General features: G+C 68.3%; 51 protein-coding genes and 1 pseudogene (2 of these 52 cut by a window edge). 30 read left to right on the forward strand and 22 right to left on the reverse strand.

The features are described from left to right. Positions 1-553, forward strand: the 3' portion of a protein-coding gene (gene coq7 / locus IB278_RS07320) for a 2-polyprenyl-3-methyl-6-methoxy-1,4-benzoquinone monooxygenase (protein ID WP_145740906.1). The gene continues 77 nt to the left of window position 1, outside the view; the window shows 553 of its 630 coding nt (coding positions 78-630); its start codon lies beyond the left edge, outside the window; the stop codon is at positions 551-553. A 12-nt stretch (positions 554-565) separates the two neighbouring features. Here coq7 and IB278_RS07325 read toward each other — a convergent pair whose 3' ends face one another. Then, entirely contained in the window at positions 566-1,015 is a 450-nt protein-coding gene (locus IB278_RS07325; protein WP_012746235.1) for an OsmC family protein, read from the reverse strand. 262 nt (positions 1,016-1,277) lie between these two features. On the opposite strand from IB278_RS07325, the gene IB278_RS07330 reads away from it, so the two are divergent. Continuing rightward, entirely contained in the window at positions 1,278-2,474 is a 1,197-nt protein-coding gene (locus IB278_RS07330) for a porin (RefSeq protein ID WP_192323193.1), read from the forward strand. 91 nt (positions 2,475-2,565) lie between these two features. Here IB278_RS07330 and IB278_RS07335 read toward each other — a convergent pair whose 3' ends face one another. Then, positions 2,566-3,696 (reverse strand): hypothetical protein, encoded by a 1,131-nt coding sequence (locus IB278_RS07335; protein WP_192323070.1) that lies wholly within the window; start codon positions 3,694-3,696, stop codon positions 2,566-2,568. A gap of 49 nt (positions 3,697-3,745) precedes the next feature. Between IB278_RS07335 and ilvA the strand changes: the two genes are divergently transcribed. Next, positions 3,746-5,359: a threonine ammonia-lyase, biosynthetic gene (gene ilvA / locus IB278_RS07340; RefSeq protein ID WP_192323194.1), complete on the forward strand. Its 1,614-nt coding sequence runs from the start codon at positions 3,746-3,748 to the stop codon at positions 5,357-5,359. A 15-nt stretch (positions 5,360-5,374) separates the two neighbouring features. Here ilvA and IB278_RS07345 read toward each other — a convergent pair whose 3' ends face one another. Further along, the gene (locus IB278_RS07345; protein WP_192323071.1) at positions 5,375-5,998 is read right to left on the reverse strand and encodes a type II secretion system protein N; all 624 of its coding nucleotides are present in this window, start codon (positions 5,996-5,998) and stop codon (positions 5,375-5,377) included. Positions 5,999-6,047: 49 nt separating this feature from the next. Here IB278_RS07345 and gspG point away from each other — a divergent pair, with 49 nt between their 5' ends. The 14 genes from gspG to IB278_RS07415 all read left to right on the forward strand — a co-directional run bounded on the left by gspG (position 6,048) and on the right by IB278_RS07415 (position 20,201). Further along, positions 6,048-6,488, forward strand: coding sequence for a type II secretion system major pseudopilin GspG (gene gspG / locus IB278_RS07350; protein ID WP_047783707.1), 441 nt, complete (start codon positions 6,048-6,050; stop codon positions 6,486-6,488). Further along, the gene (locus tag IB278_RS07355) at positions 6,463-6,927 is read left to right on the forward strand and encodes a GspH/FimT family pseudopilin (RefSeq protein ID WP_145740898.1); all 465 of its coding nucleotides are present in this window, start codon (positions 6,463-6,465) and stop codon (positions 6,925-6,927) included. The genes gspG and IB278_RS07355 overlap by 26 nt, the downstream gene beginning before the upstream one ends. Next, positions 6,924-7,298: a type II secretion system minor pseudopilin GspI gene (gene gspI / locus IB278_RS07360; RefSeq protein ID WP_145740896.1), complete on the forward strand. Its 375-nt coding sequence runs from the start codon at positions 6,924-6,926 to the stop codon at positions 7,296-7,298. Before IB278_RS07355 ends, gspI begins: the two co-directional genes overlap by 4 nt. Beyond that, entirely contained in the window at positions 7,298-7,981 is a 684-nt protein-coding gene (locus IB278_RS07365) for a type II secretion system protein J (RefSeq protein ID WP_192323072.1), read from the forward strand. Before gspI ends, IB278_RS07365 begins: the two co-directional genes overlap by 1 nt. Then, entirely contained in the window at positions 7,978-8,979 is a 1,002-nt protein-coding gene (gspK, locus tag IB278_RS07370; RefSeq protein WP_145740891.1) for a type II secretion system minor pseudopilin GspK, read from the forward strand. Before IB278_RS07365 ends, gspK begins: the two co-directional genes overlap by 4 nt. 136 nt (positions 8,980-9,115) lie before the next feature. Beyond that, positions 9,116-10,327 (forward strand): type II secretion system protein GspL, encoded by a 1,212-nt coding sequence (gene gspL / locus IB278_RS07375; protein ID WP_192323073.1) that lies wholly within the window; start codon positions 9,116-9,118, stop codon positions 10,325-10,327. After that, a complete protein-coding gene (gene gspM, locus IB278_RS07380; RefSeq protein ID WP_192323074.1) occupies positions 10,324-10,857 on the forward strand; it encodes a type II secretion system protein GspM in 534 nt (177 codons plus the stop codon). Before gspL ends, gspM begins: the two co-directional genes overlap by 4 nt. Positions 10,858-10,867: 10 nt before the next feature. Then, entirely contained in the window at positions 10,868-11,668 is an 801-nt protein-coding gene (gene gspN, locus IB278_RS07385; RefSeq protein ID WP_192323075.1) for a type II secretion system protein N, read from the forward strand. 2 nt (positions 11,669-11,670) lie between these two features. Continuing rightward, positions 11,671-13,992, forward strand: coding sequence for a type II secretion system secretin GspD (gene gspD, locus IB278_RS07390; RefSeq protein WP_145740884.1), 2,322 nt, complete (start codon positions 11,671-11,673; stop codon positions 13,990-13,992). Positions 13,993-13,997: 5 nt separating this feature from the next. After that, on the forward strand, positions 13,998-15,389 hold the full coding sequence (locus tag IB278_RS07395) for a GspE/PulE family protein (RefSeq protein ID WP_145740882.1): 1,392 nt from the start codon (positions 13,998-14,000) through the stop codon (positions 15,387-15,389). Between the two features lie 16 nt (positions 15,390-15,405). Then, positions 15,406-16,641: a type II secretion system inner membrane protein GspF gene (gene gspF / locus IB278_RS07400; protein ID WP_145740881.1), complete on the forward strand. Its 1,236-nt coding sequence runs from the start codon at positions 15,406-15,408 to the stop codon at positions 16,639-16,641. Between the two features lie 24 nt (positions 16,642-16,665). Beyond that, positions 16,666-17,565, forward strand: coding sequence for a 5'-nucleotidase (locus tag IB278_RS07405; protein WP_047783717.1), 900 nt, complete (start codon positions 16,666-16,668; stop codon positions 17,563-17,565). A gap of 198 nt (positions 17,566-17,763) precedes the next feature. Further along, a complete protein-coding gene (locus tag IB278_RS07410) occupies positions 17,764-17,970 on the forward strand; it encodes a hypothetical protein (RefSeq protein WP_145740880.1) in 207 nt (68 codons plus the stop codon). 26 nt (positions 17,971-17,996) lie between these two features. After that, entirely contained in the window at positions 17,997-20,201 is a 2,205-nt protein-coding gene (locus IB278_RS07415; protein ID WP_192323076.1) for a phosphocholine-specific phospholipase C, read from the forward strand. Between the two features lie 9 nt (positions 20,202-20,210). Here IB278_RS07415 and IB278_RS07420 read toward each other — a convergent pair whose 3' ends face one another. Further along, on the reverse strand, positions 20,211-21,464 hold the full coding sequence (locus IB278_RS07420; protein WP_192323077.1) for an MFS transporter: 1,254 nt from the start codon (positions 21,462-21,464) through the stop codon (positions 20,211-20,213). A gap of 105 nt (positions 21,465-21,569) precedes the next feature. Beyond that, on the reverse strand, positions 21,570-21,704 hold the full coding sequence (locus IB278_RS34060; RefSeq protein WP_259347628.1) for a hypothetical protein: 135 nt from the start codon (positions 21,702-21,704) through the stop codon (positions 21,570-21,572). A 159-nt stretch (positions 21,705-21,863) separates the two neighbouring features. Here IB278_RS34060 and IB278_RS07425 point away from each other — a divergent pair, with 159 nt between their 5' ends. Next, positions 21,864-22,424: a phosphonate degradation HD-domain oxygenase gene (locus IB278_RS07425; protein ID WP_192323078.1), complete on the forward strand. Its 561-nt coding sequence runs from the start codon at positions 21,864-21,866 to the stop codon at positions 22,422-22,424. Between the two features lie 105 nt (positions 22,425-22,529). Further along, positions 22,530-24,311 (forward strand): ABC transporter ATP-binding protein/permease, encoded by a 1,782-nt coding sequence (locus IB278_RS07430; RefSeq protein ID WP_192323079.1) that lies wholly within the window; start codon positions 22,530-22,532, stop codon positions 24,309-24,311. On the opposite strand, the gene queC is transcribed toward IB278_RS07430, so the two are convergent. Then, positions 24,308-25,021 carry a 7-cyano-7-deazaguanine synthase QueC gene (gene queC / locus IB278_RS07435; protein ID WP_192323080.1) on the reverse strand — a complete coding sequence of 238 codons (714 nt, stop codon included), beginning with the start codon at positions 25,019-25,021 and terminating at the stop codon, positions 24,308-24,310. The two genes, IB278_RS07430 and queC, sit on opposite strands and share 4 nt — an antisense overlap. A 150-nt stretch (positions 25,022-25,171) precedes the next feature. Between queC and IB278_RS07440 the strand changes: the two genes are divergently transcribed. Continuing rightward, positions 25,172-26,278, forward strand: coding sequence for an acyltransferase family protein (locus tag IB278_RS07440; RefSeq protein WP_192323081.1), 1,107 nt, complete (start codon positions 25,172-25,174; stop codon positions 26,276-26,278). A 10-nt stretch (positions 26,279-26,288) separates the two neighbouring features. Here IB278_RS07440 and IB278_RS07445 read toward each other — a convergent pair whose 3' ends face one another. After that, complete coding sequence (locus tag IB278_RS07445; RefSeq protein ID WP_192323082.1) at positions 26,289-26,765, reverse strand: DUF1854 domain-containing protein; 477 nt, start codon at positions 26,763-26,765, stop codon at positions 26,289-26,291. After that, positions 26,765-29,047, reverse strand: a complete 2,283-nt coding sequence (locus IB278_RS07450) for an ABC transporter ATP-binding protein (protein ID WP_192323083.1) — start codon at positions 29,045-29,047, stop codon at positions 26,765-26,767. Before IB278_RS07450 ends, IB278_RS07445 begins: the two co-directional genes overlap by 1 nt. A gap of 139 nt (positions 29,048-29,186) precedes the next feature. Between IB278_RS07450 and cphA (IB278_RS07455) the strand changes: the two genes are divergently transcribed. The 5 genes from cphA (IB278_RS07455) (at position 29,187) to IB278_RS07475 (ending at position 35,617) form a co-directional block, all read left to right on the forward strand. Next, positions 29,187-31,433: a cyanophycin synthetase gene (cphA, locus tag IB278_RS07455; protein WP_225612786.1), complete on the forward strand. Its 2,247-nt coding sequence runs from the start codon at positions 29,187-29,189 to the stop codon at positions 31,431-31,433. A 15-nt stretch (positions 31,434-31,448) separates the two neighbouring features. Then, positions 31,449-34,016, forward strand: a complete 2,568-nt coding sequence (gene cphA, locus IB278_RS07460; protein ID WP_192323085.1) for a cyanophycin synthetase — start codon at positions 31,449-31,451, stop codon at positions 34,014-34,016. A gap of 170 nt (positions 34,017-34,186) precedes the next feature. Further along, positions 34,187-34,594, forward strand: a complete 408-nt coding sequence (locus tag IB278_RS07465; protein WP_145740864.1) for a hypothetical protein — start codon at positions 34,187-34,189, stop codon at positions 34,592-34,594. Between the two features lie 80 nt (positions 34,595-34,674). Beyond that, a complete protein-coding gene (locus IB278_RS07470) occupies positions 34,675-35,196 on the forward strand; it encodes a hypothetical protein (protein WP_192323086.1) in 522 nt (173 codons plus the stop codon). Between the two features lie 166 nt (positions 35,197-35,362). Then, complete coding sequence (locus IB278_RS07475; RefSeq protein WP_145740860.1) at positions 35,363-35,617, forward strand: hypothetical protein; 255 nt, start codon at positions 35,363-35,365, stop codon at positions 35,615-35,617. Between the two features lie 28 nt (positions 35,618-35,645). Here IB278_RS07475 and IB278_RS07480 read toward each other — a convergent pair whose 3' ends face one another. Continuing rightward, a complete protein-coding gene (locus tag IB278_RS07480) occupies positions 35,646-36,425 on the reverse strand; it encodes an SDR family NAD(P)-dependent oxidoreductase (RefSeq protein ID WP_192323087.1) in 780 nt (259 codons plus the stop codon). 119 nt (positions 36,426-36,544) lie between these two features. Between IB278_RS07480 and IB278_RS07485 the strand changes: the two are divergent. Then, positions 36,545-37,414 (forward strand): annotated as a pseudogene (locus IB278_RS07485) (LysR family transcriptional regulator); the annotation flags it as partial. A 46-nt stretch (positions 37,415-37,460) separates the two neighbouring features. On the opposite strand, the gene IB278_RS07490 reads toward IB278_RS07485, so the two are convergent. The 10 genes from IB278_RS07490 to IB278_RS07535 all read right to left on the reverse strand — a co-directional run bounded on the left by IB278_RS07490 (position 37,461) and on the right by IB278_RS07535 (position 50,235). Beyond that, positions 37,461-38,378 carry a dihydrodipicolinate synthase family protein gene (locus IB278_RS07490; RefSeq protein ID WP_192323088.1) on the reverse strand — a complete coding sequence of 306 codons (918 nt, stop codon included), beginning with the start codon at positions 38,376-38,378 and terminating at the stop codon, positions 37,461-37,463. 6 nt (positions 38,379-38,384) lie between these two features. Beyond that, entirely contained in the window at positions 38,385-40,136 is a 1,752-nt protein-coding gene (locus IB278_RS07495; protein WP_192323089.1) for an IlvD/Edd family dehydratase, read from the reverse strand. Between the two features lie 38 nt (positions 40,137-40,174). Next, positions 40,175-41,203: a galactofuranose ABC transporter, permease protein YjfF gene (yjfF, locus tag IB278_RS07500; protein ID WP_192323090.1), complete on the reverse strand. Its 1,029-nt coding sequence runs from the start codon at positions 41,201-41,203 to the stop codon at positions 40,175-40,177. Then, complete coding sequence (locus IB278_RS07505; protein WP_192323091.1) at positions 41,200-42,234, reverse strand: ABC transporter permease; 1,035 nt, start codon at positions 42,232-42,234, stop codon at positions 41,200-41,202. Before IB278_RS07505 ends, yjfF begins: the two co-directional genes overlap by 4 nt. 145 nt (positions 42,235-42,379) lie before the next feature. Continuing rightward, on the reverse strand, positions 42,380-43,900 hold the full coding sequence (locus IB278_RS07510) for a sugar ABC transporter ATP-binding protein (protein ID WP_192323092.1): 1,521 nt from the start codon (positions 43,898-43,900) through the stop codon (positions 42,380-42,382). A gap of 4 nt (positions 43,901-43,904) precedes the next feature. Further along, positions 43,905-45,119, reverse strand: coding sequence for a multiple monosaccharide ABC transporter permease (mmsB, locus tag IB278_RS07515; RefSeq protein WP_225612787.1), 1,215 nt, complete (start codon positions 45,117-45,119; stop codon positions 43,905-43,907). Beyond that, on the reverse strand, positions 45,106-46,671 hold the full coding sequence (gene mmsA / locus IB278_RS07520) for a multiple monosaccharide ABC transporter ATP-binding protein (RefSeq protein ID WP_192323093.1): 1,566 nt from the start codon (positions 46,669-46,671) through the stop codon (positions 45,106-45,108). Before mmsA ends, mmsB begins: the two co-directional genes overlap by 14 nt. An 8-nt stretch (positions 46,672-46,679) precedes the next feature. After that, positions 46,680-47,750: a multiple monosaccharide ABC transporter substrate-binding protein gene (chvE, locus tag IB278_RS07525; protein ID WP_145740841.1), complete on the reverse strand. Its 1,071-nt coding sequence runs from the start codon at positions 47,748-47,750 to the stop codon at positions 46,680-46,682. An 11-nt stretch (positions 47,751-47,761) separates the two neighbouring features. After that, positions 47,762-48,727, reverse strand: a complete 966-nt coding sequence (locus tag IB278_RS07530; protein ID WP_192323094.1) for an ABC transporter substrate-binding protein — start codon at positions 48,725-48,727, stop codon at positions 47,762-47,764. A gap of 56 nt (positions 48,728-48,783) precedes the next feature. After that, the gene (locus IB278_RS07535; RefSeq protein ID WP_145740837.1) at positions 48,784-50,235 is read right to left on the reverse strand and encodes an aldehyde dehydrogenase family protein; all 1,452 of its coding nucleotides are present in this window, start codon (positions 50,233-50,235) and stop codon (positions 48,784-48,786) included. Positions 50,236-50,393: 158 nt separating this feature from the next. Between IB278_RS07535 and IB278_RS07540 the strand changes: the two genes are divergently transcribed. Continuing rightward, positions 50,394-51,353, forward strand: a complete 960-nt coding sequence (locus tag IB278_RS07540; protein WP_192323095.1) for a LysR family transcriptional regulator — start codon at positions 50,394-50,396, stop codon at positions 51,351-51,353. On the opposite strand, the gene IB278_RS07545 is transcribed toward IB278_RS07540, so the two are convergent. Next, entirely contained in the window at positions 51,354-52,130 is a 777-nt protein-coding gene (locus IB278_RS07545; protein WP_192323096.1) for an SDR family NAD(P)-dependent oxidoreductase, read from the reverse strand. It abuts the gene before it with no gap. Between the two features lie 137 nt (positions 52,131-52,267). Between IB278_RS07545 and IB278_RS07550 the strand changes: the two genes are divergently transcribed. After that, positions 52,268-53,221, forward strand: coding sequence for an SMP-30/gluconolactonase/LRE family protein (locus tag IB278_RS07550; protein ID WP_192323097.1), 954 nt, complete (start codon positions 52,268-52,270; stop codon positions 53,219-53,221). Here IB278_RS07550 and IB278_RS07555 read toward each other — a convergent pair. Further along, positions 53,211-54,098 (reverse strand): LysR family transcriptional regulator, encoded by an 888-nt coding sequence (locus IB278_RS07555; RefSeq protein WP_192323098.1) that lies wholly within the window; start codon positions 54,096-54,098, stop codon positions 53,211-53,213. The two genes, IB278_RS07550 and IB278_RS07555, sit on opposite strands and share 11 nt — an antisense overlap. Positions 54,099-54,215: 117 nt before the next feature. Between IB278_RS07555 and IB278_RS07560 the strand changes: the two genes are divergently transcribed. Then, a complete protein-coding gene (locus IB278_RS07560) occupies positions 54,216-55,088 on the forward strand; it encodes an NmrA family NAD(P)-binding protein (RefSeq protein ID WP_192323099.1) in 873 nt (290 codons plus the stop codon). Further along, complete coding sequence (locus tag IB278_RS07565; RefSeq protein WP_192323100.1) at positions 55,085-55,333, forward strand: DUF2798 domain-containing protein; 249 nt, start codon at positions 55,085-55,087, stop codon at positions 55,331-55,333. Before IB278_RS07560 ends, IB278_RS07565 begins: the two co-directional genes overlap by 4 nt. On the opposite strand, the gene IB278_RS07570 is transcribed toward IB278_RS07565, so the two are convergent. Then, positions 55,312-56,368: the 3' portion of an aldose epimerase family protein gene (locus tag IB278_RS07570; protein WP_192323101.1), read on the reverse strand. It continues 17 nt past the right edge of the window; 1,057 of the gene's 1,074 nt are visible here — the last part of the coding sequence; its start codon lies off the right edge, out of view — the gene reads right to left on this strand; it ends in the stop codon at positions 55,312-55,314. The genes IB278_RS07565 and IB278_RS07570 overlap by 22 nt on opposite strands.

Consider the following 56,368-nt stretch of genomic DNA (forward strand, 5'->3'; position numbering starts at 1 on the left):
GCGGGCCACGCCTGCGCCCATCCAGGCGCCCGGCGAGATGACTGATTCGGAACGGCGCGAGGCCGGAGCATTGATGCGGGTGAACCACGTGGGCGAGGTGTGCGCCCAGGCGCTCTACACTGCCCAGGCCGCGGTGGCGCGCGATCCTGTCCTCCGGGCCCGCTTGCTCGAAGCCTCGCACGAAGAAACCGATCACCTGGCCTGGACGCGCCAGCGGCTGGACGAACTCGGCGCCCGGCCTTCCATGCTGAACCCGCTCTGGTATGCCGGAGCTTTCGGCCTGGGCCTGATGGCCGGACGCCTGGGGGACCCGCTGAGCCTCGGGTTCGTCGCGGAGACCGAACGCCAGGTGGAAGCCCACCTGGAGAGTCATCTCGGCCGCCTGCCGGCCGCCGACAGTGCCTCCCGGGCGGTAGTCGAGCAGATGAAGATCGACGAGGCGCGGCACGCCGCGCAGGCCGTCGATGCCGGCGCGGCGGAGCTGCCGGCGCCGGCCAAGGCCCTGATGCGGCTCGCCTCCCGCGTGATGACCACGGTGGCGCACCGGATCTGAGGCTTGGCGGACTCAGGTTTCGATCAGGTCGAAGCTGGTGGTGATCTCGGCGGTCTTCGCGAGCATGATGCTGGCCGAGCAGTAGGTTTCGTGGCTCAGGGCAATCGCACGCTCGACGGCGGCGGCAGGAATGCCCTTGCCCGCCACGGTGAAGTGCATGTGGATCTTGGTGAACACCTTGGGATCCTTTTCTGCCCGTTCGCTGGTCAGCTTGACGCTGCAGCGCTCCACGCGGTGGCGGCCCCGCTTCAGTATCAGCACCACGTCATAGGCGGTACAGCCCCCGGTGCCGGCGAGCACGGTTTCCATGGGCCTGGCCGCCAGGTTCTGGCCGCCGTTCTCGGGTTTGGCGGCATCGGGCGCGCCGTCCATCATCAAGACATGGCCGCTGCCGGTCTCGGCCACGAAACCCATGGCCGAGCGGGTTCCGGCATCGCCGGTCCAACTTACTGTGCATTCCATCTGTGTCAGATCCATTCAGGATATTCAGCAAAAAATCACGCCGACATCCATTAGTGTGTGGGGAAATCGTCACTTGCTTGTTGCAACGCAACAAACAACCGATATACTTTATTTCATCGCGTACGAAACCGTGCGCACCGGTTGTCTCCTCCACCCTTCCAATTGGTGGATTTAGCCCCGAGCTGCAAGGCTCGGGGCTTTTTTCTTGGGGTCCGCGGCGCTGCGGGCCCACTCTAGTTTCTGGGCCTGAAGGGCAGTTGCTCTGGCTGCCCTGGCTGTTGCCGGTGTTGCCTCGGCCCAGTCGTCCGTCACGCTGTTCGGCCTGGTCGATGCGTCGATCAGCGGCTATTCGAACAGCTCGCGTGACCTGAACCACGGCGTGACGTACAACGCCCTCGGCTTTCCGGTTGCCTACAACCCGTTCTATGTGAACCAGGGCAGCGTCAGGGTCAGCCGCCGTGAACTGGCCAACTCGGCCTACAACTCCAGCAAACTCGGCTTCCGTGGCACGGAAGACCTCGGCGGCGGCTTGGCAGCCAGCTTCTGGCTCGAAGCTCCGATCAAGAACGACGACGGCTCGGAAGGTGTTGCAACCTTCAACCGTCGTTCGACCGTGAGCCTGTCGGGTGGTTTCGGTGAAGTCCGCCTCGGCCGCGACTACACCCCATCGTTCTGGAACAACACCGTGTTCGATCCGTTCGGCGCCAGCGGCGTTGGCACCAACCTGATCCAGACGGCTACCGGTGCATTCGGCAACCCCACCCGCGCCAGCAACACCGTCGGCTACTTCCTGCCGCCGAACCTCGGCGGTTTTTATGGCCAGTTGCAGTACGGCTTCCATGAAAAGGACAAGTACAGCCCTGCCTTGGCCACGCCTCATGCGGTCAACAATTCGCGCACCGGCCGATACGTCGGCGGCCGCTTCGGCTACGCCAACGGCCCCCTGGACGTTGCGCTGGCTTATGGCAGCAACACCGTCGGCGACGACTACTACGCCGGCACGACCACCAAGGTCAATACACTGAACCTCGGCGCTTCGTATGACTTCGGTCCCGTGAAGCTCTTCGGCGAACTGTCTCGGGCCAAGGAAAAGACCGACATCGACGGCGACTTCTTCGTCCAACCGGCGTCCGTGGCATCGAACAAGCTCAACGGCTGGCTGCTGGGCGTGACGGCCCCTGTGGGCGCCGGTCTGATCCGCGCATCGTATTCGGCCGTGACGTACAAGACGGACGACAACAATCCGTTCTTCGACGAACCGGACCGCAAGGCCAACAAGCTGGCGCTCGGCTACGTGCACAACCTGTCGAAGCGCACGGCCCTGTACGCAACGATCGCTCGCGTGAGCAACAAGAACGGTGCAGCCCTGACCGTTGGCGGCCCGAAGTTCATCAGCAACAACGTCTTCACCCCGAAGACCTCGACCGGCTACGACTTCGGCATCCGCCACGCCTTCTGATCGCGGCCTGATTCCAATGCTGGCTTCAGCCAGTTCGAATCGGTCCAGTCCCAAACCGCCCAGCGCAAGCCGGGCGGCTTTTTGGCTTTGCTCAGTTCGCGCGGCCGCGCCTGCTTTGCAGCAAGCCCACATTCATTTCTCCGCTCAGAACCGATGCGTAGAAACGTTCGACCATGTTGACGCTCGTGCGCGCATTGCGCGCCAAGGTCAGCATGTCGATGCCCTGCCCGTACAAAAGCCGCAAGGTGATGGCGGTATGGCGCAAGCAGTAAAGCGTCCTCGACTGACCCTGCGGTCCTTTCTGGAGCGACGTTGCTTCCAAGGCCCAATGGAAAAGAAAGTTGAGCACGGCCAGCGCGTGCTCGCGGTTCTTCAATTGCGGCATGAAGAGGTAGTCATCCGCGCCGCCAAAGCCCTGCTCGCGACGATGCGCAAGCAGGCATTCATAGACCCGCACAGCCGGGCGCAGGCTCACGATGGGCTGGCTGTGCCGCTTGGTTTCGGGCAGGTTCATGCGCAGGTAGACATGCTTGCCGCGCACGATGTCGATGTGCCGGTGCTTCATGAGCTTGATGTCGCTCGGGCGCACGAAGGTGTTGACCATCCAGCGGATCAGCCAAGGCAACTCCTGCGGCATGACGAACAGCTCGCGCGCGATCCAGAAGCGCTCGCCGGAAGCCAGTTCATCGAGCACCGGATGCGGCTGCCCGCGCAGTCGGCGTGCAGCCGCCACCACGGCCCGGTATTCCGCAACGCTGAAGCTTCCACGCGGCTGGCTGCGCACCTTGACCTTCGGGAAGGCAGGCACATCGCGAAGCACGCCGATGTTCACACCGTGCATCAACACCTTTCGCAGCAACACAAGGTACTGCGCGATCGTCGTGCTGGTGAAGCCCTGCGCGCCAAGGTGATCGATCAGGCGCTGCGCATCGGAAGTAGCGAATGCCTGCGCCGGCACGGCACCCAGCAAAGGAATGATGTGCGCGCGCAATCTGTTGCCCATCACCTGCCAGGTCGGCCGTCCGATTTCGCCGCGCTGCACGCGCGCCGCTTCTGCCTGCATCAACCCTTTGGAAAGGTCGCTGACAAAAAGGGTTAACAGATTTTGCTCATTTGTTAAATGACTGGCGGGTGCCTCGCTCGCGGGATAGCTGCGCGCAAAAAAACCCGAATCGTTCGCAGCCGGGGCTCTCTGGATGAGGTTTATGACATTTGTGTCCATGCCATATCCCGTACGCAATCCCGATGCCTCTTATCATTGCTATTTAACAATTGAGCCTCCCTTGGAAAAAACCGTGCGCGACGTACCTGTGCCGGCACTGACGCCCGCCGACTATCTCAGAAAAATTTTGAACGCCCGCGTTTACGACGTGGCGGTCGAATCCGCGCTCGAGAAGGCCAATGCGCTCAGCGAGCGGCTCGGCAACACCGTGCTGCTCAAGCGCGAAGACCAGCAGCCCGTGTTCAGCTTCAAGCTGCGCGGCGCCTACAACAAGATGGCGCACCTCACACCCGAGCAACTGGCGAGCGGCGTGATCTGCGCATCGGCCGGCAATCACGCGCAAGGCGTGGCGCTGGGCGCGCGCAAGCTGGGCACGCGTGCAGTGGTGGTCATGCCGGTGACCACGCCCAGGCTCAAGATCGATGCGGTGCGCGGCTTCGGCGGCGAGGTGGTGCTGCATGGCGACAGCTATTCGGATGCCTACCTGCATGCGCTCGAACTGCAGGCGCAGCAGGGCCTGACCTTCGTGCACCCCTTCGACGATCCCGACGTGATCGCGGGCCAGGGCACCATCGCCATGGAAATCCTGCGCCAGCACCAGGGACGGCTCGACGCGGTGTTCGTGGCCATCGGCGGCGGCGGGCTCATCTCGGGCGTGGCCAACTACATCAAGGCGGTGCGCCCGGAGATCAAGGTGATCGGCGTGCAGATGAACGACTCCGACGCGATGATGCAGTCGGTGGCGGCGCGCCAGCGCGTGAGCCTGCCCGACGTCGGGCTGTTTTCGGACGGCACGGCGGTCAAGCTGGTGGGCGAGGAGACCTTTCGCATCGCCAGCAACCTGGTCGACGAATACATCGCGGTCGACACCGACGCCGTCTGCGCGGCCATCAAGGACGTGTTCGTCGACACCCGCAGCATCGTGGAGCCGGCGGGTGCGCTCGCGGTGGCGGCCATCAAGCAGTACGTGGCCGGGCACGGCCGCCATGGCGAGACCTACGCGGCCATCCTGTGCGGCGCCAACATGAACTTCGACCGGCTGCGCTTCGTGGCCGAGCGCGCGGAGGTCGGCGAAGAGCGCGAGGCGCTGTTCGCGGTGACCATTCCCGAAGAGCGCGGCAGCTTCCGCCGCTTCTGCGAACTGGTGGGCGAGATGCCGGCCAGCGAGTCGCAGGAAACGGGCTCGATTGGTGGCGCGCTGCGCAATGTGACGGAGTTCAACTACCGCATCAGCGACGCGGCCAAGGCGCATGTGTTCGTGGGCCTCACCACCTCGGCACGCGGCGAATCGACGACCATCGCGCAGACCTTCATTGCCCATGGCTTCGACGCGCTCGACCTCACGCACGACGAGCTCGCCAAGGAGCATCTGCGGCACCTGGTGGGCGGGCGCACGGGCCTTGCACACGACGAACGGCTGCTGCGCTTCGTGTTTCCGGAACGCCCCGGGGCACTGCTCAAGTTCCTGAGCCTGATGCGGCCGAACTGGAACATCAGCCTCTTCCACTACCGCAACCAGGGCGCCGACTACGGCCGCATCCTGGTGGGCTTGCAGGTGCCCGCCGGCGACGCCGCGGCCTTCGACGACTTCCTCGAAACGCTGGGCTATCCCTACGTCGAGGAAACGGCGAATCCGGCGTACAGGCTGTTCCTGCAGGCCTGAGCGGCCGCCTGGTCCTTACTGCGCAGACTGTGCCGGCGGCCGCTGCTCAGACCCCGGCTGCGGCGATGGCGGCGCCTGTAGCGGTGCGGCCCCGCCGGCAGGCGGTGCCACCACCGGAGGCACCGTGGCCGGGAAAAGTCCGCTGGGCCTGACCGTCGGCGTTGGCGCGGCCGGGCTGCCGACGCTGATCGGCGCGCGCACGGGCAACTGCAGCGTGAAGGCCGCCGGTCCCTGCGCGCTGGTGCCGAGCGTCGCCGCGCGCACCCCGACCGACTGCAGCACGTAGTTGTCGCCGACGGGCGAGCCGACGCGGAACGGACGCGGCGGCTTGCCGTCGATGGAAATCAGCGCAGCGCCCTGATTGAACGGATCCGCGACCACGCCCGACAGCGCAAAGCGGCTGGCCGCCTCGGGTGCGGCGGGCGCTGCTTCGGTGCCCGAAACCACGCCGAGCAGCCGCGCAACCGCATCCGCGTCGGCCGAGACCGTCGCCCGCGGCATGGTGGCCGCCGCGGCCACGGGCTCGGGCGGCGCCGCGAGCCGCAGCGCCCAGAACACCGCCGCTCCGGCGGCCAGCGCCCACAGGCCCGTGGTTGCAACGGGGGCGTGCCAGCGCGCGGCGGAATAGGGACTTGTCATGGGCGCGGATTATCATGCAGCGCGCCTTCCGAACCATGTCATCCAAGCTATGAAAAAAATCCTACGCGACGCCACCCGCGCTGCCCAGCGCGGCTTCACGCTGATCGAGCTGATGGTGGTGCTGGTCATCATCGGCGTGCTGGCCGCGCTGATCGTGCCGAACGTGATCGAGCGCGCCGACGATGCCCGCGTGACCGCCGCCAGGACCGACATCAACAACCTGATGCAGGCGCTCAAGCTCTACCGCCTGGACAACCAGCGCTACCCGACGGCCGAGCAGGGCCTGCAGTCGCTGCTCGTGCGCCCGACCGTGGGGCCGGCCGCGCCCAACTGGAAGCCCTATGTCGAAAAGCTGCCGAACGATCCGTGGGGCCATCCGTACCAATACATGAATCCGGGTATCAAGGGCGAAATCGACGTGCTCTCGCTCGGCGCCGATGGCCAGGCCGGCGGCGAGGGCAAGAATGCCGACATCGGCAGCTGGCAGTAGGCGCGCGGGCGGCTTCACGCTGCTCGAGCTGATCGTGGTGATCGCGATCATCGCGATCGCGACGGCCAGCGTGAGCTTTGCGATGCGCGACACCAACGCAGCCCGGCTCGACCGCGAGGCCGACCGGCTGGCCGCACTGCTCGAATCGGCCCGCGCCCAGTCGCGCGCGAGCGGCGTCGCAGTGCGATGGCGCATCGTGGAAGGCGGCAGCTTCGTGTTCGACGGCCTGCCGCCCGATGCCTTGCCGAGCGGCTGGGCCGCGAGCGGCATCAGCGCCACGGCTTCGCTGGCCAGCGGCGCGCCGGTGGCGGCGGTGCAATTGGGCCCCGACCCGATCATTGCCGCGCAGCAGATCGTGCTGTATTCCGAAGGCCCGCCTGCGCGCTCGCTGCGCGTTGCCACCGACGGCCTCAGGCCCTTCACCGTGAGCACGCCATGAAGCCCCGGCGCCCATCGGCATGCGGCGGATTCACGCTGATCGAAGTGCTGATTGCGCTGGGCATCGTCGCGCTCGCGCTCGCGGCGGGCTCGCAGGCCACGATGTCGCTGACGCGCAATGCGCAGCGCCAGTCCGACCTGCTGCTGGCCGACCTGTGCGCGGAAAACGAACTCGCCAAGGCGCGGCTCGCCAGGCAGATGCCGGCCGTGGGCGATTCGGGCTCGATCTGCGTGCAGGCCGGCGTCTCGTTCAACGTGACCACCTCCACCATCGCCACGCTCAACCCCAACTTCCGGCGCGTCGACGTGCAAGTGCGCGATGAGGCCAACGCGCCGGTGCTGCGCGTCTCGACCGTGGTGGGCCGCTTCTGATGCGCCGCTTTGCAAGCCAGGGAGCCCGCCGCGGCTTCACGCTGATCGAGCTGCTGGTGGCCATTTCGGTGATGGCGCTGCTCGCGCTCGTGAGCTGGCGCGGCCTGGACAACATGTCGCGCGCCACGACGCAGAACCAGCAGCGCGCCGACGCGGTACTGGCGCTGCAGACCACGCTCTCGCAATGGGGCGCCGACCTCGACGCCGTGACCCCGATCGCGCAGACCCGCCCGATCGACTGGGACGGCCGCGTGCTGCGGCTCACGCGGCGCGGCAGCGATGCGGGCGCTCCCGCCATGCTGGTGGTGGCGTGGGCGCTGCGCACCGGTGCCGACGGCACCCGCTGGCGGCGCTGGCAGTCGCCGCCCTTCACCACGCGCGGCGAATGGCAGCAGGCGTGGAACATGGCCGCCTCGTGGGCGCAGGAAGGCGGCGGCGGCGACGTCGCGCTGATGCCGGCCACGAGCTGGCAGCTCTACTACTTCCGCGAGAACGCCTGGACGCCCGCAGGCGAGCTGCCGGCCAGCGCGCCCAATCCGGCGAACCCGGCCAATCCTGTCGCCGCCCTCGTGAACATGCCGGACGGCGTTCGCCTGGTGCTGACCCTGGCTCCGGGCGAAGGGCTGTCGGGCACGCTCACGCGCGACTGGGTCAAGCCCACGGTGGGAGCGCCGCGCTCATGACCGCATCCACGGTTTTTCGACCCACCGGGCAACGCCAGCGCGGCGCCGCGCTGCTCGCGGCCATGCTGACCGTGATGCTGGTCGCCACCTTCTCCGCCGCGGCGCTGTGGCAGCAGTGGCGCGCGTCCGAAGTCGAGGCGGCCGAGCGCGGACGCGTGCAGGCGGCATGGGTGCTGATTGGCGCGCTCGACTGGTCGCGCCTGATCCTGCGCGAAGACGCTCTCACCGGCGGGCCCGACCATCTGGCCGAGCCCTGGGCCGTGCCGCTCGCGGAAGCGCGGCTCACGAGCTTTCTGTCGGCCGAGAAGAACGTGGCGAGCGACAACCTCGAAGGACTGCCCGACGCCTTCCTTTCAGGCCGCGTGGTCGATGCGCAATCCAAGCTCAACGTGCTGTCGCTGGTCGACGGCAACAAGCCGGTGCCGGCCAGCGTCGCCACCTTCACCAAGCTGTTCAACATCCTGGGCCTGCCGGCCTCCGAGCTCAGCGCGATGACCGCCTCGCTCGTGCGCGCGCTCGCCACCGGCACCGATGCCGCCGGCGGCGGCGACGCCGGGGCGGCGCCGCTGATGCCGCAGGAGGTCTCGCAGCTGGTGTGGCTCGGCCTTTCGCCCTCAACCGCGGCCGCCCTCGAACCCTACGTGACGATCCTCCCGATCCGCACGCCGCTCAACATCAATACCGCCAGCGCCGAAGCCCTCAGCGCCAGCCTGCCATCCCTGAGCATCAGCGACGCGCGCCAGCTGGTGGAAAAGCGCACGCGCTCCTACTTCAAGCAGATTGCCGACGCCAATGCAGCGCTCCCGAACGGCGGCACGCAGTTCAACGCCGGCCAGCACAGCGTGGGCACCCAGTTCTTCGAGGTCTACGGCCGGCTGCGGCTCGACCGCACCTGGGTCGAGGAGCGTTCGCTGCTGCAGCGCGACGGCGTCACGGTGAAGACGATCTGGCGCAACCGCGGCGCCGGCCTTGCCACAGCCACTCCGGCTAAACCCTGAGTGCGGCTTCCTTTCCTCATTTTTGTTGCTTCAATACATCGTCCAGAGCCCGTCGCATCTACGTCAAACGCTACAAATAGAGTAGCAATGGCACCATCGGTGCACCCCTACAATCACCCGCCCTCCTGAAATCGAAATGACCCCGCTGCTGCTCATCGCCCCCCTCCCCCCGGCCGACGCCGCGGGCGAGTACGACTGGGCCCAGGCTGGCGACGACGGCATCGCCCTGCGCAACCATGGCCGCGCGCTGCTCGCGCTGCTGCCGGCCAGCGCGGAAGTCACGCTCGGCATTCCGGCCGCGGCGCTGTCCTGGCATCGCGTGACGCTGCCCAAGGGCAGCATGAGCAGCGCATCGAAGCTGCGCGCCGTGCTCGACGGCCTGCTCGAAGAGCATCTGCTCGACGATCCCGAGGCCCTGCACTTCGCGCTCGAACCCGAGGCCCGGGCCGGCGTGCCGCTCTGGGTGGCGGCCTGCAACCGCGTCTGGCTGCGCACGCTGGTGCAGGGCCTGGAATCGGCGGGGCGGCGCGTGGTGCGCATCGTTCCCGAATTCGCGCCGCAGCCCGCGGACGGCCCGCCGCTGCTGCAGGTCACCGGCGAGGCCGAGGCGCCGCAGCTCACGGTGTGCGATGCCGATGGCGTGGTCTCGCTGCCGCTCGCGGGCGCCGGCCTGGCGCTCGCGGCCGGCCTGCCGCTGGACACCGCCGTGATCAGCGCCGAGCCCGCCGTCGCACTGGCCGCCGAGCGCCTGCTCGAGCGCCGCGTGCCCATCGTGCAGGCGCCGCAGCGCTGGCTGCAGGCGGCGCGCTCGCCCTGGGAGCTCGCGCAGTTCGACCTGGCCGTGACGGGGCGTGCCCGCGCCGGCAAGAAATTTGCGTCGGTGGTGCAGGCGCTGCGCTATGCGCCCGAGTGGCGCGCCGCGCGCTGGGGCATCGCCGCCCTGCTGCTGACCCAATTGATCGGCCTCAATGCCTGGGCCTGGAAGGAGCGCAATGCACTCGAGGCCAAGCGCCAGGCCGTCAAGACCATGCTGACCCAGACCTTCCCCTCCGTGAAACTCGTGGTCGACGCGCCGCTGCAGATGGCGCGCGAGGTCGCGGCGCTGCAGCAGGCCGTGGGCGATGTGGCGGGCAGCGACCTCGAACCGATGATCGGCGCGCTTGCTCCCCATCTCCCGCCGGGCAAAACGCCCAGCGCCATCGACTACAGCGCCGGCCAGCTGCGCCTGCGCGGGCTGGGCCTGCAGCCTTCCGAGCTCACGCGGCTTTCGGGCGCGATGGGCCCGCGCGGCTACAGCTTGCGCGCCGAAGGCGATCTGCTGCTGGTGCAGGCCGAGGCTGCGCGATGAACTTCGGCGAACAGCTCCGGGCCCGCTGGGCCGCCCTCGAACTGCGCGAGCGGCGCATAGTCGCCATCGCGGCCGTGCTCGTGTCGCTCGCGCTGCTGTGGTGGATTGCGCTCGCACCCGCGCTGCGCACGCTGGCCGCAGCGCCGGCCGAACATGCGCAACTCGACGCGCAGCTGCAGCAGATGGCCATGCTGCAGAACCGCGCCAAGGCGCTGCAGGCGCAGCCGCGGCTGAACCGGGACGACGCGCTGCGCGCCCTCGAAACCTCGGTGCGCGAGAGCCTGGGCACCAATGCCCAGCTCATGACGGCCAGCGGCGATGGCGCCGCCACCCTCACGATGCGCGCCACGCCGGCCGAGGCCGTGGCCCAGTGGCTGGCGCAGGCGCGCGGCAATGCGCACGCGGTGCCGCGCGAGGCCCACCTGACCCGCGCGGCCGCCGCGCCGCCGGCCGCCGGCAGCAAGGACCCGCAGCCCGCGAAGGTGCGCTGGGAGGGCACGCTCGTGATGGCGCTGCCCGCAGCCCGTTGAGCACGGCCGCATGGTGACGCGCTCCTCCCTTGCCGAATCGGCGCCGCGCCGCGGCTGGCGCTGGGCCCTGCTCGGCATCGTGCTGGGGGCGCTGCTGGCCCTGGTGCTGTTCGCGCCGGCGCGCTGGCTGGCCGCGGCGCTCTCGAACTGGAGCCAGGGCCGGCTGCTGCTGGTCAACCCGCGCGGCACGGTCTGGAACGGCACCGCGGCCGTGGTGCTTGCCAGCGGCGCCGGCGGCGCCGAGGCGGTGTCGCTGCCCGGCGCGCTCAACTGGCGCATGCGTCCGGCGTGGAGCGGCATGTTCGCGGTGCTCGACCTGCCCTGCTGCGCGGCGCAGCCGCTCCAGCTCAAGGCCAGCCCGCGCGCAAGCGGCATGCAGCTGCAGTGGGGCGACGGCAGTTCGCGCTGGCCCGCCACCTTGCTGACCGGCCTGGGCGCGCCCTGGAACACGCTCCGGCTCGAAGGCACGCTCGACCTCTCCACCCGGGGCCTCTCGATGCAGTGGGAGGGCCCCGTGCTGCGCATCGCGGGCCAGGCCACGCTCGACGCCACCGATGTCTCGTCCAGCCTGTCGACACTCAAGCCGATGGGCAGCTACCGCCTCACGCTCGAAGGCGGCAGCCGCCCGAGCCTGCTGTTGAGCACGCGCGAAGGCAGCCTCCAGCTGAACGGCAGCGGCAGCTGGAACGGCACCGCCTTTCGCTTCAACGGCGAAGCCAGTGCCGCGGCCGGCCGCGAAGACGCGCTTTCCAATTTGTTGAACATCATCGGGCGGCGCGACAACGCGCGTTCGATCATCACCCTGGGTTGATCATGATGAAGCCACTGACTTCGCCCGGCAGCCGCCTCGCCGTCGTTGCACTCGCAGCGCAGATGCTGGTTGCCGCCACCTTGCTGCAGGCCGCGCCGCCCGTGTTCGCGCAGTCCGGCGACGCGCCGCGCCGGGGCGAGCCCATCACGCTCAACTTCGCCAACGCCGACATCGAGGCCGTGGCCCGCACCATGGCGGTGGTCACCGGCCGCGACGTGGTGGTCGACCCGCGCGTGAAGGGCACGATGAACCTCGTCACCGACCGGGCTATCGCGCCGGCCGCGGCGTTCAACCAGTTCGCTTCCGCGCTGCGCCTGCAGGGCTTTGCGGTGGTGGAGGCCGAAGGGCTCTACAAGGTGGTGCCCGAAGCCGACGCCAAGCTCCAGACGCAAACCGTCAACACCGCGACGCCCAGCGCCGGCTCGGTGGCCGGCAACCAGATCGTCACGCAGATCTTCAGGCTCAACTACGAATCGCCGAACAGCCTGCTGCCGGTGCTGCGCCCGCTCATTCCGCCCAACAACACCATCAACGTGAACCCGGGCAACAACTCGCTCGTGATCACCGACTACGCGGACAACATGCGCCGGCTGGCGCGCATCATCGCGGCGCTCGACGTGCCCAATGCGTCGGACATCGAGGTGATCCCGCTCAAGCATTCGATCGCCACCGACATGCTGCCGCTGATCACCCGGCTGGTGGACGGCAGCGGCTCGGGCGCCACGCCGGGCGCCGCCGCGCCGGGCACGGCCGATGCCTCGTTCCGCACCACCTTGCTGGCCGACCCGCGCAGCAACGCGCTGATCCTGCGCGCGGCCAACCCGGCGCGTGCGGCGCTGGTGCGCACGCTGGTCGAGAAGCTCGACCGCGCACCCGCCGAGAGCAGCAACGGCGCGGCCGGCAACATCTACGTGGTCTACCTGAAGAACGCCGATGCGGTGCGGCTGGCGGCCACGCTGCGCGCCGCCATGGCAGCCAACCAGCTGCCCGGCACGCCGGGCGCACCGGGGGCCGCCGGTGGCGGCGGCGCACCGCAGCAGCAAGCCAACGTTCCGCAGGCCATGCCGGTCAATCTCAGCGGGCAAGGCGGCGGCTCGGCGGCCGCCAACGCGCCGCTCAACAATGCCAACCAGCCGTCGACCGGCGGACAGATCCAGGCCGACCCGTCGACCAACTCGCTGATCATCACGGCGCCCGAGCCGCAGTACCGGCAGATGCGCGCCGTGATCGACAAGCTCGACGGCCGGCGCGCGCAGGTGATGATCGAAGCGCTGATCGTCGAGGTCAGCGCGAAGAAGGCCGCCAACTTCGGCGTCCAGTGGCAGAGCGCGCTGGGCAACAACGCGGTCATCGGCACCAATTCGAGCCTGGCCAGCGCCAACATCCTGGCGCTGACGCAGGCACTGGCCACCCGCGACGTGGCCAACGTGCGGCCGTCGTCGGGGCTGAACCTCGGCATTGCCGGCAAGATCGGCGGGCAGTACATCCTGGGCGCGATCGCCAACTTCTTCAACAGCGACGGCGACGCCAACGTGCTCTCCACGCCCAACCTGCTGACGCTGGACAACGAGGAAGCCAAGATCGTGATCGGCCAGAACGTGCCCTTCGTCACGGGCCAGTACGCCAGCACCTCGGGCTCGGTGGGCATCAACCCGTTCACCACGGTGGAGCGCAAGGACGTGGGCCTCACGCTGCGCGTGCGCCCGACCATCAACGAGAACGGCACCGTGAAGATGACCATCTTCCAGGAGACCTCGACCGTCGACGGCAACACCATCAACAACCCCAACGGCCCGACCACCAACAAGCGCTCGATCGAATCGAGCGTGCTGGTGGAAGACGGCGGCCTGGTCATGCTCGGTGGGCTGCTGTCGGACGACTACGGCAACACGGTCGAGAAAGTGCCGGTGGCGGGCGACATCCCGGTGCTCGGCAACCTGTTCAAGAACGAGATCCGTACGCGCAACAAGAGCAACCTGATGATGTTCCTGCGCCCCGCCGTCATGCGCGACGGCGCCTCGACCGAAGCCTTTGCCTACGACCGCTACGACGAGATCCGCGGCATGCAGCAGCGCACCCAGCCGAACACCGACAACGTCATGCTGCGCGGCGTGGATGCCGCGCCCGTGCTGCCGGAGGCACCGCTGCCGCGCGCGGGCAGCCGCGACACCAGCAGCAATAGCAGCGGCAGCGACCGCATCCAGGGCACGCAGCTGATCCCGCCGCCGCGCCCGCCCGCCGACACGCGCAGCCTGCGCCCGAGCCCGCTGCGCGGCGCACTGCCGCCCACGGCCGACCCGACCAGCTCGCGCGAATTGCCCTGAAGCCCATGCGCCATCCCCTGCCCTACGCGTTCGCACGCAGCCAGCAGCTGCTGCTCGAAGAAGCCGACGACGGCAGCCACACGCTGTGGATGTCGAGCCATCCCTCGCGCAGCGCGGTCGGCGAGGTCACGCGCAAGTACGGCGTGCAGGCCTTCGAGGTGCTGGCCGACGGCCCGCTCGCGCAGCGCATCAGCGCGGCCTATGCGCAGGGCGAGTCGAGTGCCGCCGCGGTGGTGAGCGAGGTGCAGAGCGACGCTGATCTCTCGCGCATGATGCAGGAGCTGCCGGCGGTGGAAGACCTGCTGGAAAGCGCCGGCGATGCGCCGATCATCCGCATGCTCAACGCGCTGCTCACGCAGGCCGCACGCGATGGTGCGAGCGACATCCACATCGAGCCCTACGAGCGCACCTCATCCGTGCGCTTTCGCATCGACGGCACGCTGCGCGAGGTGGTGCAGCCCAACCGCGCGCTGCACGCCGCGCTGATCTCGCGCCTGAAGATCATGGCCGACCTCGACATCTCCGAGAAGCGGCTGCCGCAGGACGGGCGCATCAGCCTTCGCATCGGCACGCGCGCGGTCGACGTGCGCGTCTCCACGCTGCCCAGCGCGCACGGCGAGCGCGCGGTGCTGCGCCTGCTCGACAAGAGCGAATCGAAGCTCACGCTCGAATCGGTGGGCATGCAGGGCGACACGCTCGCGCGCTTCGAGAAGCTCATTGCGCAGCCGCACGGCATCATCCTGGTGACCGGCCCCACGGGCTCGGGCAAGACCACCACGCTGTATGCCGCGCTGGCCCGGCTGGATGCCAGCCGCAGCAACATCATGACGGTGGAAGACCCGATCGAGTACGAACTGCCGGGCGTGGGCCAGACGCAGATCAACGCCAAGATCGAACTCACCTTCGCGAAGGCGCTGCGCGCGATCCTGCGGCAGGACCCGGACGTGATCATGATCGGCGAAATCCGCGACTTCGAGACCGCGCAGATCGCCATCCAGGCCTCGCTCACCGGCCACCTCGTGCTGGCGACGCTGCACACCAACGATTCGGTCAGCGCCGTCACGCGGCTGACCGACATGGGCGTGGAACCTTTCCTGTTGAGCTCGTCGCTTTTGGGCGTGCTCGCGCAGCGGCTGGTGCGCAAGGTCTGCACGGCCTGCGGCGGCGCCGGCTGCGAGGTGTGCGGGCAAACCGGCTACCAGGGCCGCACCGGCATCTTCGAGCTGCTGGTGGCCGACGAGACCGTGCAGGGCCTGATCCACAGCAAGGCGGCCGAGAGCGAACTGCTCCAGGCCGGCGCGCGCGGCGGCCTGCGCCTAATGCGCGAAGACGGCGAACGGCTGGTGCAGGCCGGCATCACCTCGCGCGCCGAACTGCTCCGCGTCACGCGCGACTGACCCGCCCGGCACCGCCATGCCCGCCTATTCCTTCGAAGCCATCGATGCCAGCGGCCAGTCGCGCGAAGGCGTGCTCGAGGCCGACACCGCGCGCAGCGCCCGCAGCCTGCTGCGCGCGCAGGCGCTCATTCCGCTATCGGTCACGCCAGTCAGCAGCAGCCACGTCAACGGCACCGGCAATGGCGGCCTGCGCCGCTGGCTGGGCGGCGGCGCCAGGGTCTTCAGCTCCACCGGCCTCGCGGTCTGGACGCGCCAGCTCGCGGGCCTGGTCTCTTCGGGCCTGCCGCTCGAACGCGCGCTGACCGCGCTCACCGACGAAGCCGAGACCGAGCCGCAGCGCAACCTGGTCGCTTCGCTGCGTGCCGAGGTCAACGCGGGCTCGCCCTTCGCGCGCGCGCTCGCGGCCCATCCGCGCGAGTTCTCGCCCATCTACACCGCCGTGATCGGCGCAGGCGAGCAAAGCGGCAACCTCGGCCTCGTGCTCGACCGGCTCGCCGACGACCTGGAGGAGCGGCAGGCGCTGCAGCAGAAGCTCATCGGCGCCGCGCTCTATCCGGCCATCGTCACGCTGGTGGCGATCGTGATCGTGATCTTCCTCGTGAGCTACGTGGTGCCGCAGGTGGCGCAGGTGTTCGCGGGCACCAAGCGCTCGCTGCCCTTCCTCACCACGGTCATGCTGTCGCTGAGCGCGGCGGTGCGCAACTACGGGTGGTGGATGCTGGGCGGCGTGGTGTTCGCCGCCATTGCCGCGCGATTGGCGCTGGCGCAGGAGGCCTTCCGCCTGAAGTTCGACGCCGCCTGGCTGCGGCTGCCGCTGGTGGGCAAGCTCGCGCGCGGCTACAACGCGGCGCGCTTTGCCAGCACGCTGGCCATGCTGGCCACCGCCGGCGTGCCGATCCTGCGCGCGCTGCAGGCGGCGTCCGAGACGCTGGGCAACCGCGCCATGCGCGCGGACGCGCTCGACGCGCTGGTGCTGGTGCGCGAAGGCGCGCCGCTGGCCTCGGCACTGGCGCAGAAAAAACGCTTTCCCGGACTGGTCTCGATGTTCGCGCGGCTGGGCGAGCAGACCGGCACGCTGCCGCTGATGCTGCAGCGTGCCGCCAACCAGCTGGGCGCCGAGGTGCAGCGCCGCGCCATGCACCTGGCCACCATCCTGGAGCCGCTGCTGATCGTGGCCATGGGCGGCGTGGTGATGCTCATTGTGCTGGCGGTGATGCTGCCTATCATCCAGCTCAATCAGTTCGTCAAGTAAGTCCGCCAGGAAGCACTGCACGCCATGCCCGTCACGCTCGAAGACAAACTCGTGGTCGCGATCTCCTCGCGCGCGCTGTTCAACCTCGAAGAGGAAAACAGGATCTTCGAGGCCGGCGACAACGAGGGCTACATGAAGCTGCAACTCGACCGCATCGACGTGCCGGCCGCGCCGGGCATCGCCTACTCGCTGATCCGCAAGCTGCTGCGCTTCAACGACGACGGCGTGCAGCGCGTCGAGGTGGTGATCCTCTCGCGCAACGACCCGGTCTCGGGCATGCGCATCTTCCGCTCGAGCGCGGCGGCCGACATCAAGCTGCAGCGCGGCGTGTTCACGCAGGGACGCCCGCCCTTCGGCTATCTGCGGCCGCTGCGCGCGCACCTGTTCCTCTCGGTCAATGCGCAGGACGTGCGCGAAGCGCTCAACGCGGGCTTTCCGGCCGCGCGCGTGCTGGTCGAATCGGTGAAGGCCAGCGATGCCTGGCCGAACGAAGTGCGCATCGCGTTCGACGGCGATGCGGTGCTGTTCTCCGACGAGGCCGAGCGGGTATTCCAGGCCGAAGGCCTGGACGCCTTCCAGGCGCACGAGCTCAGCAAGGCCGACCTGCCGCTGCCCGAAGGGCCCTTCAAGCCGCTGCTGACGGCGCTGCATCGCCTGCAGATGGCGGGCAATGCGCAGATGCGCATCCGCACCGCGCTGGTCACTGCGCGCAGCGCCCCGGCGCACGAGCGCGCGATCCGCACGCTCATGAAGTGGAACATCCGCGTCGACGAAGCGATGTTCCTCGGCGGCCTTCCGAAGGGCGAATTCCTGCGCGAGTTCGAACCCGACTTCTTCTTCGACGACCAGACCGGCCACGTCGATGCCGCAGCACGCCACGTGCCCGCGGGCCACGTCTCGAGCGGCATCAGCAACGAGCGCTGAGCGCTCCCGCGGCGCGCCCTGCGCCGCTGCCCTGTCATCGCTTGTTCATGGCGATGTAACGCGATCTCCCTAGTCTTGCGGCCTGCCTCCGCGCGGGTGCTTCGCGATGCCTTTTCGGCGCTGCGTCTTCGAGCCCGCGCGGTCTTTTTTCAGCGCTCTTCCGGGCGCCCACGCAACGACGACTCCCAAGGAATCCCCATGCGACTTTCATCCCTGCCTGCGCGGCTCGTTCCCGCGCTGATCCTGGCCTGCGCCCTTTCCGCCTGCGGCGGCGGCAGCGGCGGTGGCGGCGGCTTCTTCGGCGGCCTGCCCGGCGTGGGCACGCCGACGCCCACCACGCCAACCACGCCCACGACACCGCCGCCCGACACCGGCGCAAAGCCCGAGATGCGCTGCGCACCCTGAACACCCTCCCACACCAGAACAACACCATGACCTCACGCCGCAGTTTCCTCACAGGCACAGCCACCACCGGTGCCGCCGCGCTCGCACTCTCGGCCTTTCCGCCGAGCATCCGCCGCGCGCTCGCCATTCCCGCCAACAACAAGACCGGCACCATCAAGGACGTCGAGCACATCGTCATCCTGATGCAGGAGAACCGCTCGTTCGACCACTACTTCGGCACGCTCATGGGCGTGCGCGGCTTCGGCGACCGCTTCACCATCCCGCTGCCCAAGGGACGCAGCGTGTGGCAGCAGCTCGACGACGCCGGCAAGGAAGTGCTGCCCTACCACCTCGACGGCTCGAAGGGCAACGCGCAGCGCGTGGCCGGGACGCCGCACAGCTGGAGCGACGGCCAGGCTGCGTGGGCTGGCGGCCGCATGTACGAATGGGTGCGCTACAAGAAAACCAAGACGGCGCCCTTCACGCAATCGATGGGCTACCTCGAAGAAGCGGAGCTGCCCTTCCAGTTCGCGCTGGCCAACGCCTTCACGCTCTGCGATGCCTACCACTGCAGCATGCACACCGGTACCAATTCGAACCGCATGTTCCTCTGGACCGGCACCAACGGCCCCACCGGCGCGAACGTGGCCACGGTCAACAACGAGTGGGATTCGATCGACAGCTCGGCCAATGGCTACAGCTGGAAGACCTACCCCGAGCGGCTGCAGGAAGCCAAGGTGAGCTGGATCGTCTACCAGAACATGCCCGAGAACTTCGGCGACAACTCGCTGGCCGGCTTCAAGCAGTACCGGCTCGCCAACGAAGCCTCGGGCAAGCCCGTGAGCAACGACGCCATCTCGCCCGCCTACGACCCGGCCAGCGACGACGCCGGCAATCCGCTCTACAAGGGCGTTGCCAACACCATGCCGGACGGCGGCTTTCTCGAGCAGTTCCGCCAGGACATCAGGAACGGCAAGCTGCCGCAGGTCTCGTGGATCGTCGCGCCCGCGACCTATTCCGAGCACCCCGGCCCGTCGAGCCCGGTGCAGGGCGCCTGGTACATCCAGGAAACGCTCGATGCGCTCACCGCCGTTCCCGAGGTGTGGAGCAAGACCGTGCTGTTCATCAATTTCGACGAGAACGACGGCTACTTCGACCACGTTCCTTCGCCGGCCGCGCCTTCGATCAACGCCGACGGCACGCCCGCGGGCAAGACCACGCTGCCAGTGCAAGCGCTCGCGCCCGAATACTTCAACCATCCGAATCCGCCCGGCACCACCGACCAGCCGCCGCCCGATGGCCGCGTCTACGGCCCCGGCGTGCGCGTACCGATGTATGTGGTGTCGCCGTGGAGCCGCGGCGGCTGGGTCAATTCGCAGGCCTTCGACCACACCTCCGTGCTGCGCTTCATCGAGACGCGCTTCGGCGTGAAGGAAACCAACATCAGCGATTTCCGCCGCGCAGTGTGCGGCGATCTCACCAGTGCCTTCAACTTCGCCACGCCCAATACGGAAGCGCTGCCCACCCTGGCGGGGCGCACGACCAGGGCCGACGCCGACAAGCTGCGCGCCGACCAGCAGGCCCTGGCGCAAGTGGCACTGCCGCTCGACCCGCTGCTGCCGCGCCAGGCCACCGGCACGCGGCCCTCGCGCGCGCTGCCCTACGAACTGCACACGAGTGCCCGCGCCGATGCCATCGGCGGGAAGATCCAGCTGCTGTTCTCGAACACCGGCACGGCCAGCGCGGTGTTCCATGTCTATGACAGGCTCAACCTCGACCGCCTGCCGCGCCGCTACATGGTCGAGCCCGGCAAGACGCTCGACGATGCATGGAGCGCGATGCGCGACGACAGCGGCTTCTACGACCTCTGGGTGCTCGGCCCCAACGGCTTCCACCGCCATTTCAAGGGCGACCTGAACGCCCTGCGCGCCGGCGACGCCGCCATGCCCGAGGTGCGCGTGTGCTACGACATCGCCAACGGCAACGTCTACCTGGAAATGCTCAATGGCGGCAAGAACGCCTGCAAGTTCAGCGTGCGCGCCAAGGCCTACCGCAGCGACGGCCCGTGGACCGCGACGGTGGCAGGCGGCGCCAAGGCCGAGCTGCACTGGGACCTCGCAGCCAGCGGCGCGTGGTACGACTTTGCCGTGAGCTGCGATGCCGACACGAGCTTCGTGCGCCGCTTTGCCGGCCGCGTCGAGACCGGCCGGCACACGGTCAGCGATCCGGCGATGGGCATGCCCGACCTCTGACGCAGCGAGCTACGCCGCGGCGGTGCGAAGCCGCAGATGCCGGACCCTGAACAGCAGCATCGCCGCGATGCTGACGTTCAGCAGGTTCCAGCCGATGCCGTTGAGGAACGCCGCGTGGTAGCTGCCGGTGAGGTCGAACACCTTGCCCGACATCCAGCCGCCCAGCGCCATGCCGAACAGCGTGAACATCAGCACCGTGCCGACGCGCGCGCCGGCTTCCTCGGGCGGAAAGTGCTCGCGCACGATGATCGCGTAGGACGGCACGATGCCGCCCTGGAACAGGCCGAACAGCGCCGAGATCACATAAAGCGGCACCAGCCCGTCGAACGGCAGGAACAGCAGCAGCGCCACGCCCTGCAGCGCGCCGCCCAGCAGCAGCGTGCGCAGCCCGCCGATGCGGTCGCAGATCGCGCCCGACACCAGCCGGCTCACCACGCCGAAGCCCAGCATCAGCGACAGCATCTGCGCGCCCTGCGCCGGGCCGTAGCCGAGGTCGCCGCAGTAGGCCACGATGTGCACCTGCGGCATCGCCATGGCCACGCAGCAGGCCACGCCCGCCACGCACAGCAGGCCCTGGGCCGTGCCCATGCTGAAACCGAAGGGCCGCGTCAGGTCGCGCCGCCGCGCGGCATGGCCGGCATGGCTGGCCGGCACGACCGCCAGTGCCGGTGGCCGCGCACGGAAGAAGAGCGCAAGCGCCGCCATCGCGAGGCCGCAGAAAAGGCCCATGCCGATGTAGGTCTGGCGCCAGCCGACCGTCTCGATGAAGTGCTGCGCGATCGGCGGCCAGATGGCGCCGGCCACGTAGTTGCCGCTCGCGCACACCGCCACCGCGATGCCGCGCCGCTTGACGAACCAGAGCGAAGTGTCCGCCACCAGCGGCGCAAAGGCCGCGGCGCTGCCGAGCAGGCCGACCAGCACGGCCTGCGCCGCGATGAAGGAAACGATGCCATCGGCCATGCCGCAGGCGACATAGCCCACGCCAAGGCTCAGCGCGCCGATCAGCAAGGGCCACATCACGCCGAAGCGGTCGGCCAGCCGCCCCATCAGCACGCCGCCCACGCCGAAGCCGAGCATCAGCAGCGTGTAGGGCAGCGAGGCGTCCGCGCGCGCGACGCCGAACTCGGTCTGCACGGCAGGCAGCATCACCGAGACCACGTACATGCCGCTGCTGCCGACCGTCATGACCAGCAGCGTGAGGCCGAGCCGCAGCATGGCGTAGCGCGAATCCGCCGCGTGGGCGCTTGTCTCGAAAGTCTTCATTGTTTTTTGCTCCGCGCCAAGGATATCGCCGGGCGCGGACATGCCAAGGCGAGCACGCGCAATGCCCGGCGGCGCATGGCCGCCCGCGCGCCCGGGAGGGGCGAATCAGCCCGCGAACGGGACCGGCATCACGACGTCGGCCGAAGCCTTCGGCACCGGGACGCCGGGCTTGGGCTTGTCGTTGCAGCCGGCCGCTACCAGGCCGATGCAGAGCAGAAGAACAAGGACTGTGCTTCTCATGCGGCGGATGCTATGCCCGCCTTCCCGCAAGTCAAGTCGGACGCCATGCCGACCGAGCCGTGCGCCGGTGCAGTGCCGCGGGCTTCGTCATGCCCCGGTCATCGGAATGCGCGAAGCTGCGTGCCCTCGCTCCGCGCATTCCGCCTTCGCCCCAGCTCCATGACACTCGACCTCGCCGAAATCGCCCGCCTGTTCGCCGAACGTGGCGGGGTCGCGTATGCGGGCGAGCCGGTGTCGCAGCTCGAGCATGCGCTGCAGTGCGCATGGCTCGCGGAGCAGGCCGGCGCGGGCGATGCGCTGGTCACGGCCTCGCTGCTGCACGACCTCGGACACCTGCTGATCGCCGAGCACCAGACGCTGTCGCGCTCGCCCACCGAACTGGGCATCGACGACCGCCACCAGTACATCGCCATGCCGCTCCTGCGCGGCGTCTTCGGCGCCGAGGTGCGCGAGCCGATCCGGCTGCACGTGGACGCCAAGCGCTACCTTTGCGCGACACGGCCGGGCTACTTCGCGCGGCTTTCGCCCGATTCGGTGCGCAGCCTCGCGCTGCAGGGCGGCGTGATGGACGACGCTGCGGCGCAGCGCTTTGCCGATCAGCGCTGGGCCGCGGATGCCGTGCGGCTGCGGCTGTGGGACGAGGAAGCGAAGGTGCAGGGACTCGAGACGCCGCCGCTCAAGCACTTCCTGGAGATCGCGGCGCGCACCATGCTGCGCTGAGCGCTTGCCGAGCATCCGGGCCGGTTCAGCCCTGCTTAAGGAACATTTGACTACCATCGATTCCTCACGATGTCCGGCGCACCTGCGCCCAGCGAGGAAACCTGCATGTCTTTATCCGTCACGGCGCGTGCCGCCACGTTCGCCCAGGTAGTGAAGCGCGTCTTCGCGCTTGCGGCGCCCTACTTCCGTTCCGAGGAAAAATGGCGCGCCCGCGCGATGCTGCTGGGCATCGTCGCGCTGAACCTGTTCTACGTGTACGTGGCGGTGCTGGGCAACCAGTGGTATGGGCGCTTCTACGACGGACTGCAGAACAAGGATTCGGCGGTTTTCTGGCGCGAGGTGGGCGTCTTCGGCTGGATCGCCTTCTTCAACATCGCGGTGCAGGTGCTCAAGTTCTATGTGACGCAGCTGTTGCAACTGCGCTGGCGCAGCTGGATGACGCGCGACTACCTGTCGCGCTGGATGTCCGACCGCACTTTCTATCACCTCGAACTCGCGCGCTACGCGAACCAGGACGGCCAGGCGCCCGACAACCCCGACCAGCGGATCCAGGAGGACATGCAGATGTTCACCGACTACACGATGACGCTGTCGATGGGCCTCCTGAACGCCGTGGTCACGCTGGTGAGCTTCGTGGGCATCCTCTGGGGACTGTCGGGCAGCTTCGCGTTCTCGATGGGCGGCAGCAGCTACCAGATCGCGGGTGCGATGGTCTGGCTGGCGGTGGCCTACTGCGTGGTCGGCACAGCCATCACGCACTTCATCGGCCGCCCGCTGATCGGCACCAACTTCCGGCAGCAGCGCTTCGAAGCCGACTTCCGGCACCACCTGGTGCGGGTGCGCGAGTACAGCGAGGCGATTGCGCTGGACAAGGGCGAGAAGGTCGAGCACGGCCAGCTCGACCTGCGCTTCGGCAGCGTGCTGCGCAACTACCTGGTGCTCATCAAGCAGCAGAAGAACCTGATCACCTTCACCTCGTTCTTCGGGCAGGCGGCGGTGATCTTTCCGTTCCTGGTGGCCGCGCCGCGCTTCTTCAGCGGCGCCATCCAGCTCGGCCAATTGATGCAGATCTCGTCGGCCTTCGGCAAGGTGCAGGATTCGCTGAGCTGGTTCGTCGACAACTACGACCGCGTGGCCGTCTGGCGCGCCACCACCGACCGCCTCACCAGCTTCGACGACGCGATGCGCGCGCACGCCGCGCGCAGCCAGTCGCTCGAGCGCGACGGCAGCGCGCCCGCGCTGCAGACCGGCGATCTCACGGTGGCGCTGCCCAACGGCACCTCGCTGCTGGCCGGCGCGGCGCTGGCGGTCCAGCCGGGCGACAGCGTGCTGCTGCAGGGGCCGTCGGGCAGCGGAAAGTCGACCCTGTTCCGCACCTTTGCCGGCATCTGGCCGTTCGCGCGCGGCCATGTGAAGGTGCCCGATGGCGCGGTGTTCATGCCGCAGCGTCCCTACGTGCCCGACGGCACCCTGCGCAATGCGCTGACCTATCCGAATCCGGCCGAGAACTACAGCGATGCCGAGCTGCGCCAGGCACTGGTCGACGCGCTGCTGCCCAACCTCGTGGACCGCCTCGACGACAGCGATGCCTGGAGCCAGAAGCTTTCGGGCGGCGAGCAGCAGCGGCTGTCCATCGCGCGCGTGCTGCTGAAGAAGCCGTCATGGCTCTTCGCCGACGAGATCACCAGCGCGCTCGATGCCGAGGCCGAGGGCGTGCTCTACAAGCGGCTCTCCGACCGCGTGAAGGCCGCGGGCGGCGCCATGGTGTCGATCGCGCACCGCGCGGCGGTCGGCGATTTCCACAACCAGCGCTGGACGCTGGTGCCCCAGCCCGAAGGCGCCCCGGCGGGCGGCGCGCGCTACCGGCTGGAAACGGCGGCTACCTAGGCCTCCTGGGGGCGCGAAGCATAGCGCTCCCAGCCCTTCTTGCGCAGCTCGCAGGCCGGGCACTCGCCGCAGCCATAGCCCCAGGCCTGGCGATGCGTGCGGTCGCCAAGGTAGCAGGTGTGGGTTTCTTCCACGATCAGGTCGACCAGCGGCTCGCCGCCCAGGCGGTGCGCCATCTGCCAGGTTTCGGCCTTGTCGATCCACATCAGCGGCGTCTCGATGACCAGGCGGCGCTCCAGCCCGAGCGAGAGCGCGAGCTGCATCGCCTTCATGGTGTCGTCGCGGCAGTCGGGATAGCCGGAGAAGTCGGTCTCGCAGACGCCGGTGACGATCACCTGCAGCCCGCGCCGGTAGGCCAGCGCGCCGGCCAGGGTAAGGAACAGCAGGTTGCGCCCCGGCACGAAGGTGTTGGGCAGGCCGTCGGCCTGCATCTCGAAGGCGACTTCCTCCGTGAGCGAGGAGCCGCCGAGCTGGGCCAGCGCGGCCAGCGTGAGCACGTGGTCTTCGCCCAGGCGCGGCGCCCAGTCGGGAAAGCGCTCGCGCATCTTGGCGAGGATGGTGCCGCGCACGTCGAGCTCGACGCGGTGCCGCTGGCCATAGTCGAAGCCCAGCGTCTCGACGCGCTGGTACCTGGACAGCGCGTCCGCGAGGCAGGTGGTCGAATCCTGGCCGCCGGAGAACAGGACGAGGGCGGTGGTGTGCAGGGGCATGTCCGTCTCTTCAAAACCGCGATTTTCGCAGCCCTGGCGGCGCAGCGTGGCGCCGCACCAACAGCCGCGGCCGCCCGACCCTGCCGATGCACCACGAAAGTGCTATCTCGGGCAGAATCCGCGCGATCCGAAGGAGAGGCACCGCTCAACATGCGCGAACAAGGGTCGATCCACGGCCCCGACGATTACCTGGAGACCCGCAATTTCGCAGCACTCGATGGGCTGCGGGCGGTGGCCGTCTTCCTTGTTTTCGGGTTCCACTTCGGCGGGCCGCGCTGGGACAAGTTCTCGGGCTGGCTCGGCGTGCATGCCTTCTTCGTGCTTTCCGGCTTCCTGATCACCACGCTGCTGCTGCGCGAGCGCGATGCCACGGGCACGGTGTCGCTCAAGGCGTTCTACATCCGGCGCGCGGCCCGGATCCTGCCGCTGTATTTTCTGGTCTACCTGCTGGTGCTCGCGCTAAGCTATGTTGCCCAGGGTGCGGCCTGGGAGCAGATGAAGGCGGCCACGCCCTACTACCTCACGCTGCTGAACGAGTTTGCCGGCTTCGCGCCGCTGCAGATGACCTGGACGCTGGGCATCGAGTGGAAGTACTACCTGGTGTGGCCGGCGCTGTTCGCGCTGTTCGGTTCCACGGCCGCCTCGCGCTTCGGAATCGCCGGATGCAGCCTCGCGCTGCTGGCGGCCGTCTGGATGACGGGCGCCCACCCGGCCGGATTCTCGCCCTGGCACTACCTTGGGATGCTGGTGGGCTCGATGGTGGCGATGGCGATGCACACGCGCCGGACCTTCGCATGGATGCGCGGCCTCATGACGCAGGCGGCCGCCATCGCCATTGCGCTGGCCCTGTTCCTGGTGCACCGCAAGTCGCTCACGATCAGCGCCCGCTTCGGCGAGCCGCAGCTCATCGCGGTGTACGTGGTGCTGGTGGGCCTGTGGCTGCCCTCGCTGGTTGCGACGAACAGCTGGCTGCGCAGGCTTCTTTCGTCGCGCTTCATGCTGTTCGTGGGGCGCCGCTCGTACGCGATGTACCTGGTGCAGTACCTGGCAGCGCAGGCCGTGATCGGCATCTCGCCCACCACGGTGGCGGGGGCAACGCTGCTGTTCGCATCCTTCGGCGCGGCGCTGGTTGTCTCCGATTTTCTCTACCGCCGGTTCGAGAAGCCGATCACCGAGTGGGGCCACCGCCAGGCCCGCGCGGCCACGCAGCCGGCACCTGCATTGCCGGCCGCACCGGGCAGCGCGGCCTCGGCCTGAACGGGGCGGTCTAGAGAAAGCGCTCCAGCAGTTTGCGCGAGGCGCGGTCGAGCGCCTTCAAGTCGGGAATGCGGAACTGCACGCCGTGCGCGCTGGCAATCAGCAGTGCGCCGCCTTCGAGGCGGCGGATGTCTTCCTCGGCCTTGAGCACGAAGCTGGTGTCGCCGCGGTCGGTGCTCACGGTCCAGGTGCTGGGCACGCCGAAGCTCGACACGCGGTGCAGTTTCAGCAGCGTGGGCGCGAAGTCGCGCACCGCGAGTTCCTGCTCGAGCAGCGCGCTGATCTGTGCAGGCAGCGCTTCGAGGCGGTCGATCCAGACCAGTTCGCGGCCCTCGCTGCCGACCAGCGACACGCCTTCGTTGGGCGCGCTGAGCGGAAAGGCGCGCACGGGCGTCACGCCCTCGTGGCGCTCGCCCTCGGCATCGGTCAGCACCAGGCGGCCGAAGGCATCGCGCTCGAGATCGAAAGTGGGAATGGTGTCGCTCATCATGCTTCTCCGGCCGGGTGGGCCGCATGGCTGATGGCCAGCGGCAGCTGCGCGCCGGCGCGTTCGTCGACGGCGCCTTCGCTCGCCTCCTCGTCGGCCTGGCGCAGCTGCGCCTGGTAGAGCCGCCAGTAGGCGCCCTGCCTGGCCATCAGGTCGTCGTGCGGACCGACCTCCACCACCTCGCCGCGGTCCATGACCACCAGCCGGTCGGCCTTGCGCAGCGTCGACAGGCGGTGCGCGATGGCGATGGTGGTGCGGCCCTGCACGAGGTTGTCGAGCGCCTTCTGGATTTCCTTCTCGGTCTCGGTATCCACCGCCGAAGTAGCCTCGTCGAGGATCAGGATGCGCGGATCGATGAGCAGCGCGCGCGCAATGCTGATGCGCTGGCGCTCGCCGCCCGACAGGCCCTGCCCCCGCTCGCCCACCAGCGAATCGTAGCCGTGCGGCAGGCGAAGGATGAAGTCGTGCGCATGCGCGGCCCGCGCGGCGGCCACCACTTCGGCGCGCGTGGCGTCGGGCTTGCCGTAGGCGATGTTCTGCGCGATGGTGCCGAAGAACAGGAACGGCTCCTGCAGCACCAGCCCGACGTGGCGCCGGTAGTCGGCCACGGCGAAGCGGCGGATGTCGGTGCCGTCGACCTTGATGGCGCCGTCGGTCACGTCGTAGAAGCGGCAGATCAGGTTGACCAGCGTGCTCTTGCCCGAGCCGCTGTGGCCCACGAGGCCGATCATCTCGCCGGGCTCGATGGTCAGGTCGAGGTCGTGGATCACGGCGCGCGAACCGTAGCGAAAGCCCAGCCCGCTCATCTCGATGCGGCCCTGCACGCGCTCGATCTTCACCGGGTTGGCGGGCTCGGGCACGTTGCTCACGTGGTCCAGGATGTCGAAGATGCGCTTGGCGCCGGCCGCCGCCTTCTGCGTGACCGAGACGATGCGGCTCATCGAGTCGAGCCGCGTGTAGAAGCGTCCGATGTAGGCAATGAAGGCCGTGAGCACGCCCACCGTGATGCTGCCGCGCGCCACCTGCCAGATGCCGAAGCCCCAGACCACGAGCAGGCCGATCTCGGTCAGCAGCGAGACGGTGGGCGTGAACAGCGACCAGGTGCGGTTGAGCTTGTCGTTGACCTGCAGGTTGTAGGCGTTGGCCACGCGGAAGCGCTCGGCTTCGCGGCGCTCCTGCGCAAAAGCCTTGACCACGCGGATGCCCGGGATGGTGTCGGCCAGCACGTTGGTGACCTCGGACCACACGCGGTCGATCTTCTCGAAGCCGGTGCGCAGCCGGTCGCGCACCACGTGGATCATCCAGGCGATGAAGGGCAGCGGCACCAGCGTGACCACGGCCAGCAGCGGATTGATGGAGACCAGGATGACCGCGGTCATCACGATCATCAGCACGTCGTTCGCAAAGTCGAGCGCATGCAGCGAGAGGAACACGTTGATGCGGTCGGTTTCCGAGCCGATGCGCGCCATCAGGTCGCCGGTGCGCTTGCCGCCGAAATAGTCGAGCGGCAGGGTCAGCAGATGCTCGTAGGTGGTGGTGCGCAGGTCGGCGCCGATGCGCTCCGACACCAGCGCCAGCAGGTAGGTGCGCGCCCAGCCCAGACCCCAGCCGACCAGCGCCGCGCCGAGCAGGCCGCTCAGGTAGAGCCCGACGCGGGCCGGGTCGATCTTCTGCCCGTTCTGGAACGGGATCAGGATGTCGTCCATCAGCGGAATGGTCAGGTAGGGCGGCACCAGCGTCGCGGCCGTGGAGACGAGCGTCAGCAGGAAGCCGGCGATCAGCTGCTTGCGGTAGGGCTTGGCGAAGCGGCCCAGCCGCAGCAGCACCCAGGTCGAGGGCGGCGTCTGGAGCTCGGCGTCGGGCGAGGCCAGCTCGTCGCCATCGGGCTCGGCTGTCGCCTCCGCGACAGTGCCGTTCTCGCGCTGGCCGAAGAGCTTGAGCAGCCGCAGCGCGGCCGGCTGGCTGGCCAGCGTGTAGCGCCAGCGCGCGAGGCGGCCCTCGGCGCCCACCAGGTCGAGTGTTCCAACACCCGAATGGTCGCTCAGATGGAGGCGGAGCGATGAATCTGATAGTGTCCACTCACACCACTGGCCGTCCGGTTGCAGCGCCAGCAGCCGCCGGTCGGTGAGGGCCACGAGCCCAAAGGTAAACAGAAGTTCATCGTCAAGGTCAACCGGCAGTGTGACCAGAACGTTTTCCGCGGCTGCGAGCCGGCTTTTCAGCGCGTCTGAGGCCGTCTCGATTTCGCCCTCCCGGGTGCCGACTGGATCGTGATGTTGCATTGTGTTTCTTTGACTCTTGCCCGTCGCGGGCCTCAGGGACCGCGCCATGGCGTCCTTTGTCGGGCGCCGATTCTGACCGATTGCCATGGGCGCGCTTGAAGGCGCCGCGGTGCTCGGCCAAAGCACATCGAACGTTTGCATGACCCGTTTCGACGACATCCGCCTGCTGCGCATCAACTATTTGCGCGGTCCCAACCTCTGGACCTACCGGCCCGTGCTGGAAGTCTGGCTCGACCTGGGCCAGCTGGAGGACTACCCTTCCAACAAGATCGACGGCTTCACCGACCGGCTCACGGCCCTGCTGCCGGCGCTCATCGAGCACCACTGCGGCGTGGGCGAGCGCGGCGGCTTCATCCAGCGGCTGACCGAAGGCACCTGGTCGGGCCACGTGCTCGAACACGTGGTGATCGAACTGCTGAACCTGGCCGGCATGCCGACCGGCTTCGGGCAAACCCGCAGCACCTCGGAGCACGGCGTCTACCGCATGGTGTTCCGCGCGCGCGACGAGCAGGTGGCCCGCGTGGCGCTGGCCGAAGGCCACCGCCTGCTGATGGCGGCCATCAACAACGACCCGTTCACTTCGGCCGACGTGCAGAAGGCGGTCGATGCAGTCAAGGCCAAGGTCGAGGACTGCTACCTGGGCCCGAGCACCGCGGCCATCGTGTCCGCCGCCACCGACCGCGGCATTCCGCACATCCGGCTCAACAGCGGCAACCTGGTGCAACTGGGCTACGGCGCCAACCAGCAGCGTATCTGGACCGCCGAGACCGACTACACCAGTGCCATCGGCGAATCGATCGCCAGTGACAAGGAGCTCACCAAGTCGCTGCTCGCGAGCTGCGGCGTGCCTGTGCCCGAGGGCCAGGTGGTCGCCAATGCCGAAGAGGCCTGGGAAGCGGCCGAGGACATCGGCCTGCCTGTGGCCGTGAAGCCGTCGGACGCCAACCACGGCCGCGGCGTGTCGCTCGAGCTGACCACCCGCGAGGAAGTCATGGCCGCCTTCGCGGTGGCCGAGCCCGAGGGCAGCGACGTGATGGTCGAACGCTTCATCCGCGGCCACGAACACCGCCTGCTGGTGGTGGGCGGCGAAGTGGTGGCGGCCGCGCGCGGCGAGATCATCACCGTGACGGGCGACGGCAGGAGCAGCGTCGCCGAGCTGATCGAGAAGCAGCTCAACAGCGATCCGCGCCGCGGCGCCGAAGAGGAATATCCGCTCGACCTGATCGTGCTGGAGAGCGACGCCAAGCTGCAGCTCGAACTCAAGCGCCAGGAACTCGACGGCGCCTCGGTGCCGGCCGCCGGCCGCGTGGTCACGATCCAGCGCAACGGCAACATGGCCAACGACTGCACCGACCAGGTCCACCCTGAAGTCGCGCATGCCGCCGTGCTGGCCGCTCGCGTGGTGGGCCTCGATATCGCCGGCATCGACCTGGTGGCGCAGGACATCGGCAAGCCGCTGGGCCCGCAGCGCGGCGCCATCGTGGAAGTGAATGCCGGCCCCGGCCTGCTGATGCATCTGAAGCCGGCCGTCGGCTCGCCGCGCCCGGTGGGTCGCGCGATCTGCGACCACCTGTTCCCGGGCGATGCGCCGGGCCGCATCCCCGTGATCGGCGTGGCCGGCTCGCGCGACACCGCGGTGCTCGCGCGCCTGGTCGCCTGGCTCATCAACCTGGGCGGGCGCCACACGGGCCTGGCCTGCCGCGACGGCCTGTTCCTGGAGCGCCGCCGCGTCGATGCGCGCGACAGCGCCAACTGGGAGGCCGGCCGCCGCCTGCTGGTGAACCGCGCGGTGGAAGCCGTGGTGATCGAGAACGGCGCCGAGACCATCCTGCGCGACGGCCTGGCCTACGACCGCTGCGAGATCGGCATCGTGACCGACCTCGAAGGCGCCGAGGCGCTGACCGACTACGACATCACCGAGAGCGACCAGATGGTCAAGGTGCTGCGCACGCAGGTCGACGTGGTGCTGGGCGAAGGCACCGCGGTGCTCAATGCAGGCGATCCGCGCGTGGCAGGCCTGGCGCCGCTGTGCGACGGCGCCGTCATTCTCTATGCGGTCGACCCGCAAGCTGCCGCGCTCGCCGCGCACCAGGCCGCCGGCGGCAAGGCCGTGCTGGTGCGTCAGGACCGCGTGGTGCTGGCCAACGGCAGCAGCGAATCCTTCCTGCCCGGCCTCGGCCGGCTGACCGTCTGGCGCGCCACGCACGTGGGCGTGAGCCTGGAAAGCCTGCTGGCCGCGGTGGCCGCGGCCTGGGCGCTGGGCATTCCGCTGAACCTCATCGGCGCCGGCGTCGAGGCCTTCGAGGCCGACCTGCAGGCGGCGCTGGCCTCGCTGCAGCTGTCGCAGACCCAGCCGCTCTCGTCCCCCCAACTGCAACTCGCCTGAAGCGCGCCGCCGCCCATGAAAGTCACCCGTATCCGCGCCCTGCGCGGCCCCAACCTCTGGAGCCGCCACACCGCCATCGAAGCGGTGGTTGCCTGCGAAGGCGACGAGAACGCCATCAGCCGCCTGCCGGGCTTCGAAGCCCGCCTGCGCGCACGGTTTCCCACCATCGGCGAGCTGCATCCCATGGTGCTGGGCCAGCCGCTGGCACTGGCGCATGTGCTCGAGAACGCCGCCGTGGCGCTGCAGGCCCAGGCCGGCTGCGCGGTCAACTTCGGCCACACCTCGCCCACGGTGGAAGACGGCGTCTACCAGGTCGTGTTCCAGTACAGCGAAGAGGCCGTGGGCCGCCGCGCGATCGAACTGGCCGAACAGCTGATCGCGGCCGCGCAGGCCGACACCGCCTTCGACGCCGCCGCCGCCATCACCGAGCTGCGCGACCTCGACGAGTCCGAGCGCCTCGGCCCGAGCACCGGCTCCATTGTCGATGCCGCCGTGGCGCGCGGCATTCCCTACCGCCGGCTGACCAGCGGCAGCCTGGTGCAGTTCGGCTGGGGTTCCAAGCAGCGCCGCATCCAGGCGGCCGAAGTCGACAGCACCAGCGGCGTGGCCGAGTCGATCGCGCAGGACAAGGAACTCACCAAGCAGCTGCTCAACGCCGCCGGCGTGCCGGTGCCGCTGGGCCGGCCAGTCTCCGATGCGCAAGACGGCTGGGCCGCGGCCATGGACATCGGCCTGCCCGTGGTGGTGAAGCCGCAGGACGGCAACCAGGGCAAGGGCGTCACGGTCAACATCACGACCGAGGAGCAGCTCACGGCCGCCTACGACTCGGCCGCCGTGTACGGCGAAGTCATGGTCGAGAAATTCCTGCCCGGCTTCGACTTCCGCCTGCTGGTGGTGGGCGACCGCCTCGTGGCCGCCGCGCGGCGCGATCCGCCGCACGTGATCGGCGACGGCAGCGCCTCCGTGCGCCAGCTGGTGGAGGCAGTGAACCTCGACCCGCGCCGCGGCGAAGGCCACGCCACCTCGCTCACCAAGATCCGCCTGGACGACATTGCCATCGGCCGCCTCGAGGCCCAGGGCCTCACGCCCGACAGCGTGCCCGCGCGCGGCCAGCGCGTGGTGCTGCGCAACAACGCCAACCTGTCCACCGGCGGCACCGCCACCGACGTGACCGACACCGTGCACCCCGAAGTGGCCGCGCGCGCGGTCGATGCGGCGCAGATGGTCGGGCTGCACATCTGCGGCGTCGACATGGTCTGCGAGAACGTGCTGCGCCCGCTGGAGGAACAGCACGGCGGCGTGGTCGAGGTCAATGCCGCGCCCGGCCTGCGCATGCACATCTCGCCCTCGTTCGGCCGCGGCCGCGCGGTGGGCGAGGCCGTCATGGACACCCTCTTCGCGCACGGCGACGACGGCCGCATTCCGGTGGTGGCCGTCACCGGCACCAACGGCAAGACCACCACGGCGCGCCTCATCAACCACCTGCTCGCCTCGAGCGGCCTGCGCACCGGCATGACCAACACCGACGGCGTGTACGTCGACGGCCGCCAGACGGACAGCGGCGACTGCAGCGGCCCCAAGAGCGCGCGCAACGTGCTCATGCACCCCGACGTGGATGCGGCCGTGTTCGAAGTCGCGCGCGGCGGCATCCTGCGCGAGGGCCTCGGCTTCGACCGTTGCCAGGTGGCCGTGGTCACCAACATCGGCAGCGGCGACCACCTGGGCCTCAACTACATCACCACCGTCGAAGACCTCGCGGTGCTCAAGCGCGTGATCGTGCGCAACGTCGCGCCCGACGGCTATGCGGTGCTCAATGCGGCCGACGTCAACGTCGCCGCCATGGCCGCGGGCTGCCCGGGCCACGTGATCTTCTTCACCGCCGACCGCCAGCATCCGGTGATGGCCACGCACCGCGCGCAGGGCAAGCGCACCGTCTATGTGGACCAGGACACGCTGGTGGCCGCCGAGGGCTCCTGGCGCGAGCGCATCGCGCTGCGCGACGTGCCGATCACGCGCGGCGGCACCATCGGCTTCCAGGTCGACAACGTGATGGCGGCCGTGGCCGCCGCATGGGCCGTGGGCCTGGACTGGGACACCATCCGCAGCGGCCTCGCGAGCTTCATGAACGACGCGGCCGGGGTGCCGGGGCGCTTCAACGTCATGGACTACCGCGGCGCCACCGTGATCGCCGACTACGGCCACAACACCGACGCCATGCGCGCGCTGGTCTCGGCCGTGGACACCATGCCGGCCAACAAGCGCTCGGTGGTGATCAGCGGCGCGGGCGACCGGCGCGATTCCGACATCCGCGACCAGACCGCCATCCTCGGCCAGGCCTTCGACGACGTGATCCTGTACCAGGACGCGGCCCAGCGCGGCCGCGCCGACGGCGAGGTGATGGCGCTGCTGCGCCAGGGCCTGCAGGGCGCGGCGCGCACACGCTACATCGACGAGATCCGCGGCGAATTCGTCGCCATCGACACCGCACTGGCGCGCCTCCAGCCGGGCGACCTGTCGCTGATCCTGGTCGACCAGGTCGAGGAAGCGCTCGCGCACCTCGCGCAGCGCATCGCGGCGGGCTGACACGCCCCCCGGGCCGGCCACGCCGGCCCATGCCGGACACGTCCCACACGCAGGGGCGAGTCCGGCCGGGGCTGCTGTCTGTGCCGTCCCACACCCCGCAGGGCCTGCACCGGACCACACTGCATGTCCGGTCGCGCTTTCGGAGGGCGCGCCCTAACCAGGAGCACCCGATGACAACAACAGTTCGTTCCACCCTTTGTGCTGCCGCGCTTCTTGCAGCAAGCGGTTTGCTGGTGCCAGGCGCATCGTTCGCGCAGGCGCCCGGCACGGCCGCGCGCGCGCAGCAGGAGCGCGCCACCTGCGACGGCGTGCAGCAGGACCGCGCGGCGTGCCTGCGCGAGGCTGCCGCTGCACGCCAGGAAGCGGGACGCAATGGCCTCACGAGCGCCAGCCCCGGCCGCTACGACGCCAACGCGATGGCGCGCTGCCGCGAACAGCCCGCGGCCGACCGCGCCGACTGCGAGGCCCGCCTGCAGGGCGGCGCGCGCACCAGCACCGAAGGCAGCGTGATGGGCGGCGGCGTCATCCGCGAAACAGTGACCCCGCTGCCGGCGCAGCCGGCCGCACCCACGCGCTGATGGGCATCGGCCGCGCGGAACCCGAGGCGGCCCACCCCGTCCAACATTTTCATGTCTCAGGTCACTCCAAGGAGCACCCCATGAACAGCACCACCCGTTCGATGATTGCCGCCCTGATTGCCGTGGGCGGCCTGGCCGCCGCCACCTCGGCCCCGGCCCAGTCGCGCCGCGGCGACTCCACCTACCAGCAGGAACTCGCGGTCTGCGGCCACAACCAGCAGGACCGCGCGGCCTGCATCCGCGAGGCCGGCGCCGCGCGTCAGGAAGCTGCGCGCGGCGGCTTGACCAGCGCGCCCGACTACCAGCGCAATGCCCTCGCGCGCTGCGCCCTCCAGCCACCAGCCGATCGCGCGGACTGCGAGGCCCGCGTGATGGGCGGCAGCGGCGGCAACACCCGCGGCAATGTGGACGGCAGCGTGATGGGCGGCGGCGTGATCCGCGAATCGGTCACCACCGTCGTCATGCCGGCGCCCGCTGCTGCGATGCCGGCGCCGATGCCCGCGCCTTCGCGGGTTCCGCCACCGGCCATCGCACCCATCGCACCCATCGCGCCCATGGAGCCGATGCCCATGCCGGCCCCGATGCCGGCGCCAACACGCTGAAGCTCGCTGTCCAGCGGCGTCCGCCGCTGCCCCGGACCGGGCGGCGGCGGACGCGTGCACCACGCCCGTCAAGGGCAATGACCCTCGCTTGTCACACGACTGTCATAAAGCACGAGGGCGTGCTAGCTATAGTTCTCGGTCTCTGCCTACCGAGGAACACTATCCCATGAATGCCATCAAGGTCGCTCGCCGATTCATAGAAACGGACCCGGCCAACGAGTCGGCCAAGATCCTGGCGCAGCTCGTGTTGGCGCTCGAATCCGAACGCAGCTTCGAGCTGGTCAGGCTCTACAGCCTCGACTACAAGAGCTTCGAGCTCGCCATGGACATCCTGAAGGAATGGCGGCTCGACCGCTATTACGCGAGCAAGTCGAAGCTGTTCGACCTGTCGCTGCAAGTCAGCGAACTCGAGAAGAGCTGAACCCCACCCTGCCGGGTGCGCCGCGCGCTCAGACCAGCATCCCTCCGGATGCTTCGATGCGCTGGGCATTCACCCAGCGATTGCCCTCCCCCAGCAAGCCCGCGATCACTCCGCCGATATCGTCGGGCTGGCCTGCGCGTCCGAGCGCGGTGAAACCCGCCACCATCGCGTTCACCTGCGGGTTGTCACGCACCATGCCTCCACTGAAGTCGGTTTCGATTGCACCCGGCGCGATCGTGTTGGCCGCAATGTCGCGCGCGCCGAGTTCCTTCGCGAGGTAGCGCGTCAGCGTTTCCACGCCGCCCTTCATCGCGGCATAGGCAGACGCACCGGCCATGGAAAACCGGGTGAGCCCGGACGACACATTGACGATGCGTCCGCCGTCGTTGATGAGCGGCAGCAGTTTCTGCGTGAGGAAGTACGGGCCCTTCAAGTGCACGTTGAAGAGCAAGTCGAACTGGGCTTCTGTCGTGTCCTCGAAGTTCGCATGCAGGCCCACGCCGGCGTTGTTCACCAGAAAGTCGAAGCGCTCGCGCTGCCAGGTGGCAGCCAGCGTCGCCTTCACCGAGTCCGCGAAGGCCGCGAAGGCCGTGCTGTCGCCGACGTCGAGCCGGAGCGCGACGGCACGGCGCCCCTTTGCCTCGATCTCCGACACCACCGCCTGCGCGCTGGCTTCGTTCGACACATAGGTCAGGATCACGTCGACGCCATCGGCGGCGAGCGCCAGCGCGGCACTGCGGCCGAGGCCGCGGCTGCCGCCGGTGATAAGTGCGATGCGGGAGGGATGAGAGGTGTTGGAAGCGGTCATTTCAAAGTCCTTGGTGGTTCATCGGTAGATCGATGGATGGACTTTAAAAATTACCGGCAGAAAGATAAATTCCGCCAAACTACGCACACTGTTATCCGAAAAAGAAACAATCAGCCGCCATGATCATCGACGAACTGCGCATCTTCTCGAAGGTGGCCGAACTCGCGAGCTTCAGCCGGGCCGCGGACCAGCTCGGCCTGACCCGCGCGCGCGTCTCGGTGGCCGTGCAACAGCTCGAAGAACGCCTGGGAACGCGGCTCCTGCAGCGCACGACGCGCAGCGTGCGGCTCACGGAAGACGGCGCGCGCTTCCTCGACCGCTGCAAGGACTACCTCGCCGAAGGCGAGCAACTGGCCACCATGTTCCGCTCGAACATCGGCGGCCTCACGGGGCGCCTGCGCATCGACCTGCCGGCCACCGTGGCGCGCGACCTCGTCATTCCGCGGCTGCCCGAATTCCTCGCGCGGCATCCCGCGCTGGAGATCGGCATCAGCACGACCGACCGCCGCGTCGATCTCGTGAACGAGGGCTTCGACTGCGTGCTGCGCGTGGGCGTGCTGGGCGATTCCGAACTCGTCGCCAGGCCCCTCGGTTTCATGCGGATGGCAAATGCCGCGAGCCCGGCCTACCTGCAGACGCACGGCACGCCGCAGACGCTCGCCGACCTCGCGCAGCACCGCATCGTGCACTTCGCACAGACCCTCTCGCCGAACGACGCAGGTTGGGAATACTTCGACGCGGCCCAGGGCCGCTACCGGATGCAGCCGATGCGCTCCATCGTCACGGTGAACGGCACCGACGCCTACAACGCCGCGGCAGTCGCGGGCCTCGGGCTGATCCAGGCGCCGATCGGCGGCCTCCTGCCGTGCTTTGCGGCCGGCTCGCTCATGCAGGTGATGCCGGCGTTCACCGCCCGCGCGATGCCGGTGTCGCTGGTGTACGTCAACCGGCGCCACCTCGCGCCGCGCGTGCTCGCCGTGATGAACTGGCTGACCGAGATCCTCGCGCCCTACTTCGTCGAGGACGGCGAACCGGCTATCTCCCCCAGCGCAGCACCAGCGGATCCAGCCGCTTCGCCGTCTCGATCAGGCCGGCGCGCGTCTCGGGGTGCATCGCCGGCAATGGATGGCGCGGTGCCTCGCAAGCGATCACGCCGCCCTCCTTCATGAGCGACTTGCAGGCCAGCAGGCCCGCCTGGCGGTTCTCGTAGTTGATAAGCGGCAGCCACTGCTGGTAGAGCGCGAAGGCCTTGTCGCGGTCGCCCGCGCGGTGCGCCTCGATGATCGGCCGGATGCCGTCGGGATAGCCGCCGCCCGTCATCGAGCCGGTGGCGCCGGCATCGAGGTCGGGCATCAGCGTGATGGCCTCCTCGCCGTCCCACGGGCCTTCGATGGCATCGCCGCCAAGGCGGATCAGCTCGCGCAGCTTGGATGCGGCACCGGCCGTCTCGATCTTGAAATACGCGACGTGCTCGATCTCCCTGGCCATGCGCGCGAGAAACGGAGCCGACAGCAGCGTGCCGCTTGCCGGCGCGTCCTGGATCATGATCGGAATGCTCACCGCATCGGAGAGGCCGGCATAGAACTCGAAGATCTGCGGCTCCGGCACGCGGAAGGTGGCGCCGTGGTAGGGCGGCATCACCATCAGCATGGCGGCGCCCATGTCCTGCGCGCGCCGGCTGCGTTCGGCGCAGACGCGGGTGCTGTAGTGGGTGGTGGTGACGATCACCGGCACGCGGCCCGCCACATGCTCGAGCACCGTGCGCGTGAGCACCTCGCGCTCCTCGTCGGAGAGCACGAACTGCTCGGAGAAGTTGGCCAGGATGCACAGGCCGTCGGAGCCCGCGTCGATCATGAAGTCGACGCAGCGCTTCTGGCTCTCGAGGTCGAGCGCGCCCTGTTCGGTGAAGGTGGTCGGCACCACCGGGAAGATGCCGCGGTATCTGGGGGTCATGATGGATCAGTGTGAATGGCGGGGAACGGCGGAGCCTCTGCAGCCCACCAGAAAATCGAAGTCGCAGCCTTCATCGGCCTGCAGCACGTGGTTGACGTAGAGCTTCTGGTAGCCGCCGCCGCGCGTGCTCATGGGCTGCGCATCGACGCTGGTCAGCGAAGCCAGGCGCGAGGCCAGTTCTTCATCGCTGATGTCGAGGTGCAAGCGGCCCGCATCGCAGTCGAGCTCGATCCAGTCGCCGTCGCGCACCGCCGCGAGCGGTCCGCCGTCGGCCGCCTCCGGCGCGACGTGCAGCACCACCGTGCCGTAGGCCGTGCCGCTCATGCGCGCATCCGAGATGCGCACCATGTCCTTGATGCCTTGCCGCAGCAGCTTGGGCGGCAGGCCCATGTTGCCGACCTCGGCCATGCCGGGGTAGCCCTTGGGGCCGCAGTTCTTCATCACGAGCACCGAGCTCGCATCGACCTCGAGGCTCTCGTCGACGATGCGCTCCTTGTAGTGCTCCAGGTTCTCGAACACCACCGCGCGGCCGCGGTGCTTGAGCAGTTCGGGCGATGCCGCCGAAGGCTTGAGCACCGCGCCGCGCGGCGACAGGTTGCCGCGCAGGATGCGGATGCCGCCGTCGGCGATCAGCGGCTTGTCGAGCGGGCGGATCACCTCGTCGTTGAGGCTCGGCGCCTCGCGCACGTTGTCCCAGATCGACTGGCCATTGACGGTGAGCGCGCCGGGGTGCGGCAGCAGGCCGCTCTCGCCCAGGCGCCGCAGCACCGCGGGCAGGCCGCCCGCGTAGTAGAACTCCTCCATCAGGAAGCGGCCCGAGGGCAACAGGTCGACGATGGTCGGCGTGTTGCTGCCGATGCGCGTCCAGTCTTCCAGCTCGAGGTCGACGCCGATGCGCCCCGCGATGGCCTTCAGGTGGATCACCGCATTGGTCGATCCGCCGATGGCGGCATTGACGCGAATGGCGTTCTCGAAAGCCTCGCGCGTGAGGATCTTCGACAGCGTGAGCCCCTCCTTCGCCATCTTGACCGCGCGCATGCCCGACATCTGCGCGAGCACGTAGCGCCGCGCGTCGACCGCCGGAATGGCCGCGTTGTGCGGCAGCGAGGTGCCCAGCGCCTCGGCCATGCAGGCCATGGTCGAGGCCGTGCCCATGGTGTTGCAGGTGCCGGCCGAACGCGACATGCCGCCTTCGGCCGAGAGGAACTGGTGCAGGTTGATCTCGCCGGCCTTGAGCGATTCGTGCAGCTGCCACACGGCCGTGCCCGAGCCGATGTCCTTGCCATCGAGCTTGCCGTTGAGCATCGGTCCGCCCGTGACCACGATGGCCGGGATGTCGCAGCTCGCGGCGCCCATCAGCAATGCCGGCGTGGTCTTGTCGCAGCCCGTGAGCAGCACCACCGCATCGACCGGGTTGCCGCGGATGGCCTCCTCCACGTCCATGCTCGCGAGGTTGCGCGTGAGCATGGCGGTGGGCCGCAGGTTCGATTCGCCATTGGAGAACACCGGAAACTCGACCGGGAAGCCGCCCGCCTCCGAGATGCCGCGCTTCACGTGCTCGGCGATCTTGCGGAAGTGCGCGTTGCAGGGCGTGAGCTCCGACCAGGTGTTGCAGATGCCGATGATCGGCCGGCCGTCGAACTCGTGGTCCGGTATGCCCTGGTTCTTCATCCAGCTGCGGTACATGAAGCCGTTCTTGTCGGCCGAGCCGAACCATTCGGTCGAGCGCAGCTTCTTCTTGGGGGTTGGGTCCGGCATGCGGAAGTTTCCTGAAAGCGAGAGAAAAAAAGAACGCGTCAGCGCCGCGGCGCACGCGAGGTGAAGAAGCGCTGCAGCAGGCAGAACACGAACAGCAGCGCACCGACGACGATGCGCGTCCACCAGGAGCTCAGCGTGCCGTCGAAGGAGATCAGCGTCTGGATGATTCCGAGCATCAGCACGCCGAACAGCGTGCCCGCCACATAGCCCACGCCGCCCGTGAGCAGCGTGCCGCCAATCACCACCGCCGCAATCGCATCGAGCTCCAGCCCGAGCGCATGCAGGCCGTAGCCCGAGAGCATGTAGAAGGTGAAGATCACGCCCGCCAGCGCCGAGCAGAAGCCCGACAGCGTGTAGACGCCGACGAGCGTGGAGCGCACCGGCAGGCCCATGAGCATGGCCGACTGCTCGCTGCCGCCAATGGCGTACACCGCGCGGCCGAAGGGCGTGCAGTGCGCAATGAACACCGCCGCCAGCAGCACGGCGATGGCGATCACCGCGCTGATCGACAGCGAAGCCTCGCCCCAGACCGGAATGCGGATCTGCGAGGCCTCGGCATAGAACGCGTTGGTGATGCTGATGGAGTCGATGCTGATCAGGTAGCAGAGCCCCCGCGCCAGGAACATGCCCGCCAGCGTGACGATGAAGGGCTGCAGCCGGAAGCGCTCGATGAGCAGGCCCATGAACGCGCCGAAGGCCGTGCCCATGGCCAGCACCAGCGGAATCACCGCGGCCGGGCTCCAGCCGTGCTTCTCGACCAGCGAGGCCGACACCATCGTGGTGAGCGCGATCACCGAACCCACTGACAGGTCGATGCCGCCCGAAAGAATCACGAAGGTCATGCCTACGGCCACCACGATCAGGAAGGCGTTGTCGATCAGCAGGTTGAGGAACACCTGCGCCGAGAAGAAGCCGTCGTAGAACACCGAGCCGAGCGTGGCCACCAGCACGAACAGCGAAATGGTCGCCGCGAGCGGCAGGTACTTCGGGTTGAGCCCTGCCTTGCCCCCTCTCCCGCTCGCGGGAGAGGGCTGGGGTGAGGGTGCCGCCTCGATCACCGCGCTCATGACTGCATCCCCTCATGCACCGGCCGCTGCACCAGCGTCCGCACCTCCGCCCTGAACTCCGGCGACTGCAGCAGCATCACCGCGAACACCACCACGGCCTTCACGACGAGGTTGATCTCCGGCGGCACCCCCAGCGAATAGATCGCATAGGTCAGCGTCTGGATGATGAGCGCGCCGATCACGCTGCCCATGAGGCTGAAACGCCCGCCCGTGAGCGCGGTTCCGCCCAGCGTCACGGCCAGGATCGCGTCGAGCTCCAGCAGCTGGCCGGCGTTGTTGCCGTCCGCGCTCTTGACGTTGGAGCTGATCAGAAGGCCCGCCACGCCCGCGCACAGGCCGCAGAACGCATAGGCGCCCACGATGAGCCTGCGCGCCTGCACGCCGGCCACGCGCGCGGCCGTCGGGTTGATGCCGACCGCCTGGATGAAAAGCCCGAGCGCCGTGCGCGTGATGGCCAGGTAAAGCAGCACGAACACCGCCGCCACGATGAACAGCGAGAACGGCAGGCCCAGCAGGTAGCCGCTGCCGAGGAAGAAAAAGGGCTTGTAGTAGATGGTGATGATCTGCCCGTCGGCAATGAGCTGCGCGACGCCGCGGCCGGCCACCATGAGGATCAGGGTGGCGATGATCGGCTGCATGCCGACCTTGGCGACCAGCATCCCGTTCCAGAGGCCGCAGAGCAGCGCAACGCCGAGCGCCGCGAGGATCGCAAGCGGCATCGGGAAGCGGCTCACGTCGCTCGCCACCGATCCGCCGATCATCCAGGCCGCGACGGCCGCCGCAATGGCCACCACTGCGCCCACCGAAATATCGATGCCGCGCGTGGCAATCACCAGCGTCATGCCCAGCGACACCAGCACCAGCGGCGCCGCGCGGTTCAGGATGTCGACCAGGCTGCCGTACAGATGGCCGTCGCGCCATTCGAGGTGCAGGAAGCTGGCATTGAACGCGGTGTTGACTGCGAGCAGCAGCAGCAATGTGATGATGGGCCAGGCGAGGCGATGACTCATCAGGGACGAGAGGCGCTTCATGTCTTCTGCCTTGCTCCTTCCCCTTCCGGGGGAAGGCTGGGATGGGGGCACGCGGCCTCGAACACTGCGCGGCAGTGAAGGCCGCTGGCCCCCACCCCGGCCCTCCCCCAGCGGGGGAGGGAAAAAGACAAGACATCACGCTGGTTCATGCCGCCGCAATCATTTCGTAGACTTCGTCCTCGCTCGAGCCGCCCGGCAGCTCGCCCACCTTCTTTCGGTCGCGCAGCACCACGATGCGATGCGCCACGCGCACCACCTCGCTCATCTCCGAGGAGATGAAGATCACCGCCATGCCCGCCTTCGCGAGCCGCAGGATCTCTTCCATGATTTCCTGCTTGGCCGCCACGTCGATGCCGCGCGTGGGCTCGTCGAGGATCAACAGGCGCGGCTCGGTCGCGAGCCAGCGCGCGATCATGGCCTTTTGCTGGTTGCCGCCCGAGAGCAGGCCGATCGGCGTTTCCACGCTCGCGGTCTTGATGCCCAGCGATGCGACGAAACGCTCGGCGATCGCCGTCTGCTCGGCACGCGACAGGAAGCGCCGCACGCCGAGGCGCGCCTGCAGCGCAAGTGCGATGTTCTCGCGCACCGACAGCTCGGCCACGATGCCATCGGTCTTGCGCTCTTCGGGGCACAGCGCGAGCCCTTCGCGGATGGCGTCGGCGGGGTTCGAGAAGCTGACGGAACGGCCATCGATGCTCAGCACCCCGCGGTCGGGCGCCTCGAGCCCGAACAGCAGGCGCGCAAGCTCGGTGCGGCCGGCGCCCAGCAGGCCCGCGATGCCGACCACCTCGCCGGCACGCACGCGCAGGTCGGTGGCCTGCAGCTGCCCCGCCTGGCCGAGGCCCTCGGCCTGCAGCAAGGCGGGCGCCGCTTCATCGAAGGCCGGCAGCGCCGCGGGCCGGGCCGACTGGGCTGCCAGCTCACGCCCCAGCATCGCGGCAATCAATGCCTGCGGGCCGAGGTCCGCGGCGCGCCATTCGCCCACCCAGTTGCCGTTGCGCAGCACCGTAATGCGGTCCGACACCGCATACATCTGGTTGAAGAAGTGCGTCACGAAGACGATCGCGAGCCCTTCGCTGCGCAGGCGCCTCAGCACCTCGAACAGCTTCTCGACCTCGTCGTCGTCCAGGCTCGAGGTCGGCTCGTCGAGGATCAGCACCTTCGACGACACGCCCAGCGAGCGCGCAATGGCCACCATCTGCTGCACCGCGACCGAATAGCTCGACAGCAGCCGGCTCACGTCGATGTCCAGGCCGATGCGCGCCAGCAGTTCTTCGGCGCGCCGGTTCACCGCCGCCCAGTCGATGCGGAAACCCTGCGCCGCGCCGCAGCGCGGATAACGGCCCGCAAACACGTTCTCGGCCACCGAGAGGTTCGGGCACAGGTTGACCTCCTGGTAGACCGTGCTGATGCCGAGCTTCTGCGCCTCCAGCGGCGAAGCGGGATGAATGGGCTTTCCCTCGAGGTGCATCTCGCCGCCGCTCGACGGAAGAACTCCCGTGAGCACCTTGATGAGCGTCGACTTGCCCGCGCCGTTCTGCCCCATCAGCGCATGGATTTCGCCGGGGTACAGCCGCAGTTGCACGTCGCGCAGCACCGGGATGCCGCCGAACTGCTTGTGGATGCCCCGCAGTTCAAGCACGGGGCTGATGCCGCTCTGGCTCATGCGCCTACTTGTTCTTGTTGTAGACGTCGATGAACACCGCCGCCAGCAGCACCAGGCCCTTGATGACCTGCTGGTAGTCGATGCCGATGCCCAGGATCGACATGCCGTTGTTCATCACGCCCATGATGAAGGCACCGATCACCGCGCCCATCACCCGGCCCACGCCGCCCGAGGCCGAGGCGCCGCCGATGAAGCAGGCCGCGATCACGTCGAGCTCGAAACCCAGGCCCGCCTTGGGCGTGGCCGTGTTGAGCCGCGCCGCGAACACCAGGCCCGCAAGCGCGGCCAGCGCGCCCATGTTGACGAAGGTCAGGAACGCGAGCCGCTGCGTCTTCACGCCCGACAGCCGCGCCGCCTTCTCGTTGCCGCCGAGCGCATAGATGCGCCGGCCGATGGTGGTGCGGTTGGTGACGAAGTCGTACACCACGATCAGCACCGCCATCACGATCAGCACATTGGGCAGGCCCTTGTAGGTCGAGAGCAGGTAGCTGAAGAAAAGGATGATGCCCGCGAAGAACAGGTTCTTCACCAGGAAGAACACATAGGGCTCCGTCTCCATGCCGTGCGCCGCGAGCTTGGCGCGCCCGCGCAGCTTGAAGAACACCAGCGCCGCCGCGGCCAGCGCGCCGACCACCAGCGAGGTGGTGCGCAATGCGTCGCCGCCCAGCGGATCGGGAATGAAGCCCGAGCTCAGCCGCTGGAACTCGACCGGGAACGGCCCCACCGACTGCCCCGCCAGCAGCGCCAGCGTGAGCCCCTTGAACACCAGCATGCCCGCGAGCGTGACGATGAACGACGGGATCTTTCGGAACGCGACGAACCAGCCCTGCGCGGCGCCGATGACCGCGCCCGCCGCAATGCTGATGATGGCCGTCGGCACGAAGTGCCATTCGTACTCCACCATCAGCACCGCCGCCAGCGCGCCGATGAAGCCGCAGACCGAGCCCACCGACAGATCGATGTGTCCCGCCACGATCACCAGCAGCATGCCCAGCGCCATGATGACGACATAGCTGTTCTGCAGCAGCAGGTTGGTCAGGTTCAGCGGCCGCAGCAGCGTGCCGTCGGTCAGCACCTGGAACAGCACCATGATCGCGACCAGCGAGATCAGCATGCCGTATTCGCGCAGGTTGTTCTTCAGGAAGCCGGCGTGCAGCTTCGGGGCGGCCTCTGCGATGGGGACGGCGGCGTTCACCGCGTTGGCGTCAGGCTGCGACATGGACGGAACTCCCCGCGCTCACGATGGCATGCATGATGCGCTCCTGCGAAGCCTCGGCGGCCGGAAATTCGGCCACGAAGCGGCCCTCGTTCATCACGTAGATGCGGTCGCACATGCCAAGCAGTTCCGGCAGTTCGGAAGAAATCATGAGAATGCCTTTGCCCTCGCTCGCGAGCTGGTCGATGATGGTGTAGATCTCGTACTTGGCGCCCACGTCGATGCCGCGCGTGGGTTCGTCGAGAATCAAAAGTTCGGGTTGGGTGAAGAGCCATTTGCTGAGCACCACCTTCTGCTGGTTGCCGCCCGACAGATTGACCACCAGCTGCTCCACGCCCGACGAGCGGATGTTGAGTGCACGGCGGTAGTCGCTCGCCACCTTGAATTCGCGCGCGTCGTCGATCACCATCGAACTGGAGACCGCCTCCAGGTTGGCGAGGCTCACGTTCTTCTGGATGTTTTCCTCCAGCACCAGCCCCAGGCCCTTGCGGTCTTCGGTGACGTAGGCAATGCCATGGTCGATGGCCTTGCGCACCGTTCCCACGTCCACCGGCTGCCCGTGCATCAGCACCGACCCGCTGATGCGCTGGCCATAAGACTTGCCGAACACGCTCATCGCGAGCTCGGTGCGGCCCGCGCCCATGAGGCCCGCAATGCCGACGATCTCGCCCTTGCGCACATGCAGGTCCACGCCCTTGATCTGTTCGCGGTCGGCATGCAGCGCATGGTGCACGCGCCAGTCGCGCACCTCGAACACCGTCTCGCCGATCTTCGGATTGCGCTGCGGATAGCGGTGCGCCATGTCGCGCCCCACCATGCCGCGGATGATGCGGTCCTCGCTGATCGGCTGGCCGCGGCAGTCCATGGTCTCCACCGTGGCGCCGTCGCGCAGCACGGTGATGGAGTCGGCCACCTTGGCAATCTCGTTGAGCTTGTGCGAGATCAGGATCGATGCGATGCCCTGGCGCTTGAGCTCGAGCAGCAGCATCAGCAGCGCGTCGCTGTCGTTCTCGTTGAGGCTGGCGGTGGGCTCGTCGAGGATCAGCAGCTTGACCTCCTTGGCCAGGGCCTTGGCGATCTCCACCAGCTGCTGCTTGCCCACGCCCAGGTCGGTCACCAGCGTGGTGGGCGGCTCCTTCAGGCCCACCTTGGCGAGCAGCTCGCGCGTCTTCGCATAGGCGGCGAACCAGTCGATCACGCCGCCGTGCGCGATCTCGTTGCCAAGGAAGATGTTCTCGGCGATGGACAAGAGCGGCACCAGCGCCAGCTCCTGGTGGATGATGATGATGCCGAGCTTCTCGCTGTCGGCAATGCCCTTGAAGCGGCGCAGCTCGCCCTCGAAGTGGATCTCCCCGGTGTACGAGTCGCACGGGTAGACGCCGCTCAGCACCTTCATGAGCGTCGACTTGCCCGCGCCGTTCTCGCCGACCACCGCATGGATCTCGCCCGCGCGCACCGCCAGGTTGACATCGCTGAGCGCCTTCACGCCCGGAAATGTCTTGGTGATGCCGCGCATCTCGAGGATGCTGCGGCCGTCCGCTTCTGCTGCTGCCATTCCGACGCTCACTTGACCTGGCTTTCCTTGTAGTAGCCGCTGTCGACCAGCACCTGCTTCCAGTTGCCGCCGTCCACGCTCACGGGCTTGAGCAGGTACGAGGGCACCACCTTGATGCCGTTGTTGTAGGTCTTGGTGTCGTTCACCTCGGGCGTCTTGCCCGACAGCATGGCGTCGACCATGGCCACCGTGACCTTGGCCAGCTCGCGCGTGTCCTTGAACACGGTCGAGGTCTGCTCCTTGCGCAGGATCGACTTGACCGACGGGATCTCGGCGTCCTGCCCCGACACCACCGGCATCGGCTGCGACGCCGAGCCGTAGCCCACACCCTTGAGCGACGAGAGAATGCCGATCGACAGGCCGTCGTACGGCGACAGCACCGCATCGACGCGGTCCTTGGTGTAGTAGGCCGACAGCAGGTTGTCCATGCGGGCCTGCGCCACCGCGCCGTCCCAGCGCAGCGTGCCGACCTTGTCCATGCCCATCTGCTTGCTGCGCACCACCAGCTTGCCGCTCTTGATGTACGGCTCCAGCACCGACATCGCGCCGTTGTAGAAGAAGAAGGCGTTGTTGTCGTCGGGCGAACCGCCGAACAGCTCGATGTTGAACGGGCCCTTGCCGCTCTTCAGGCCGAGCGCCGCCTCGATCGACTGCGCCTGCAGCACGCCGACCTGGAAGTTGTCGAAGGTGGCGTAGTAGTCGACGTTCTTCGAGCCTTTGATGAGCCGGTCGTAGGCAATGACCTTCACGCCCTTGTCGGCGGCCTTCTGCAGCACGTCGGACAGCGTGGTGCCGTCGATGGCCGCGATGACCAGCACCTTGGAGCCCTTGGTCACCATGTTCTCGATCTGCGCGAGCTGGTTCGGAATGTCGTCGTCGGCGTACTGCAGGTCGGTCTTGTAGCCCTTCTCCTTGAAGTACTTGACCATGTTGGCGCCATCGGCGATCCAGCGCGCCGACGACTTGGTCGGCATCGAGATGGCGATCGGGCCCTTGTCCTGCGCATGCGCGAGCGGCGCGATGCCGGCGATGGCCAGTGCGATGCCTGCGAGCGAGGCCTTGAGGAAGTTGCGTTTCATGGTTTGGGCTCTCAGTACTTGCGATTGGGAAACTCTTTGGCGGCGACTTCCATCGGGAAAATCGTCTCTTCGGTCACGATGCGCTTGGGCAGCGGCTTGCCGGCCTTGATGTCCTTCACGGCGCTCATCAGCTGGGGGCCGAGCAGCGGGCTGCATTCGACCGACACGTTGAGCTTGCCGGCGATCATGGCTTCGAAGGCACCCTTGACGGCGTCGATCGAGATGATCGTGATGTCCTTGGCCGGCTTCAGGCCCGCTTCCTCGATGGCCTGGATGGCGCCGATGGCCATGTCGTCGTTGTGCGCGTAGAGCACGTTGATCTTCTTGCCCTCGGCCTTCAGGAAGGCTTCCATCACTTCCTTGCCCTTGGCGCGCGTGAAGTCGCCGGTCTGCGAGCGCAGGATCTTGAACTTGGGGTCGGCCTTGATGATTTCCTCGAAGCCCTTCTTGCGGTCGATGGCCGGTGCCGAGCCCACGGTGCCCTGCAGCTCGACGATGTTCACGTCGCCCTTCTGGTCCTTCATCTTCTCGACCAGCCAGCGGCCCGCCTTGCGGCCTTCCTCGACGAAGTCGGAGCCCATGAAGGTCACGTAGAGCGAGTCGTCCTTGGTGTTCACCGATCGGTCGGTCAGCACCACCGGGATCTTCGCGGCCTTGGCCTCGCGCAGCACGGTCTCCCAGCCCGACTCGACCACCGGCGAGAAGGCGATCACGTCCACCTTCTGCGCGATGAACGAACGGATCGCCTTGATCTGGTTTTCCTGCTTCTGCTGCGCGTCGGAGAACTTGAGCTCGATGCCGGCTTCCTTGGCCGAGGCCTTGATCGACTCGGTGTTGGCGGTGCGCCATTCGCTCTCGGCGCCCACCTGGCTGAAGCCGAGCACGATCTTCTTCTGCGCCAGCGCAGTGGCAGGCAGGAGCCCGCCGATCGATGCGGCGGCGAGTGCGATATTGAGGGTGCGGCGATTGAGTTTCATTGGAATGTCTCCTTCTTTCTGAGTGCTTGCTTGTTGATGAAAACCATCCGTGGTGGTCAGGCCAGCATGTAGCCGGTCTTGACCGTCGTGTAGAACTCCGCGGCGTGGCGCCCTTGTTCGCGCGGCCCGTAGCCCGACCCCTTGCGCCCGCCGAAGGGCGCGTGGAAATCCACGCCCGCCGTCGGCAGGTTGACCATCGTCATGCCGACTTCGGCATGGCGCCTGAAATGCATCGCGTGCTTGAGCGAGTTGGTGCAGATGCCCGCGCTCAGGCCCGAAGGGGTGTCGTTGCACAGCGCCAGCGCCTCGTCGTAGTCGGCCGCGCGCAGCACGCAGGCCAGCGGGCCGAAGATTTCCTCGCGCGCGATGCGGTGCCCGGGCGTGGCCAGGAACAGTGCGGGGCTCATGTAGTGGCCGGCGGTTGCGCGCTGCAGCGGCTCGCCGCCCCACACATGCTCGGCGCCCTCCTCGCGCGCAATGCCGACCCAGGCCAGGCTGCGCGCCAGCCGCTCTTCATCGACCAGCGGCCCGACGTCGACGCCGCGTTCCAATGCATGGCCGATCTTCAGCGCCTTGAGCCGTTCGCGGAGCCGCGAGACGAACGCGTCGTGCACCGCGGCCTCGACGATCAGCCGGCTCGATGCCGTGCAGCGCTGGCCGTTGGAAAAATAGGCGCCCTGCACCGCGCAGTCGACCGCATGGTCGATGTCGGCGTCGGCCAGCACCACGAGTGCATTCTTGCCTCCCATCTCGAGCTGCACCTTGGCGCGCCGCGCGGCGGCCGCCTGCAGGATGCGCTCGCCGTTGCGCGCCGAACCGGTGAAGCTCAGGGCATCGACCAGCGGGCTGTCGACCAGTGCCTGGCCCGCCTCGCGGCCGCTGCCCATCACGAGGTTGAACACGCCCGCGGGCAGTGCGGCGCGGCTGATGATCTCGGCCAGCGTCCAGCCGCAGGCCGGCGCCAGTTCGGCGGGCTTGAACACCACGCAGTTGCCGTGCGCGAGCGCCGGCGCAATCTTGGTTGCCGGCACCGCGAGCGGCGAGTTCCACGGCGTAATGAGCCCGGCCACGCCGACCGGTTCGCGCGTGACGTCGACCTGTACGCCCGCGCGCAGCGAGGCCATGTTCTCGCCGCCGCCGCGCAGCGCCTCGCCCGCGAAGAACTTGAACACCTGCCCCGCGCGCGCCGCCTCGGCCACCGCTTCGGGCAGGGTCTTGCCGACCTCGCGCGCCAGCAGCAGGCCCAGTTCGTCCTTGCGCGCCAGCAGTTCGGTGCCGATGCGGTCGAGCACGTCGGCCCGGCGCTGCGGCGTGCTGTGGCTCCAGTGGGAAAAGGCGTCGGCGGCCGCGCGGATCGCGGATTCCACCTGGCGGCGATCGGCGCGTGCGTATTCGGCCACCACTTCGCTGGTGTCCGAAGGATTGGCGCTCACACCGGTGGTCGCGCTGGTTTCCCAGCGGCCGTTGATGTATTGCCGCACGTTCTGATGGATCTCGCCGTGAATCACCTGCGCGCCGACCTTGTCTCTCGTTTTGGAAAAGTGCGGCGAGTCTATGAACAGAATTGATATCAATCCAATCATTTTTTCGACAAAATGCATATCAATCGCTGGATTCTGGAAAACCCTCTGAGCACAAAGCTCTCACAAACAACAACCCACGAGACATGACCAACTACAACCACTGGTTCATCCGTGCGCGCCTCAAGACGCGGCAGCTGCTCTTGCTGGTGGCGCTGGCGGAGGAAGGCAACATCCACCGCGCGGCCCAGGTGCTCAACATGACCCAGCCGGCCGCTTCCAAGCTGCTGAAGGACCTGGAGGACGTGCTGGAGGTGCCGCTGTTCGACCGGCTGCCGCGCGGCATGCGCCCCACCTGGTACGGCGAAACCATGATCCGCCACGCCCGCGTGGCGCTGGCCAGCCTGAACCAGGCGCACGACGAACTCACCGCGCTGAAGGCCGGCCGCTTCGGCCAGGTGGGCGTGGGCGCCATCACCGCGCCGGGCCTCACGCTGATGCCGCCCGCGGTGGCGATGGTGAAGCGCGAGCAGCCCGATTTGCGCGTGTCGCTCGAGATCGAGACCAGCGCGGTGCTGATCGAGCGGCTCGAGCAGGGCAAGCTCGACATCCTGGTGGCGCGGCTCTTCGCCGAGCACGACAAGTCGCAGCTGCGCTACGAGGCGCTGGCCGAGGAGCCGGTGTGTGCGCTGGTGCGCCCCGGCCATCCGCTGCTGGGCATGAGCGGCCTCACGCTGCGCGACGTGGTGGGCGCCGGCTGGATCGTGCCGCCCGCGGGCAGCGTGCTGCGCCACCGCTTCGAGCTGATGTTCCAGGAGGAGGGCCTGGTGCCGCCGAACAACATCATCGAGAGCTCGGCCCTGCTCTTCATCACGCGCATGCTGCAGCAAAGCGACATGGTGGCCGTGCTCGCGACCGACGTGGCGCGCTACTACGCCGCGCACGGCATCGTGTCGCTGCTGCCGCTGGACATGCCCTGCCACATGGACGCCTTCGGCATCATCACGCGCACCGACCGGCTGCTGTCGCCGGCCGCCAAGGTGATGATGAAGGCGCTGAAGACCGCGAGCCTCAGCGTCTACGGCCGGAAACTAGAGATGGACTGATCAGGTCCAGCCCGCATCCACGGTGAACTCCTGCGCGGTGCACATCTTCGCGTCATCCGACGCGAGGAACAGCACCATGCGCGCGATGTCCTCGGGCATCAGCTTGTCGGGCAGGCACTGGTTGCGCTTGAGCGATTGCTCGCCCTCGTCGTCGAGCCACAGCTGCACCTGCCGCTCGGTCATCACCCAGCCGGGCGACACGGTGTTGATGCGGATGCGGTCGCGACCCAGTTCCACCGCCAGGCCGCGCGTGAGGCCGTTGACCGACGACTTGGCAATCGCATAGCAGGGATAGCCCGAGCCCTTGGTCTGCCAGCCCGTGGAGCCCAGGTTGATCACCGAGCCGAAGCCCAGCCGCCGCATGCCCGGCACCACCGACTGGATCGCGAACAGCGCGGGCCGCTCGTTGATGGCCATACGGTTGTCGTAGTAGTCGGGCGTGACCGATTCGAGCGTGTGGCGGTCGTCGCTCGCCACGTTGTTGACCAGCACCGCGAAGTCGCCGAGCTCGGCGGCCGCATCGGCAATGGCTTTTTGCAAAGCGCCGATGTCGCGCACGTCGCAGGCGCGCCACCATGGCGCGGCATGGCCTTCTTGTGCGATGCGCTGCGCGAGCGCGGCGCTGGCGCCCTCGGCAATGTCGACGAAGGCCACGCGTGCGCCCTGCGCGGCGAACGCGGCCACCATGGCCGCGCCAATGCCGCTGCCGCCGCCGGTGACGAACACCGTGCGGCCCTTCAGGCTGGGATGGATCGAAAGCTGCGGGGAATCCTTCAAGATGGGTGTCTCCAGAGAGCTGGCTGTGACATTGCAAAATCGATATCACTTTATGCCATATAGTTTGGTTTCTATTATCAATATGCCTTGATACGATCCGCCGCGTCAAGGACCGAGACAACAAAGGCGCAAAACAAATGACCCAGACCGGCAGCACCGCATCCACCCCCACGCCCCTTGGCGTGCCATCGATCCTCGGCCAACCCGAATGCCTGTGGCCCGCGGGCGCCACGCTCGGCGAAGGCACGCTGTGGTCGCCGCGCGAACGGGCGCTCTACTGGATCGACATCCTCGAACGCCGCCTGTACCGGCTCGATCCGGCCAGCGGCGCGCGCCGCAGCTGGCAATTCGACGAGGAGATCACCGCGCTGGCCGAGCGCGCGGACGCGCCGGGGCTGATCGTCACGATGCGCCGCGGCTTCGCCTTCTTCGACCCCGCGGTCGATGCGGCGCCGCGCTACCTGCATCAGCCCGAGCCCGACCGGCCCGGCAACCGCTTCAACGACGGCAAATGCGACCGGCAGGGCCGCTTCTGGGGCGGCACCATGGACTTCGATTGCGTGGCGCCCACCGGCGCGCTCTACCGCTTCGACGCCGACGGCCGCTGCACGCGCCACGACGACGGCTTTGCGGTGACCAACGGGCCGACCTGGTCGCTCGACGAACGCACGATGTACTTCAACGCCACGGTCGAAGGCTGCGTCTACGCCTACGACTTCGACAGCACGGCCGGCACCGTGGGCAACAAGCGGGTGTGGCTTCGCTTCGCCGAGGGCGACGGCCTGCCCGACGGCATGACGACCGACGCGGCCGGCCGCCTCTGGATCGCGCGCTGGGGCGGCCATTGCGTGAGCTGCCACGACCCGGTGAGCGGCGCCGAGCTGTGCCGCATCGAACTGCCCGCGAGCAACGTCACGGACTGCGCCTTCGGCGGCGAGGACCTGTGCACGCTCTACATCAGCACCGCGCGCAGCGGGCTCACGGCCGAACAGCTCGAGGCCGAGCCGCTGGCCGGCGGATTGTTCGCGGTGCGCATCGGCAGCCCCGGCCTGCCCGCGGCCGAGTTCGGCGCGGCGGCCGTCAAGGCCTAGGCAGGTTCTCGGCGGCGAAGTCCGCGAACAGCTTCGCCCTTGCCTGGCTTCCCCTGGCGGCGGGCCACACCACGTGCACCGGTATTTCGGGCGGTTCGAAATCAGTCAGCACCAGCTCGACGCGGCCGCCCTCCAGCAGATGGCGAATCTGCCAGAGCGGCGTGAAGCACAGGCCCAGGCCCTGCGTCACGGCCGCATAGATGGCCGCCGTGTTGTCGGCCCGGAACCGCCCCGAGACCTTGACCCGCCTTGGCCTGCCGTTGATCGTGAACGGCCAGTGCGCATCGGTCTCGTGCGTGGTCCGCACGAGGCACTGGTGGCCGGCCAGGTCTTCGGGCCGCTGCGGGCGGCCATGGCGCTCGAAATACGCCGGAGCGCCCGCCACGATCATGCGCAAGCCGCCGAGCCGCCGGGCGGCGAGTTCGGAGTCGGGCAGTTCGCCGATGCGGATGGCGAGGTCCAGGTCGCCGTCGATCAGGTTCACGAAGCGGTCCGAGGCGGTGAGTTCCACTTCCATGGCCGGATAGCGCCGCATGAAGGCGGCGATCAGCGGCACCACGAAAGCCGGCGCGAACTGCACCGGCGCGGCAATCCGCAGCAGTCCCCTGGGCGATGCGAGCTGGCTGCTCGCCTCGGCGGCCGCCGCATCGATTTCGGCAAGCGCCGCCCGCACGCGGCGGTGGTAGGCGAGGCCGACCTCGGTGACCGAGGACTGCCGCGTCGTGCGCCGGAGCAGCTGCACGCCGAGGCTGCGTTCCAGCGCGCCGAGCGAGCGGCTGACCGACTGGACCGAGCGCCCGAGGTGCCGCGCCGCTGCGCTCTGGCTGCCGTGGTCGACGATGGCCACGAAGGCCCGGATGTCCTGGATCTGCTCCATGAGATCTTTCCGTTTTGAATGAAGGTCTATGTCGATTTGCATGGATTCTCAAACTTTTCGGCAATTCGTATCGTTCTTCGGCCGCGGTCTTGAACCGCTCAACCGAAGGAGAGATGCATGCAAGAGCAAAGAAAAACCACCGTACTGGTGGTCGGCGCGACCGGCCGGGTCGCGCACTGGGTGGTGTCTGCCCTGCTGGCGCGCGGCGCCGCGGTGCGCGCGCTGGTGCGCAACGAAGAAGGCGCACGCGCCGCCCTGGGCAACGGCGCGGCCGAAGCGGTCATCGGCGACCTGCGCGACCCGGCGAGCCTTGCGCGCGCGGCCGCGGGCGCCGGCGGCGTGTTCCACATCGGCCCCGCCTTCCAGCCCGACGAAGCACGGATGGGATGCAACATGGTGGCCGCAGCCGCCGGCGCGGGCGTGCGGAAGTTCGTTTTCTCCTCGGTGATCCAGCCCACGCACGCCACGCTCGCCAACCATGCGAGCAAGGTCGCGGTCGAGACGGCGCTGTTCGAATCGGATCTTGAATACACGCTGCTGCATCCCGCCAACTTCTTCCAGAACCTGAATGCCGCCTGGCCCGCCATCGTGAAGGACGGCGTGCTTGCCGAGCCCTACCCCGTTTCCACGCGCATCGCCCGGGTCGACTTTCGCGACGTGGCGGAAGTCGCCGCCCTCGCGCTGACGGGCGACCACCTCGCCTTCGGCAGCTTCGAGCTGTGCGCGCCTGACCGCTTCAACCGGCTTGAAATCGCGCGCATGGCCAGCGAGGCGCTGGGGCGCCCGGTGTGGGCCGAGCAATGGAGCTTCGGCGACTGGGTTGCGCGGGCCAATCCGCCCTACGACGAGCGCCAGCGCCAGCTGCTCTCGAGGGTGCACGCGCACTATGCCGCGCACGGGCTCGGCGGAAATCCACTGACGCTGCGGGCGATCCTCGGCCGCGAGCCGCGCACCTTGAACCAATACATCCAGGAGCTGGCCCGCCCATGAACCGCAGAAAACTTCCCGCCCGCTATGCGGGCATCGTCATGCCGTTTTTCCTTTCGGTCTTCATGTCCTGCATCGTCGCCGGCGTCTCCACGCTCAAGAGCGTGGGGCTCGCGAGCGGGCTCCTGCAGATGTGGATGAGCGCCTGGGGTGTCTCCTGGCTGGTCGCGTTTCCGTCGCTGCTGGTGGTGCTGCCGGTGGTCCGCAGGCTCGTTGCGGCCACGGTTCAGGAAATGCCGAAGCGGTGAAGCGTGCTGCTGCCGAACACCTCTCCCGGCCGCAGCACCGTCGAAGGAAAGTCCGGCTGGTTCGGCGAATCGGGGCAGTGCTGTGTTTCCAGGCACAGCCCCGCGCCGCGCCGCAAGCTCTCGCCATCGGCACCGCGCAGGCTGCCGTCGAGGAAGTTGCCCGAATAGAACTGCAGCGCCGGCTCGGTCGTGTGCACCTCCATCACGCGCCCGGACGGCGGGTGCTCGAGCCGCGCCGCCAGCGCGAGCCCGTCGGGCCCGCGGTCGAGCACCCAGTTGTGGTCGTAGCCGCCGGCGACGCGCAACTGCTCGTGCGGCGCATCGATGCGCGCGCCGATGGGCGTGGCCGCGCGGAAGTCGAACGGCGTTCCGGCCACCGGCGCGAGGCCGAGGGGAATCAGGCCCGCATCCACCGGGCAGTAGCGGCTCGCGGGAATCGTGAGCCGATGGTCCAGCACCGCACCCTCGCCCGCGAGGTTGAAGTAGTCGTGATGGCTCAGGTTCAGCACCGTGGGCCGGTCGGCCACGGCGCGGTAGTCGATGCGCCAGGTGTTCTCGCTGGTGCTGAGCGCGTAGCGCACCGTCACCTGCACCTCGCCCGGAAAACCCTCTTCGCCGTCGGCGCTGGTGTAGCGAAGCTCGATGGCGATGTCGCCCGCCGCGCTGTCCGCCGGCACCGGCTCGATCTGCCAGAAGCGCGTGCCGAAGCCCCGGTGCCCGCCATGCAGCGAGTTGGCGCCGTTGTTCAGCGGGAGCTGGTGCGCAACGCCATCGAGCGTGAAGCACCCGCCTGCGATGCGGTTCGCGTAGCGCCCGACGATGGTGCCCAGGTGCGGATGCGGGCCGAGGTAATCGGCAAGGCTCGGCAGGCCGAGCACGATGTTGCCGCTGTGCCCATGGCGGTCCGGCACGTGCAACGCAGTGACGATGCCGCCATGGTTGATGGCGCTCAGGCGCAGGCCCCGGCCGTTGTCCAGGGTGTATTCGGTCACGACGCGCCCGTCGGGCATGCGGCCGAATTGGCGGGAGGTGATA

This window comes from Variovorax sp. VRV01 (assembly GCF_014852545.1).
Lineage (GTDB): Bacteria > Pseudomonadota > Gammaproteobacteria > Burkholderiales > Burkholderiaceae_C > Variovorax > Variovorax beijingensis_A.

What these genes read in the sequence shown, in the direction of transcription:
- IB278_RS07325 (WP_012746235.1), bottom strand. Translation starts at nt 1,015, where the DNA reads ATGGAATGCACAGTAAGTTGGACCGGCGATGCCGGAACCCGCTCGGCC.
- IB278_RS07335 (WP_192323070.1), bottom strand. Translation starts at nt 3,696, where the DNA reads ATGGACACAAATGTCATAAACCTCATCCAGAGAGCCCCGGCTGCGAAC.
- IB278_RS07345 (WP_192323071.1), bottom strand. Translation starts at nt 5,998, where the DNA reads ATGACAAGTCCCTATTCCGCCGCGCGCTGGCACGCCCCCGTTGCAACC.
- gspG (WP_047783707.1), top strand. Translation starts at nt 6,048, where the DNA reads ATGAAAAAAATCCTACGCGACGCCACCCGCGCTGCCCAGCGCGGCTTC.
- IB278_RS07355 (WP_145740898.1), top strand. Translation starts at nt 6,463, where the DNA reads ATGCCGACATCGGCAGCTGGCAGTAGGCGCGCGGGCGGCTTCACGCTG.
- gspI (WP_145740896.1), top strand. Translation starts at nt 6,924, where the DNA reads ATGAAGCCCCGGCGCCCATCGGCATGCGGCGGATTCACGCTGATCGAA.
- IB278_RS07365 (WP_192323072.1), top strand. Translation starts at nt 7,298, where the DNA reads ATGCGCCGCTTTGCAAGCCAGGGAGCCCGCCGCGGCTTCACGCTGATC.
- gspK (WP_145740891.1), top strand. Translation starts at nt 7,978, where the DNA reads ATGACCGCATCCACGGTTTTTCGACCCACCGGGCAACGCCAGCGCGGC.
- gspL (WP_192323073.1), top strand. Translation starts at nt 9,116, where the DNA reads ATGACCCCGCTGCTGCTCATCGCCCCCCTCCCCCCGGCCGACGCCGCG.
- gspM (WP_192323074.1), top strand. Translation starts at nt 10,324, where the DNA reads ATGAACTTCGGCGAACAGCTCCGGGCCCGCTGGGCCGCCCTCGAACTG.
- gspN (WP_192323075.1), top strand. Translation starts at nt 10,868, where the DNA reads ATGGTGACGCGCTCCTCCCTTGCCGAATCGGCGCCGCGCCGCGGCTGG.
- gspD (WP_145740884.1), top strand. Translation starts at nt 11,671, where the DNA reads ATGATGAAGCCACTGACTTCGCCCGGCAGCCGCCTCGCCGTCGTTGCA.
- IB278_RS07395 (WP_145740882.1), top strand. Translation starts at nt 13,998, where the DNA reads ATGCGCCATCCCCTGCCCTACGCGTTCGCACGCAGCCAGCAGCTGCTG.
- gspF (WP_145740881.1), top strand. Translation starts at nt 15,406, where the DNA reads ATGCCCGCCTATTCCTTCGAAGCCATCGATGCCAGCGGCCAGTCGCGC.
- IB278_RS07405 (WP_047783717.1), top strand. Translation starts at nt 16,666, where the DNA reads ATGCCCGTCACGCTCGAAGACAAACTCGTGGTCGCGATCTCCTCGCGC.
- IB278_RS07410 (WP_145740880.1), top strand. Translation starts at nt 17,764, where the DNA reads ATGCGACTTTCATCCCTGCCTGCGCGGCTCGTTCCCGCGCTGATCCTG.
- IB278_RS07415 (WP_192323076.1), top strand. Translation starts at nt 17,997, where the DNA reads ATGACCTCACGCCGCAGTTTCCTCACAGGCACAGCCACCACCGGTGCC.
- IB278_RS07420 (WP_192323077.1), bottom strand. Translation starts at nt 21,464, where the DNA reads ATGAAGACTTTCGAGACAAGCGCCCACGCGGCGGATTCGCGCTACGCC.
- IB278_RS34060 (WP_259347628.1), bottom strand. Translation starts at nt 21,704, where the DNA reads ATGAGAAGCACAGTCCTTGTTCTTCTGCTCTGCATCGGCCTGGTAGCG.
- IB278_RS07425 (WP_192323078.1), top strand. Translation starts at nt 21,864, where the DNA reads ATGACACTCGACCTCGCCGAAATCGCCCGCCTGTTCGCCGAACGTGGC.
- IB278_RS07430 (WP_192323079.1), top strand. Translation starts at nt 22,530, where the DNA reads ATGTCTTTATCCGTCACGGCGCGTGCCGCCACGTTCGCCCAGGTAGTG.
- queC (WP_192323080.1), bottom strand. Translation starts at nt 25,021, where the DNA reads ATGCCCCTGCACACCACCGCCCTCGTCCTGTTCTCCGGCGGCCAGGAT.
- IB278_RS07440 (WP_192323081.1), top strand. Translation starts at nt 25,172, where the DNA reads ATGCGCGAACAAGGGTCGATCCACGGCCCCGACGATTACCTGGAGACC.
- IB278_RS07445 (WP_192323082.1), bottom strand. Translation starts at nt 26,765, where the DNA reads ATGAGCGACACCATTCCCACTTTCGATCTCGAGCGCGATGCCTTCGGC.
- IB278_RS07450 (WP_192323083.1), bottom strand. Translation starts at nt 29,047, where the DNA reads ATGCAACATCACGATCCAGTCGGCACCCGGGAGGGCGAAATCGAGACG.
- cphA (WP_225612786.1), top strand. Translation starts at nt 29,187, where the DNA reads ATGACCCGTTTCGACGACATCCGCCTGCTGCGCATCAACTATTTGCGC.
- cphA (WP_192323085.1), top strand. Translation starts at nt 31,449, where the DNA reads ATGAAAGTCACCCGTATCCGCGCCCTGCGCGGCCCCAACCTCTGGAGC.
- IB278_RS07465 (WP_145740864.1), top strand. Translation starts at nt 34,187, where the DNA reads ATGACAACAACAGTTCGTTCCACCCTTTGTGCTGCCGCGCTTCTTGCA.
- IB278_RS07470 (WP_192323086.1), top strand. Translation starts at nt 34,675, where the DNA reads ATGAACAGCACCACCCGTTCGATGATTGCCGCCCTGATTGCCGTGGGC.
- IB278_RS07475 (WP_145740860.1), top strand. Translation starts at nt 35,363, where the DNA reads ATGAATGCCATCAAGGTCGCTCGCCGATTCATAGAAACGGACCCGGCC.
- IB278_RS07480 (WP_192323087.1), bottom strand. Translation starts at nt 36,425, where the DNA reads ATGACCGCTTCCAACACCTCTCATCCCTCCCGCATCGCACTTATCACC.
- IB278_RS07490 (WP_192323088.1), bottom strand. Translation starts at nt 38,378, where the DNA reads ATGACCCCCAGATACCGCGGCATCTTCCCGGTGGTGCCGACCACCTTC.
- IB278_RS07495 (WP_192323089.1), bottom strand. Translation starts at nt 40,136, where the DNA reads ATGCCGGACCCAACCCCCAAGAAGAAGCTGCGCTCGACCGAATGGTTC.
- yjfF (WP_192323090.1), bottom strand. Translation starts at nt 41,203, where the DNA reads ATGAGCGCGGTGATCGAGGCGGCACCCTCACCCCAGCCCTCTCCCGCG.
- IB278_RS07505 (WP_192323091.1), bottom strand. Translation starts at nt 42,234, where the DNA reads ATGAAGCGCCTCTCGTCCCTGATGAGTCATCGCCTCGCCTGGCCCATC.
- IB278_RS07510 (WP_192323092.1), bottom strand. Translation starts at nt 43,900, where the DNA reads ATGAGCCAGAGCGGCATCAGCCCCGTGCTTGAACTGCGGGGCATCCAC.
- mmsB (WP_225612787.1), bottom strand. Translation starts at nt 45,119, where the DNA reads ATGTCGCAGCCTGACGCCAACGCGGTGAACGCCGCCGTCCCCATCGCA.
- mmsA (WP_192323093.1), bottom strand. Translation starts at nt 46,671, where the DNA reads ATGGCAGCAGCAGAAGCGGACGGCCGCAGCATCCTCGAGATGCGCGGC.
- chvE (WP_145740841.1), bottom strand. Translation starts at nt 47,750, where the DNA reads ATGAAACGCAACTTCCTCAAGGCCTCGCTCGCAGGCATCGCACTGGCC.
- IB278_RS07530 (WP_192323094.1), bottom strand. Translation starts at nt 48,727, where the DNA reads ATGAAACTCAATCGCCGCACCCTCAATATCGCACTCGCCGCCGCATCG.
- IB278_RS07540 (WP_192323095.1), top strand. Translation starts at nt 50,394, where the DNA reads ATGACCAACTACAACCACTGGTTCATCCGTGCGCGCCTCAAGACGCGG.
- IB278_RS07550 (WP_192323097.1), top strand. Translation starts at nt 52,268, where the DNA reads ATGACCCAGACCGGCAGCACCGCATCCACCCCCACGCCCCTTGGCGTG.
- IB278_RS07555 (WP_192323098.1), bottom strand. Translation starts at nt 54,098, where the DNA reads ATGGAGCAGATCCAGGACATCCGGGCCTTCGTGGCCATCGTCGACCAC.
- IB278_RS07560 (WP_192323099.1), top strand. Translation starts at nt 54,216, where the DNA reads ATGCAAGAGCAAAGAAAAACCACCGTACTGGTGGTCGGCGCGACCGGC.
- IB278_RS07565 (WP_192323100.1), top strand. Translation starts at nt 55,085, where the DNA reads ATGAACCGCAGAAAACTTCCCGCCCGCTATGCGGGCATCGTCATGCCG.